Raw genomic sequence first — 57,671 nt, forward strand, 5'->3', positions numbered from 1 at the left:
GGATTGGACCACACCACACTATAGGTATCTCGCTCGCCTACTAAGCCGGCACACACTGCTTTATACCGAGATGGTCACCACCGGTGCACTGATTCACGGCGATACTGAACGGTTTCTGCGACACGACCCTGCGGAATACCCTTTGGCACTCCAGCTTGGAGGCAGCGATGCGGGGGAGCTTGCGCACTGCGCGCGGCTTGCTGAGCAGTATGGCTTCAGTGAAGTAAACCTGAACGTTGGCTGCCCAAGCGACCGGGTTCAGAACAACATGATCGGCGCGTGTTTAATGGGGCATCCGGATAAGGTGGCAGATGCGGTTCGGGCAATGATCGAAGCAACTCAGCTTCCGGTTACAGTAAAGCACCGCATTGGTATTAACGGTCGTGAATCCTGGGAGGATCTTTGTGAATTTGTAGACAAGGTCTCCGCTGCCGGCTGTCGCACATTTATAGTTCACGCCCGCATCGCGATTCTTGAGGGGCTCAGCCCGAAGGAAAACCGGGATGTCCCGCCATTGAAATACGACTGGGCCTACCGCCTGAAACAGAAGTATCCACACCTGGAGATCATCATCAACGGCGGTATCAAAACCTTTGAAGAGTGCCATGAACACCTGAAGCACACAGACGGTGTAATGCTGGGCCGGGAGGCTTACCACAACCCTTGGCTTCTGGCTGGCGTAGATGCCGAGTTTTTTGGTGTCACACTTTCAGCCACCTCTCGCCACGATGCACTCAGAGCCATGTATCCGTTTATTGAGAGTGAACTGAAGCGCGGCGTGTTCCTTGGCCACATGTCCCGGCATTTTCTGGGCCTGTTTCATGGCATGCCCGGTGGCCGTCAGTTCCGCCGTTACATCAGCGAGAACGCCCATAAGCCAGGCGCAGGTCTGGAGGTGATTCAAACAGCATTGGAGAAAGTTCCTGAGTCACAGCAGTCCCAGCAAATGGAAGCCGTAACACGCGCCTGACCCTCGTCCATAAGCCTCTATTACCGAAACCTTACCTTTTGCTGTCTTGTTCCTGTCTTTACAGCCCGTTATTGTAGAACCACTACCCGCATCCGGGATTTGGATGTGCTGATAACAAAATCAACCGGGACGACGTTACGAATGACCAACAAGCTAGACCAACTGAAAACCATGACCACGGTAGTGGCAGATACCGGCGATATCGATGCCATCGCCCAATGGCGCCCCGAGGATGCCACCACAAACCCCTCGTTGTTGCTGAAGGCGGCTGCTTCCGATGCCTACCGGCCTATGCTTGAGCGAGCAGTAGCCATGGCCCGTAAACAGGGCGGCTCGGTTGCCGAGCAGTTAACCCTGGCTACGGATATGCTCGCTGTACTCGCAGGTCAGGAAATCCTCAGTTTGATACCGGGCGTGGTGTCTACAGAAGTGGATGCACGTTTGTCATTTGATACCGAGGCTACGCTCAAGCGGGCCCGTCGCCTGATCGAGCTTTACGATCAGCAAGGCGTAGATACAAGCCGGGTTCTGATCAAGATAGCAGCTACCTGGGAAGGCATCCGCGCCGCGGAGATACTTGAGCAGGAAGGTATTCGCTGCAACCTTACATTGCTGTTCTCATTTGTTCAGGCGGCGGCCTGTGCACAGGCCGGAGCCTTCCTGATTTCGCCGTTTGTTGGCCGCATCCTCGACTGGCACCTAGCCAACAGTGGTCGTGATCACTTCCCCGCTGCCGAAGACCCCGGCGTACTCTCTGTCGCGAGAATCTACAACTACTACAAGGCAAATGGTTACAGCACCGTAGTTATGGGCGCCAGCTTCCGGAATATCGGTGAGATCGAAATGCTCGCTGGCTGCGACCGGCTCACCATCAGCCCCACGTTACTCCAGGAGCTGAAAGACGACAATGGCAGCCTGGAGCGCAAGCTTTCAGCCGCCGGCGCCTCTTCAACCGATGGTTTCGGGGTTCTGGATGAAAAGCGCTTCCGTTGGGAGTCTAACGAAGATGCCATGGCCACTGAAAAACTGGCAGATGGCATTCGTCGCTTTACCATTGACCAGATTGAATTGGAAAACCGGGTTCGCCAGCTGGCCTCGAAGGCGGCCTGAACCCAATGCCGTTTCAATGCAATCCAACATACCCAAACAACCGGGTCAGACTATGATTGAAAGCCTTAAAAAGCTGTTTAGTGCACCGGAAACGGAGCATCGTAAACCCGATGAGCATCAGCTCGCGATTGCTGCAACTGCGTTAATGGTTCAGCTATCACAGGTCGATAACGAACAGGATGAGCGAGAACTCCAGGCGATTATAGATTGCGCCATAAAAGCTCATAATCTAACCCGGAAAGAAGCGGAAGATATTCTGAAAGCCGCCCTGAATCAGGCAGAGGATGCCACGTCTCTTTATGAGTTTACCGGGCAGATTAACGAGGCGCTGGATCAGGATGCCAAGCAGTCATTGCTGGAGAACATCTGGCATGTTGCCCTTGCTGATGATCGCATCGACAAATACGAAGAACACCTTATTCGCCGTATTGCTGATTTGCTGCATCTTAACCACCGGGAATTCATGCAGGCGCGGCATAGGGCTGAGAGCGTACGCTCTTAGCTTGTAGACCACTCAGGAGACAGCATGCTAGCCATACTTCACCCCAACACGCCTCTGGATAGCGACGCCTATCGGCAGACAATGCACTACCTGGAACATCTGCCCGGCGTGACCGTGCGGGTACACGAGATTCAGGGCGTTAGCCAACGACTGACCGAAATATACTTATTGGGCGACACCAAGCCGCTCGATAAAGAAGATATCGAAGCCCTGCCGGCTGTTGAACGCGTCATCCGCATTTCCGACGACTACCGGATTCTTGGGCGCCACCGGGACGACAACCGGCAAACAGGCTTTAGCTATAACGGTGTCGATTTCAACCAGTCCAACCTCAATATTTTTGCAGGGCTCTGTGCTGTCGATATACCAGAGCATGTTGAAATGATGCTGAAGGCCCTGGAGGAAAATGGCCAGGTGTGCACCCGTATGGGCGCCTACAAGCCCCGCACCAACCCCTATTCGTTCCAGGGGCATGGCAAGGGCTGCCTGCCTTGGGTATTTGAAAAAGCCGGTAAACACGGCATTAAAGTGGTGGCCATGGAAATCACCCATGAAAGCCACATAGAAGAGATTGATACCTGCCTCGAAAAACTTGGGCGGCCTACGGGCGTCATGCTTCAGGTCGGCACCCGGAACACACAGAACTTTGAATTGCTAAAAGCCATTGGCCGGCAGCGCACCTATCCGGTTCTGCTCAAGCGTGGGTTCGGCATCACCCTGAACGAATCCCTGAACGCGGCGGAATATCTGGCCAGCGAAGGCAACGCTAACGTTATATTCTGTCTGCGCGGCATGAAAACCGAAGCTGGCCAGCCGCACCGCAACATGGTGGATTTTGCCCATGTACCTGCGGTTAAACGGCTGACGCGTATGCCGGTTTGCGTCGACCCGTCCCATTCTGTGGGCACCCGGGAAAAATCCCCGGACGGCATCCTCGACGTAATGCACGCGACGGCACAAGGCGTGATTGCAGGGGCCAATATGGTGCTGGTGGACTTCCACCCGAAACCAGAGAAAGCCCTGGTAGACGGGCCTCAGGCCTTGCTTATGAACGAACTGCCAGCCTACCTTGAAGATATACATCTGTGCCACGACACCTGGAAAAAGCGCCAGGCCATTTACCAACGTTTAAAAGGTGAAGTACCGGAATGATCGTCTACGGACACAGGGGGGCTAAAGGTGAAGCCCCCGAGAACACGCTGCCCGGTTTCAGGCACGCCTACAGGCAGGGTGTAAGGCATTTTGAGCTGGATTTGGTGCTATCAAAAGATGGTAAACCTGTGCTGGCGCACGACTTAACCGTCGATCGTACAACCGATCAGAAAGGCGAGGTAGCTCGTTATACCGCTGCTGAACTTGCCTCAATGGACGCACGCAAAAACACAAGCCCATGGCCATCCCCAGCGGGAATTCCATCGTTGGAAGATTTGCTCGATCAGTTCCAGGACCTCGAGCATTTACAGCTTGAAGTGAAGTCAGACAGTCGCGCCAGGTTGAATATCCTTTGCAATCGACTAACAGAAATCATTCAACATCGGGATCTTTACCAAACGGCTGCGATTACCTCGGCAGACACCTGGTTTTTGAAGGAAATTCGCAGAAGGAACAAACGCATTCGCACCGGGCTGGTGGCAGAGCGACGATTCCCCAGGCCCATTGGACTGGCTGCGAGGTTGGGCTGCAAGTACTTATGCATCAACTGGAAGCTGTGCTCACCGCAGCTTGTGGAAAATGCGCGCCGTAAAGGAATGCACGTATCCTGCTGGACCGTGAACAGCATCCAGGACATGCTCCGGCTCGAAGCTATGGGCATAGACAGCGTTATTACAGACTACCCTACAAGCACGCGCATGTTCTTTGATAACCGCGCACGCGCTTCTCTGTCCCTGCCTGAACGCAGTGAAAGCAAGCCGGCAGATAATATGATTTTACCCGCCGGCTGACTTTGAACCTGAACCGGTCAGAAGATCCGGTTCAGGCCATTCAGCGCCGCTACCCGATAGGCTTCCGCCATGGTTGGGTAGTTAAACGTTGTGTTGATAAAGTAATTGAGCGAGTTGGCTTCGCCTTCCTGATTCATGATGGCCTGACCGATGTGGACGATTTCAGCTGCCTGGTCACCAAAGCAGTGAATCCCCAGAATCTGCCGGGTTTCACGGTGGAAGAGGATTTTCAGCATGCCCACCGCCTCACCGGTAATCTGAGCCCGAGCAAGATCCTTGAAGAATGCCTGGCCAACTTCATAAGGCACCTTGGCTTCCGTCAACTCGCGCTCGGTCTTACCCACAGAGCTGATCTCAGGAATCGTATAAATGCCCGTTGGCACATCGGTCACATACCGGAAGTAATCGTCATTAACGATGTCTGACGATGCAGAACGCCCTTGGTCATAAGCTGCGCTTGCAAGGCTCGGCCATCCGATCACATCGCCTGCAGCATAGATGTTATCTACCTCGGTACGGTAGTGTTCATCTACTGGTAGCTGGCCGCGACTATTCGGCGTCAACCCCACATTCTCAAGCCCCAGACTATCAGTGTTGCCACTTCGGCCGTTACACCAGAGGAATGCATCTGCCCGGATTTTCTTACCTGATTTCAGCGAGAGAACCACTCCGTGGTCGTCACCATCAACCGAGTCGTATTCCTCATTATGACGAACCAGAACACCGTTGTTACGCAGGTGATAGCTCAGTGCATCGGAGATTTCATCATCGAGGAACGACAGCAAACGGCTACCCGGGTTGATCAGATCCACCTTCACACCCAGGCCCGCAAAGATAGATGCGTATTCGGAGCCAATAACACCCGCACCATAGATAATCAGCGTGCGCGGTGTATGGGAAAGATTGAGTATGGTGTCTGAGTTGTAGATCCGGTGATGGCGGAAGTCCAGATCAGGCGGTAAATACGGGCGTGAGCCAGTAGCAATAACAACCTGCTTGAAATGCAGGGTTTCAACTGACTTGTTACCACGAACTTCCAGCCGGTTATTGTCCAGAAACGAAGCGCGCCCATTGATCAGATCGACCCGATTCCGGGAATAAAACTGGGTTCTGAGCTTCACCTGTTTGCCAATGACCTTCTGTGCACTTTGCAGTACCCGCGGGAACGAAAACCAGCGAGGCTCTCCAATGTCGCGGAACATCTGATTAGTGTTGAAGGTAATGATCTGCTTTACCGAGTGACGCAAAGCCTTGGAAGGAATCGTACCCCAGTGGGTGCAGTTGCCTCCCACGGTAGGCTTGTCTTCAACGATAGCAACACGCTTGCCATGCTTCGTCGCGTTCATTGCCGCACCTTCACCTGAAGGTCCGGCACCGATAACGACGACGTCGTAATGATGTTCTGCCATGCGCGCAGTGACTCCTTATCTACGTCGTGAAAAGTAGTTGTAGTTATTCGAATATGTCGGCGGTTACTGCTTCCGACCAGCCTTGGAGGCATCGTAAGCCAGGTCTTCGGCCGCTAAGGCTTCAGACGCCACACGCTGGTTTTCCTCCTCACACTTCTGGGTGTTGCCACCGCAAATGTCACAGGATGAACTGATACCAAGCGCGCCAATGCCGCCACACGTACCGCTGATTGGCTTGCGTCCGAAAATGACACCAACGGACATACCGGCAACCAGCAAAACCACAATCAATAAAACCAAAAGAAAGGTACCCATGTTGCCCTCCCCTTACTGAGTAACGTAGGAAGAAAATGCCGGGGTCTGATGCGACTCGAACCCGTTTTCCGTCCGGATAATAAAATAGGCAGGAATATTCTCCCGTGTTGCGAGCGCACTTGCCCGCTCATATCCCATCACTGTAAAACCAGTGGCCAGTGCATCCGCTGTCATGCTGTCTTCAGCAATCACCGTGACAGAAGCCAGGTTATGCGAAATCGGCTGTCCAGTTTCAGGGTCTATTGTATGGGATAACCGACGCCCTTCCGATTCGTAATAGTTACGATAGTCACCGGACGTAGCCATCGCCTTCGAAGGCAAAGTAACAATACGGTTTACGGTGTGCCCTTCACCCTCTGCAGGTTGCTCTATGGCAAGCCGCCACACACTGCCGTCAGGCTTTTTGCCCTGAGTGCGCACTTCCCCGCCTATCTCTACGAGATACGCCTTTATACCCTCACTATCGAGGTACCGAGCCACTACGTCTACCCCGTAGCCTTTGGCGATGGCTGACAGGTCGATATATTGCGGTGACGACGCCTTTAAAGCAGGCGGATCCGCCTGCAACGAGAGGTTCTCAAAACCCGTTGATGCCAGCGCGTGGGCTAACTCCTCGTCAGAGGGAACCTCTACAGGCCGGGCATCGGGTCCGAAGCCCCAGAGATTCACCACTGGCCCGATAGTGATATCGAAGGCCCCTTCAGTCAGGCGTGAAATCTCTGCCGACCGGGACAGCACTTCAAACAGTGGACGGGATACCGGGGTCCAATCCGATTGATCCTCAAGGCCGTTAAGCTTTGACAGCTCGGAATCGTCCCTCCAGGTCGACATGGAGGCATCCACTCCGTCGAGGGCGTCATCGATGCCTTCTGCCAATGCTTCAAGCCGCTGGTGATCTTCCGGCAAAACAACACTGATGTGGTAGCTGGTACCGAACACGGGCCCTGAGATTTCCCAGATTTCTTCATCCGGCTGAAACGAGCAACCCGCCAGGGCCACCAATACCAGCATCGTAAAGATGCTGGCAACGGCCGCCCGGGCGGGTTGAAAGATACTGGATGTCATGTGAAAGGTTTAACCTCCAAAGTCATCCAGCATAATGTTCTCTTCTTCAACACCCATATCTTTCAGCAGCTTGATTACAGATGCGTTCATCATTGGGGGTCCACACATATAGAACTCGCAATCTTCCGGAGCCGGATGGTCCTTCAGATAGTTCTCGTAGAGTACGTTATGGATAAAGCCCGTTGGGCCTTCCCAGTTGTCCTCCGGCTGTGCGTCAGAAAGAGCAACGTGCCACTCGAAGTTGTCATTCTCCTTGGCAAGCATGTCGAAGTCTTCTACGTAGAACATCTCGCGAACACTGCGGGCACCATACCAGAAGCTGATCTTGCGCTTGGAGTTCAAACGCTTTAACTGGTCGAAAATATGGGAACGCATGGGGGCCATACCAGCACCACCACCCACAAACACCATTTCGGCTTCCGTCTTCTTGGCGAAGAACTCACCAAACGGCCCCATTACAGTGACCTTATCGCCCGGCTTCAGATTGAACACATAGCTGGACATGATGCCAGGCACGTGATCAGTCCCGGGAGGCGGAGTGGCAATACGGATATTGAACTTGAGAACACCCTTCTCTTCCGGGTAGTTCGCCATGGAGTAGGCACGAACAGTCTCTTCCTTGTTGATGGCCTTGTAGCGCCAGATATCATGCTTGTCCCAGTCACCATGGAACTCCTTCTCGATATCAAACTCCTTGAAGTCGATTTCGTAAGGGGCGCATTCCAGCTGTACGTAACCACCGGCACGGAAGTCAACTTCCTCGCCTTCCGGCAACTTGAGTACCAGTTCCTTAATGAAGGTGGCAACGTTGTGGTTGGATACAACCTCACACTCCCACTTCTTGACGCCAAAGAACTCTTCCGGCACTTCAATCTTCATATCCTGCTTGACCGGAACCTGGCACGACAAACGCCAGCCTTCTTTCTCTTCCCGGTTGGTGAAGTGGGTCTTTTCCGTGGCCAGCATGGCGCCGCCACCTTCAAGAACCTTACACTTACACTGTGCACAGGTACCGCCGCCGCCACAGGCAGACGACAGGAAAATCCCACTGCCCGCCAGGGTGCCCAGCAACTTGTCACCGGCTTCCGTTTTCACGGTGTGTTCCGGGTCGTCATTGATTTCGATGGTCACTTCACCGGTGCTTACCAGTTTGGATCTTGCCGCGAGGATGATCGCGACAAGCGCCAGAACGATAACGGTGAACATGACCACGCCGAGTATTATTTCTGTATACATGGTCTCGCCTTTTCGTTAAACCGAATCACCGGGTGAATTACAGGGAAATCCCTGAGAAGGACATAAAGCCAAGGGACATCAAACCAACCGTAATGAAGGTGATGCCCAGGCCACGTAGCCCATCTGGAACGTCGCTGTATTTCAGCTTTTCACGGATACCTGCCAGAGCAACGATGGCCAAAGCCCAGCCCACACCAGCACCAAAGCCATAGACCACACTCTCACCGAAGGTGTAATCACGCTCAACCATGAACAGTGCCGCACCCATGATGGCGCAGTTAACTGTAATCAATGGAAGAAACACGCCCAGTGCGGAGTAAAGTGCCGGAATGTATTTATCCAGTATCATTTCCATGATCTGAACAATGGCCGCGATAACACCGATGTAGGTGATCAACCCGAGAAAGCTCAGATCCACATCAGGCAAACCAGCCCAGGACAACGCCCCCTCACGAAGGATGTTGTTGTAGATCAGGTTATTGACCGGCACTGTCAGCGTGAGAACCACCACAACGGCAATGCCAAGGCCTGTAGCTGCTTCAATCTTCTTGGAAATGGCAAGGAATGTGCACATACCCAGGAAGAACGCGAGCGCCATGTTCTCAATGAAAATTGCTTTGAGAAGCAGACTGATATAGTGCTCCATCAGAAGGCCTCCTTATGGGTGTGGCGGGACATCTTGAAGTCCTCTTCTTCTACTTGTTCAGGCATCCAGGCGCGCAGTCCCCAGATAGCCAGACCAATAATGAAGAAAGCGCTTGGTGGCAACAAAAGCAAGCCGTTGGTGATGTACCAGCCGCCTTCGTTAACCGGCGTCAGCAGGGTTACACCAAAGAGCGAACCTGCACCCAGCAATTCACGGAAAAACGCCACAAACAACAGCATGATCGAGTAGCCCATGCCGTTGCCGACACCGTCGAGAAAACTCAACCAGGGGCCATTTTTCATGGCGAAGCCTTCGGCACGACCCATAACGATACAGTTGGTAATGATCAGACCAACGAATACCGACAGCTGCTTACTGATTTCGTAGGCATAGGCCTTCAGTATCTGATCAACCACGATAACCAGAGACGCAATAATGGTCATCTGTACGATGATCCGGATGCTGCCCGGTATCTGTGTACGTACCAGCGACACAGCCAGGTTGGAAAATGCAGTAACAGCAATAACCGACAGGCACATAACGATGGTTACGTTCATGCTGGTGGTTACGGCAAGTGCGGAACAGATACCAAGGATCTGCAGCCCGATGGGATTGTTACTGAATATGGGTTCGAAAAGAACCTGTTTGGCGGTCATTTCAGACATGATCAGGCCTCCCCTTCACGAAGTTTCTTGAGGAACGGTGCGTAACCCCGGTCACCCATCCAGTAGTTGACCAAGTGCTCAACGCCGCGACTGGTCAGTGTTGCACCGGAAAGGGCATCAACCTTGTGCTCTTTATCGGCTGCGTTGGCGCTTACGCCACCCTTCATCAGGCGGATCTGAGGCTCGGTTTTATCCTCACCGTAAAGCTCTTTGCCAACCCACTGGGATTTCCAGCGGGGGTTATCCACTTCACCGCCCAAACCAGGTGTTTCTGCATGGGCGTAGAAGCCAAGGCCTTCGATAGTGTTCAGATCGCCTTCAAGAGACACGAAGCCATACAGTGTAGACCAGAGGCCATAGCCGTGAATCGGCAATACCACTCGCTTCATTTCCCCGTTTTCGCTCAAGGTGTATACCTTGGCAATGTTAGGACGACGCTTGATGCCAGCCTTGTCTTCAGACGACGGAATCTTGGTTGACATCTTTGGGTCTGAAGCGGCTTTGTACATGTCGTATTTCATTGGATCATTTACATCCACGAAAGACGGCTCTACATAGTCACCGGTATCCAGATCAACCAGGCGCACATCAAACTGGGAAAAAACGCTTTCGATTTCATCAGCGCTTGCGCCATTCGACAGCATACCTGCGGCCGCCAGAATGTTGGTTTTGATGTCCAGATTCTGGTTCTTGATCTGGGCCGGGCGGAGCACCACCGCAGCAGTGGATACCACTACGGAAAACACGATACTCAGTACCAGAGCGACAAACAGCGTTCTGGAGACAGTTTCTTTAGGCTTAGCCACGAGCGAGCCTCCGTTTAACGTTTGCCTGAACCACGTAGTGATCCATCAGCGGCGCGAAAAGGTTGGCGAACAGTATCGCCAGCATGATGCCTTCCGGAAATGCCGGGTTAACAACCCGAATCAGAATGGTCATCACACCTACCAGAATACCGAAGCACCAGCGGCCGGTGTTGGTCATGGCGGCTGAAACCGGGTCGGTCGCCATAAACATCATGCCGAAGGCAAAGCCACCCATTACAAGGTGCCAATGGGCCGGAACCGAGAACATGGGGTTGGTTTCGGAGCCGATAACATTCATGAGGACGGCTGTGCCGATCATGCCAATCAACACACCACCAACAATTCGGTAGCTTGCAATGCGCATGGCAACCAGCGCCAAACCACCAATCATCACGGCGACGGTCGAGGTTTCACCCATTGACCCCTGAATATTGCCAATGAAGGCATTCATCCAGCCAATGTTTGCTTCCAGAGCTTCCAGACCACCACTTGCAGCCCAGCTCAACGCAGTCGCTCCGCTGAAACCGTCAACGGCAGTCCACACGGTATCGCCAGAAATTTGCGCAGGATAGGCAAAATACAGGAAGGCACGACCTGTCAGTGCGGGGTTCAGGAAGTTTTTACCTGTACCGCCAAACACTTCCTTACCAATCACTACACCGAAGGTAATACCCAAAGCCACCTGCCAAAGAGGAATGGATGGTGGGCAAATCAGTGCAAACAGGATAGAGGTTACGAAGAAGCCTTCGTTTACTTCGTGGCGACGCACGGTAGCAAACAGCACTTCCCAGAAACCACCAACAATAAAGGTCACCGCGTAAACCGGAATGAAGTAGGCCATTCCATAGACGAAGTTATCCCAAATGCCGGCACCCGCTCCGGTTACCGCAAGAGCCTGGATAAAGGCAGTGCGCATTCCGCCGTCAGCGATCAACGCCTCAGGATTGGCCGCCAGGAAATTGTTGGCCTGAAAGCCAATATTCCACATGCCGAAGAACATCGCGGGGAAGGCACACAACCAAACGGTGATCATCATGCGCTTCAGGTCTACACCATCGCGCACGTGGGAGGTTGTGCCCGTTACCGAGCTGGGCGTATAGAAAATAGTATCGGCTGCTTCGTACAGGGCATACCAGCGCTCGTACTTGCCACCCTGTTCAAAGTGATGCTCGATTCCATCGAGAAACTGTCTGATAGACATTGTGTTAGCCCTCGATTTCGATTCGGGTCAGATTCTCGCGGAGAATCGGACCGTATTCATATTTACCCGGGCACACAAAGGTGCACAGCGCCAGATCTTCTTCTTCCAACTCCAGAGCGCCGAGCTTCTGAGCCATTTCGGTATCTCCTACAATCAGCGCACGCAGCAGCTGAGTTGGCAGGACATCCAGGGGCATCACCCTCTCGTAGGAACCCACTGGAACCATGGCACGCTCACTACCGTTGGTAGTGGTTGTGAAGTCAAACTTCTTGCCACCCATAAACTTGGACAGATAGATATTAAGAACCGAAAACTTGTTTGCACCAGGAGTTAGCCAGCCCAGGAAAAGCCGCTTGCGGCCTTCTTCGAGCAGCGACACCTGGTTCGCGAAACGACCAAGATAAGCGACAGGGCCATCTCCACGACGCCCGCCGAACACAGAGCCGGAAATCGCGCGCACCTCACAATCGGTGGGTATTTCACCATCGAGAAGCTCCGCAAGGCTCGCGCCAATGCGGGTACGAACCAAACGCGGTTTCAGGGCCTTGGGGCCGCCGAGTGCAACAACGCGGCTAACATTCAACTCACCGGTAGTAAACAGAATGCCGATATCAATCACATCCTGGTAGTTAACTGCCCAGACTGTCTTGGTGGCAGAAACCGGATCAAGGTGATGAATATGGGTACCAACGTTGCCAGCAGGGTGCACGCCGTCAAATTGCTGGACATCAATCTGGTCTGATTTGGGAACCGACACATTGGAACCGGGCCGGCCAGTTACGAACACCTTGCCCGAAGTCAACCGACCCAGAATGGTCAGGCCGTTTTCGAAGGCCGCTGCATTTTCTGCAATCACCACTGTGGGATCTGCAGCCAATGGGTTGGTATCCATAACGGAAACAAAAATAGAATGGGGAGCAGTGTCGATCGCCGGCACTTTGCTGTATGGGCGTGTCTTCAGGGCTGCCCACAAACCGGACTCAACCAGGTTATCGACTACTTGCTGGCGCTCAAGGCCTGCAAGATCCGCAGCTTTGTAGCTGGCAAAAGTCTCAGCTTCATCGCCATCAACCTCGATAACAATTGACTGGAATACCCGTCGCTCACCGCGATTGAGTTCCTTCACCACGCCAGCTGCAGGTGATGTATAACGAACGCCTTCGGTCTTCTTGTCCGTGAACAGCAGCGTACCGCGCTTGACACGATCTCCTTCTTTAACAGCCATCGTCGGCTTCATGCCGATGTAGTCGAAACCAATTAACGCCACATGGCGAACTGGCTTACCGTCTGTGATGGTCTGTTCGGGAGCGCCGCTGATGGGAAGATCCAGGCCTTTTTTGATCTTAATCATTAGCCTCATCCAATCATCAGAAACTATTTTGTGGATTCGTATTGCCTGACACCAGCGGCCCAGAAAAAGTTGAGAAACAGGGAGCCAGACATACCCAAATTCGCGCCAATTATAGAGTTTAAGGCAAGCTATTTCCACCTGAAACGAGAACGGGTTTGTACAGGATTGTAAACCTGCAACTACCGACAACCGCTTACAAAAAAACCCGGCGACTTTCGGCGCCGGGCTTATGGAACTATCAACGCCAACTCAGGCGCATTCGTCAGTCGCGTGAGCGCTTCGGAAAGATGGGGTAGTCAATACCCGCCATCTGGTTAACCACACGAATCACCTGAGCACTGTAGCCAAATTCGTTGTCGTACCAAACGTACAGAATCAAGCGCTTACCCCCAGCAATCGTGGCTTGAGCATCAACAATGCCAGCATGTCGGGAGCCAACAAAGTCGGTTGAGACTACTTCCGGAGAGTTCACGAAATCGATCTGTTTCTGCAGCTCCGAGTGCAAAGCCATCTCGCGCAGATAATCGTTCACAGTTTCCACATCGACCTCTTTCTTGAGATTGAGGTTCAAAATTGCCATGGAAACGTTCGGCGTAGGAACACGAATAGCATTACCTGTGAGCTTGCCTTTCAGCTCGGGAAGGGCTTTGGAAACTGCTTTTGCGGCGCCTGTCTCGGTAATTACCATGTTCAACGCGGCGCTGCGACCACGACGACTGCCTTTGTGGTAGTTATCGATCAGGTTTTGATCGTTGGTGTAAGAGTGGACAGTCTCAACGTGACCATCTTCAATGCCGTATTCGTCGTAAATTGCTTTCAGCACTGGCGTGATTGCATTGGTGGTGCAGGAGGCTGCCGACAGAATCTTGTCTTCGTCAGTGATCCAGTCGTTGTTGATGCCGTAAACGATGTTCTTGATATCACCTTTGCCCGGTGCGGTCAGAATAACGCGGCTAACGCCCTTGGACTTGAGGTGCAAGCCAAGTCCGTCTTCGTCGCGCCAAATACCTGTGTTGTCCACCACGATGGCGTTATCGATGCCATACTGAGTGTAATCCACCTGATCGGGGCCATTTGAGTAGATCACCTTGATGAAGTTGCCGTTAGCAATCAGCGCAGACTGCTCTTCATCAACACGAATGGTGCCATTGAAAGGACCATGCACAGAGTCACGACGCAGCAGGCTGGCACGCTTCTCAAGATCGTTCTCAGCGCCACCCTGGCGAACCACTATGGCACGCAAGCGAAGGTTGTTACCACCGCCCGCTTTCTCAATCAGAATGCGAGCGAGCAAGCGACCGATACGGCCAAAGCCATAAAGCACGACATCTTTGGTGCCGTTACTCGCGTCTTCTTCAGACTGCACAGAATACTGGCCAGCCACTGATCCGATTTCATTTTTCACAAACTCGGTCAGATCACCGCCCTGCTCTTTGAACTTTACTGCCAGCTTGCCGATGTCAACGTGCGCACGCCCAAGCTCCATCTGATCCATAATCTGCAGGATTGGCAAAGTATCGTTTACAGACAGTTCGTTATTCTCTACCTGGCGCACATATCTGTGGGCGCGGATAATGTCGATTACCGACTGATTGATAATGGCACGGCCATATACCGAGGTAACAACGTTATTCTTACGGTAAAGGCGGCCGATCAGCGGAATCATGGCCTCCGCTTTGGATTCTCTGTCCATCCAGTTGGATAGGCACTGATTTGTCTGTTCGTGACTCACGGTAGGGACCCCTGTTTCGCACGTGGTAATAATTCAGGTCGGGCATTATCCAACTTAAACCAGCTAACGGCAAATACGAACTGGCACGGACCTCTTAGACTTACCGCCATGACACTGACATCCAGCGGCGTTAGAATAGCCGCCTCACCGGCTCCCCAACCCCCTTCAGCAGGAGAACACGACTGCCCATGAATCAAGGTGCCCCCACTTCCGCTTCGCCGCAAACATTGATTGCGCCGCCATTTCCTGAAAAGTCGGCCGATCACCGCACCTGGGGACAGTTGCATGGCAGCAGCAGTGCTCTGGCTATCTGTGAAAGCGCCAGAGCACACAAAGGGCTTACTTTGGTGGTCACCCGCAGCACAGCCGAAGCCAATCGGCTGGAGCAATCCATGCGCTTTTTTCTGGGCTTGCCGCCGGAAGAAGACGGAGCCACGGTGACAGAGGACGGCCTGGAGTTACTGTCTCTGCCAGACTGGGAAACCCTGCCCTACGATCTGTTTTCACCGCATCAGGACATAACCTCACGGCGCATTCGCACCCTGCACCGCCTGCCGAGCACCCAGCATGGGCTTATTGTGGTGCCTGCCCGCACCCTGATGCACCGTCTGCCGCCAGTCAGCTATCTGCAGGGCAACACACTGCTACTTGAAACGGGGCAATCACTGGATCTGGACAACTGGCGTCTTCAGTTGGCCACTGCCGGCTACCGGCATACTGAAAACGTGTACGAACATGGTGAATACGCGGTTCGCGGCTCGATTCTAGATATATTCCCCATGGGCTCCAATCTGCCTTACCGGATCGACCTGTTTGATAACGAAGTTGAAACCCTCCGCACCTTTGATCCGGAAACCCAGCGCTCCATCGACCGGATTGAAAGCATCGAACTTCTGCCCGCCTATGAATTCCCGTGGCACAAGGAAGCCCGCTCAGCCTTTCGCGGACGCTGGTTTGAACAATTCCCGAATGCGGACAAAGACTCCCCTATTTATCAAGACGTGAGCCACGGCATTACACCGCCGGGGATCGAATACTATTTGCCGCTGTTTTTCGACCAAACCGCCACCCTGTTTGATTACCTGCCAGCCACCACACAGGTGTTCACTGCCGAAGGCCTGAACGAGGCGGTGAACCACTTTGACACAGAAACCCGCAATCGCTACGAAGATCGCCGTCATGACAGGCATCGCCCAATCCTGCCGCCGGCCAATCTGTTCTTGCTGACCGATGAACTGTTTGGCCACCTCAAGGCCTTCCCGAGGGTAACCATGACCCCGGAAACAGCAGAGGGCGGCGGCGCGGTAAATTGCCCCAGCGAAGCACTACCGGATATTGCCATGAGTGCGCGGGCCGCCGACCCTGCTGGCCGCTTAAAGCGCTTCATTACAGACTTTGCCGGGCGAGTGCTGATTTGCGCGGAATCCTCTGGTCGACGCGAAGCCTTGATCGACAACTTGAGCGAGCACCAGCTTCGGCTGCAAGCCTTTGAAAACTGGCAGGACTTTCTGGCCGACACGAAATGCACTCTGGGCATCACCGTCGCCCCGATGGAGCAAGGATTGGTGCTGCCTGAGCACCATCTTGCACTGATCACCGAAACGGCCCTGTTCGGCGAGCGGGTATTACAGCGACGCCGCCGGGATAAACCGACAGAAACAAATGATGACGGCTACCGTGACTTATCTGAGCTCCGCAAAGGCTCTCCGGTTGTGCACATTGACCACGGCGTTGGCCGCTATCTGGGGCTGGAAACCATTACAGTTGAGGGCGAAGCCAGCGAATTCCTGATGCTGGAATACGCCAGCGGCTCGAAGCTCTACGTACCGGTATCCAGTCTCCACTTGATTTCCCGCTACGCTGGCGCAGATGCGGAGCATGCCCCCCTGCACAAACTGGGCACCGAGCGCTGGAGCACCGCCAAACAAAAAGCCCTCGAAAAGATCCGTGATACCGCAGCTGAACTTCTGGATGTTTACGCTCGCCGCGAAGCCCGCAAAGGCTTCGCCTTTGAAGATCCGAAAGAAGCTTACCGTGCATTTGCCGCAGGCTTCCCTTTTGAGGAAACACCCGATCAGCAGATGGCTATTGAAGCTGTTTTCGAGGACATGACCAACGAAAAGCCCATGGACAGGCTGGTCTGTGGAGATGTCGGTTTCGGCAAAACAGAAGTCGCCATGCGCGCCGCCTTTATGGCAACCTGGTCAGGCAAGCAAGTTGCGGTACTGGTACCCACAACCCTGCTGGCCCAGCAGCACTACGACTCGTTTCGAGATCGCTTCTCGGACACCCCGGTCACCGTTGAATTGCTAAGCCGTTTTCGTAGCACAGCCCAAACCAACAAAGCCATGGAGGCCATTGAGAACGGAAGGGCCGATATTGTCATAGGCACCCACAAACTGCTTCAGGGTGACATCAAGTTCAAGAATCTTGGATTGGTGATCATTGATGAGGAACACCGGTTCGGCGTTGGGCAGAAAGAAAAGCTTAAAGCCCTTCGCGCCGAAGTGGACATGCTGAACCTTACGGCAACACCCATCCCCAGAACCCTGAACATGGCCATGGGGCACCTGAGAGACCTGTCTATTATTGCGACGCCGCCGGCTCGACGGCTCTCGGTAAAAACCTTTGTGCGCCAGCGGGACGACGCGATGGTAAAGGAAGCCATCCTGCGCGAAGTTCTCCGGGGCGGCCAGGTGTATGTCCTGCACAACGATGTGGCCAGCATCGAACGAACCGCCGAGGACTTGCGACGCCTGGTACCGGAAGCCCGCGTGGGTGTTGCCCATGGCCAGATGCGGGAACGTCAACTCGAAAACATCATGTCGGACTTCTATCACAAGCGCTTCAACGTGCTGGTGTGCACCACTATTATTGAGACCGGCATCGACATCCCCAGCGCCAACACCATTATTATCGAACGCGCAGACAAATTCGGCCTGGCACAGCTGCATCAGCTCCGTGGCCGGGTTGGCCGCTCCCACCACCAGGCCTACGCCTACCTGCTGACTCCACCACCAAAGGCCATAAGTGCGGACGCCAGAAAGCGCCTGGAAGCCATTTCCGAAGCCCAGGATCTTGGCGCCGGCTTTATGCTGGCAACTCACGACCTTGAGATTCGTGGTGCTGGCGAGTTGTTGGGCGACGAACAGAGCGGCCAGATAGAGAGCATCGGCTTCACTTTGTATATGCAACTGCTGGACGAAGCCGTAAAAGCGATTCGGGAAGGCCGAACACCCAATGCCGAATTGCCCTTGAGCCACGGCACGGAGATGAACCTGCGCATACCCGCACTGATTCCGGAAGATTATTTGCCCGATGTCCACAATCGGCTCATGCTCTACAAGCGCATTGCCAGCGTGAACGACCGCGATGGATTAAAAGAACTTCAGGTTGAGATGATTGATCGCTTCGGATTATTACCGGAACCGGCAAAGAACCTGATGAAGCAAACCGAGCTAAGGCTTCAGGCAGAAGCTCTGGGAATAGTGAAAGTAGACGCTGGTAAAGAGTGGGCTCGCCTTGAATTTGGCAATTCCACTCCGGTAGACCCACTCGTGCTGATTAAGAAAATGCAATCTGCACCGGATGCCTATCGCCTTGAAGGTGCCAACAGCTTCCGTTTTCGGCTGAAGGACACCTCAACCAGTGGTAAACTCGACGGCATTTCCGCAATGCTGGGTGAACTTCTGCCCGCAAAAAGCGCGGCTACCGCCTGATTATTGCCTGAAAAAACGGGCCTGAACAAAACTGGAGCATTCTCTTGCAGACTGATGGTAATCGCTTGTGCCGGCTATGGGCACACACTCTACTGACGGCCGTTCTGGCAGCAACTTCTCTGGCAAGCCATGCCCAGCAAACGCCCAACGATTATTACCGGGCAGAGTTCGTGATCCTGGAACGCATCATCGACCCGGGCGCAGTAAATGAGCGCATGGCCACTCGCAAAGTCGAAGCGCCGGTGGACACTGGTAAAACCCTCTACAGCGTGGCTGCAGGCGGCGCCAGCAGCTCATCCCTAAAACTCGCAAACCGCTCCCAACTTCACCTGGGCAATGCGGCAAATCGGCTTGAAAACAGTGGTCGCTATCGGGTGCTCATGGCGGCGGGCTGGTACGAAGCTTTCCCGCCAGACTATAAAGGCCAGCCTCTACGAGTTGAGATAGGAGAATGGCTGGAACAAGCCGGCCAGAGAGCAATCGAAGGGCACATTACCATCGACAGGCAGCGCTACCTCCACGTTGCAGTTCATTTGAACCATTGGCAGCAAGGGAAGATTGCCGTCCCTGCAACCGAAGCGGTCAGGGCGGACGAAACCAAAAGCGAAAACAATCTGCCCGAGGGTGCGGAAACGGGCGCCATACCGGTTGCGGCAGGCACAGGCTTGGAACTTCAGCCAGACATACCGTTGGAACTGCTTACCTGGATTCGTGAAACCCGCAGGATGCGAAGTGAAGAAATCCATTTCCTGGATTCCCCCACCATCGGCGTTCTTGTGTTCTTCAAGAAGATTGAGGCAACACCCTAAGCTTGCCAAGGCCGGCCATCGACACTTCAAGAATGCGTCTTACACCAGACATTCCTTGATCGATGGCCGCCTCGATCTCAGCCATGGTAATAATGTGGTCTGACTTCCCGGCCGCCCAGTTGACCACCAGGCCCAAACACACATAGCGCATACCCAGTTCAGCCGCCAAGGCGGCTTCAGGCATACCGGTCATCCCAACCAGATCACACCCATCCCGCTCCATGCGCCGTATTTCAGCGGCCGTTTCCAGCCTGGGGCCCTGAGTTGCACCGTAAACACCGAACCCCGCAAATGGCACTCCCTGTGCTGATGCGGCTTGCATCATTATGTCGCGAGCTTCCCGGTCGTATGGCCAGGTAAAATCGATGTGAGTGACATGTTCCAGATCGCCCTCAAAAAAGGTCCCTGCCCTGCCCCAGGTGTAATCAATAATCTGGTCCGGAATTACCACGCAGGCCGGCCCCATATCCGCATGAATTCCGCCGACCGCATTTACACCGATAACGGTGCGCACACCCACGTCGTATAGTGCTTTTATATTGGCCCGGTAGTTCACTTCATGGGGCGGAATCCTGTGAGGATTGCCGTGTCTGGACAAAAACACCACAGGCTGGCCATCAAGGAGCCCATCAGTCAGCACAGATGACGGAGCTCCCCAAGGCGTCTCAAGAGATCGTGTCCCCGTGATCGTCAGGCCTGCAAGGGTTGTCAGGCCTGTGCCACCAATAATACCTACTGCTCCACTACCGTCAGACATCAGTCTCCATCTCCTGCATCCAGGGATTGCTCACCCTCATCACCGGCCTGGGTATCGTGACGGCGACTGCGATCGCGCTTGCTACGTGTGCGTGTGTTTTGCGAAGAGCTAGTGGCATTGCTCGTATCCTCAGGATCTTCGTCACCCGCCTCATCACTTTCACGTTTTCTGTCCTGGTCTTTGCCAGCCTGCGCAGGCAAACGGTCATCGCCAAAATGTATGGTTTGTGTCGGGAAGGCTACCTGGCCACCATGACCCTCGATAACATCACTGATTTTCAGGAGCACATCCTGTTTAACTTCGTGAAACCGAACCCACTGGGTGGTTTTCGTGAAGGCGTAAACCATAATATCCAGGGATGAATGACTAAACGCCAAAAAGTTGACAATCAACGTTTGCTTGCTGTCAATGTCTTCATGCTTTTCAAGCATTGAGCGGATATCTGAAACGATAGTAGCCATTTGGCTGACATCGGCATAACGGATACCGATAGTTTCGGAGATGCGCCGGTTGGTCATTCGCGAGGGATTTTCTACTGCGATGGTTGTGAACGTGGCATTGGGAACATACAGAGGCCGCTTATCGAACGTTCGGATGGTGGTTACCCTCCAACCTATGTGCTCGACCGTACCCTCGATTGTACGATCGGGAGAGCGTATCCAGTCTCCAACCTTGAAAGGCCTGTCGAGGTGGACGATAAAGCCCCCGAAGAAGTTTGCCAACAGATCCTTCGCCGCAAAACCCACAGCAATACCGCCTACACCACCAAAGGCAAGCACACCTGAAAGGCTATAGCCCAAAGACTGCAAGCTGATCAGCACGGCTGTAATAATAACGACCGCCCGGGAAAGCTTGCTGATGGCGTTAACCGTGGTGTAATCCATCGGCTTTTTCATTTTTACCGGAGAGACAACTATGTTCTCCAACTCTTTGATCAATCTGAGCAAAACCCAGACGAAGATAAAAATGAAGCCGACCTGCAGCAGGATCCCGTTGGCCTTGAATATCTCTGCTGATGAATAGTGATGCGCTACTTCAGCAGCCCAGTAGATCCCCTGTAACCATACAAATGCGACTACCGGTGCACGAGCGGCATGCAACAGGGCGTCATCCCAGATATTGTTGGTTTTGGCGAACCTGTTTTCCAGAGCTCCAATGATATGGCTGGCAACATAGGCAATCGTGGCCGTACCAAACACCAGCGCAAACACCACAATGCTCACGCGCCATGCCTCAGACAGGACACCAAAGTTCTCGATCCAGCCATTAAGCGTGGACATCATTTCTCCGATCATCGGAATCCTCTAATCAGTTTTGTTAATCCGGGTTCAACGGATAGTAACGGGCATACCCGCGTGGGCACAGCCAAACAACTCAACCACATCCGAATTGCGCATACGGATACAGCCATGAGACAACGCCAACCCCATGGGCTCTGTATCAGGGGTACCATGTATGTATATAAAGCGGCGAAAGGTATCAACACCAGCACCACGATTCTTGCCTGGCTCCAAGCCACATAGCCAGAGAATACGGGTCAGGATCCAATCTCTGGCAGGGTTAGCAGCCGCCAACTCCGCGCTGTAGATTTCCCCGGTAGGTCGGCGGGCACGGAAAACAGTATCAGGAGGTAATCCGGCACCAATCATGGCACGGATGTAGTGCTCCCCCCTCGGGGTGCAACCGCTACCATCTTGCTCGCCCGCACCATTCAGGGCGGTAGACACCGGGTAACGGGCAATGGCGGAGCCGTGCTCATCACGCAGCGTAAGGATCTGGTCGTCCAGGCAGATGTCAATCGAACAGGCATTGCGGTTGTGGTGGTTCACAACGGTGTTGGCTCCCTCTCGAATTCAGAGGGAAGCCTAACCGAGAGGGTGCAGCTCAGGCAACCGGGATCTTGCTTTCAGCCCGGGGAGCCAGCAGGGCATCCTGGGCTTGCATGCCGGCGGCGAGGAAGGGTACCAGGCGCGCAGCAATCTCCTGAACCGTAGTGTCCACACCCAGCTTGTTACGCAAAATGTCCTGTAACGCATCGCTACTGGACATGGTAAAGGCCGTTGCACCCAGCATAAACTGAATGCGCCAGTATCGATCTACGGCAGAAAGTTGGGGTGTTGCTTCTTTCAGAAGCCGCATGAAACGGCTGAAAGGCTCACTGTATTCCTGCTCCAGGAATTTACGCAAATGCCCTTGCGACTGAGTGTACGCAAGCCCGAGCAGGCGCATAAAGATAGAAATGCCCTTTTCATTGCGCTGAGGCATGCGCACGGCGCTCTCTGTGAGAACCCACAGGGTTTGATTCAAGGTAGGTGGCTTGCCGTCGCACCGCACCTCAAGCTCATCAAATGCTTTTTCAAGCGTTGCGGAGAATGGGGTGAGAAAGCGGCCAAAAACAGCGTGTATCAGTGCATTTTTGGAGCCAAAATGGTAATTAACAGCTGCAAGGTTTACTTTTGCCTTACTGGTTATCATGCGCAGAGACGTCTCTGAAAAACCACGCTCAGCGAACAGCTCTTCTGCAGCATCCAGAATTCGGTCAACAGTATCTGACTGGGCCATTTTGTTTTCAGTGCCTCTAGCAAACGTCTGTTTGAAACATACGTTTGAAGCACATTTATGTCAAGTTCTGTCCTCGGGCTGTGCCACGGCTGCCTGCCAGCCTTCATCTATTGCCGCCTGGTTGCCCTCCAAAAATGCGGCCTGAACCCGACTATACGCCTTCTCCGCTTCAAGCAGATAAATCAGGTAGAGCCTCACATGCTCACGCCGGGACAGCGCCCGAGGTAGCGCTTTCTGTTCTGACAGACGCAAGAGGTTGCTGAACCGTGTATTTTTCAGAGCAGGGTTATAGTCTGCCATGCGGGCACACTGCCAGATCAACCCCTCTTTGCCTTCAAGGTGCTCTGCGTGCTTTCGCGCATCACGCATCAGGCGCTGACGCTTGAGCAGCAAATCCAGGTAGGAAGGTGCAGATGTATAAACGCGACGAACCGCAGGAATACCCAGCAGTACAATAATAATAAAGGCGCCAAACCCGCCGCCCGCAACCCACGCAGGCACGAAGCCTGTCAGTCCACTGAGAAACACAATTGCCGCCACCAGCGCACTGAACACCCACAAATCCCGGCTCCGACGCGCCGTCGCAACGCTGAAATTATCCGGCCAATCATTCATCGCCAGTAATTCAAAATCCATCAGCAGTACACGATCACACCGGCGCAGCATTAGCCTTAGCTTTCGCTGGCGTGATTCCGCCAGCACAGGCTCAGTTGCCTCAGAGGCTTCAGTACTATTGCCCTGTTCTTCGTCTGGTTGCTCCCTACTTTCACGGAGGTTTTCATTACTACCGTCTCCGACGGTGCCATGGCTAAGGTTTTGAGCCGCGGTAGTAACATTTTGCGGGTTATTCTGACTTGCAGCCAACGCCACTTTCTCCGGTACAGGGTCAGCCGCACGCCCGGGCCTCAATACAGCTCCCTGAGCTGTTCCGGTTTGTGCCTCTGTCACGGTCTGATTCTGAGCCATCACAATTTATCCAATGCGTTAAAGAGCCTCACTCGAGCGGCAGGTCTTATTTGGGCCGGTCTTATTAGAGGGTATCGACAGTGCTCGGTATATCTTGAGTTACGTGTTGTGCACGCACCTACTCAGGCAGCAGCATTTCGTCAAAAGCCCTCGAGCTTGGCAACAGCAACCTCGGTCGTTATCCTTCCCCTCCTATGTCGCACTCCGCTCGCCAATGAGGTCTGCTATGTTCACAGGTATTGTTCAAGGTATTGCTGTTGTGGAAGAGGTTACCGCAGCAACCGGGCTAAGCACCTTCGCTATCCGCTTGCCAGATAACGGCACAGAGGGCGTCACCATCGGAGCCTCCGTGGCAATCAACGGGACGTGCCTCACAGTTACCAAGCAATCTGGCAACACGCTGTTTTTTGATGCCATGCAGGCAACTCTCAGGCTGACAACGCTCGGCAACCTGGTGTCTGGGCAATTGGTCAACTTTGAACGAGCCGCGCGTATCGGGGATGAGATCGGTGGGCACCTGCTCTCGGGGCACATACATACAACGGCAAACGTCGTCGAGATTCTACGGCCCGAAAACAATGTGACCCTATGGTTTGAAGTTCCGGATCAATGGGCAGGTTACATTTTCCCGAAAGGCTATATCGCCATCAACGGTGCAAGCCTGACCATCGGTGAGGTCGACGGGAACCGGTTCAATGTGCACCTGATACCTGAAACCCTGCGGGCCACCACCTTTGGTGAAATAAAAGAAGGTATGACGGTCAATATTGAGATCGACAGTCAAACACAAACCATCGTGGATACGCTTGCGCGCCTGGGGTATGACCGACCGGCCTCACCAAAGTAAAAAGCCCGGTGCTCAACCGCGCCAGGCTTCGAAGACAACAAATTTGGGGTTAGCGTCGAGCTGACGCACTTGGGGAAAGTATCGGCGCAGGCTTTTGTGATATCCCAAGTGTCGATTTCCCACCATGACCAAACGGCCAGTATCAGACAAGTTCTGCGCAGCCTGCTCAAACAATCTCAAGGCGATATGGTCTCCCACCACACCGCCTTCATGAAAGGGCGGATTTAGCAGAATGCGATCAAATGAACCCCGACCGCCGGCAACGCCATCTGCGTGCAGGAATGTCGTCTTGGCATCGGGAAAGGCAGTGCTTACGTTGCGGCGAGCACTCATGACAGCTTGGCTGGATACGTCACTGAACGTCATTTCAATATCTGCCCGACCAGCCAATACACTCAGCCCAAGAACGCCATTCCCGCACGCAAGATCCAGTACACGGGCACCCGACGGGCAAGATTCAAGAGCGGGCTTCAGATGGAGCAGCATCAGCCGAGTGCCTATATCCAGCTTCTCCCTAGCGAATACCGCTGGCATGGCATCGACGCGAACACTCTGCGCTTCCAGTTCATAGCCTTTCCAGGTTCCAAGCCAATTATCCAGCCTGGCCTCGCCTTCGCTGCAGGTAATCAGCCGAGCTTTTTTTACCGCCCTGCCTACCTTCTCGACATTCACCGTTCTGGCAAAAACATCCACGCTGCGATCAGGAAGATGCTTGATCATTCCGGCCGCCAGTATGACCCCGTTGTGCTCAAGCGAACCATTGGCCCAACGCAGCAGCCAATCCAGATAATCTGCCTCACGGGGAATCTTCAGCAGAATCAGATCATAGGTATCAACGGGTGGCTGTATCCAGCTGAACACCTGCTCTGGAACAGTGCAATCGGGGTTCTGGGCTGCGTTCAACGCCAATGCAGAGCGAAGCTGGGCGCTATCAGCTACGACATCCGGAGAAAACAGAGACAAGCCTAACGTCAAGGCACCGTATTGATCATCAACAACCAACACTCGCGAGTCAGGCGCAATGGCTAAACGCTCAAACGCTTCCTCTAGCAGCAATTCGTCAGCAGAGCTCCAGGCTCGCAGGCTCGGATCATCCGTGCCAGGGCGGCTGAGGGTCAGGCTACCACCAGGAAAGTCCAGCACAGCGGTTGTCATATCAGGCATCCAGAGGGGATTCGTGTAAAACATGCCATTTTAGGCTGATTACTCTAGAAAATAACCCTATTGTTCGTTTTGTTCACTTTTAAGAAGACCCTCAGCACGAGGGTTTGTCTTAAACACATTCTCGGTTAGCTCCATTTTTTGGGAAGCGAACCTTTTGCCCCTCACCCCAGGGGCTTTTTTCGTTATTGCCCCCTGAAAGCACGATAAACAGTGAAGCGTCCATCTTCACGAAGTCGTTCCACTCGACCTATGTGCCGCTTGATCAACGCTTCGTAGGGCAGAAAACTGTTAGCCACCAACCGCAATTCACCCCCCGGCTGCAAATGCCGCTTCACGTCCTGAAGAAACTGCTCTGTCATGGAGGTGTCGGTTTTTACACCGGTATGGAAGGGAGGATTACTGATAACCCCGGGCCAGAGGCCGTCAATCCCAGCCAGGCCATCAGAGGCGAAAATGGTGCCATCGCAGCGGTTACGCTGGTAGGTTTCCCGTGCACAAATAATCGCCTGCGATTGGACATCTACGCCATCGACACTGGCAACAGGGACCTGCTTCGCTGTTTGCCAGGCTTGCACCCAGGCGCCAATAACCCCCGCACCGCAGGCAAAATCGAGCAGCCGATCTGCCTGGACCGGCTGTTCTGCCAGAGTCTCCAGCAGCATGCGTGTTCCCCTATCGAGGCTGTCCTGACTGAATATCCCGGGCAACCCGGCAACCTCAATGGAGATTCCTGAACATTCAACGGTGCTCCAGCTCAACCAGTCCTGAGCGCGAAATCCGGGAACCGGCTCAACCGATTCTGCACACCAGACCTGACAATGGCGTGCGCTGTCTGCCTTTGATGCTTGGGGCGCAACCACCTTGAGCTGTTTGATGGCACCCGCTATGCCTTCCTTTTTCTCCCCGACCAGTATCAATCGTGCATTGTCTGCGGCCAGGGAGCGGGCCAGCGCCAGGCGCATTTCCAACTCGGCACGAGCTTTTGGCAAAAACACCACGACGCTGTCATAGCTGTTATCAGCCAGCTCAGGGTCGTCATAACCAAAGGCAGCCTGCCAGCCATCATGGCGCTCCAGCGCGCGAAAAACGCCCGCGTGCTCGCTCATGGCAAGGCCATTAAAAGGGAGCGCTGGCAACAAGTGTGCTGATGAGACGCCCAGCAGGGCCAGCCGGCCGGATAACAGGTGCTGGTTTCTCAGCAGCGCCTGATGGGAATTAGGTAAGCCGGAGCCGGTTATACTTTGCATGGAGTGGATGATGCCGTTTTGCGGTGAATACTAGACTTGTTTCTGTCGGCCAGAGCGCACAGGGCGCAATACCAGCTCGTCCAGACTGTTCTGCTTGATCTGCTCCCAGTCTTTAGCTCCGGAAACAGATAAGCCCATATCCCGGAGTATGCCGTCTGCCAAATCGTAAACGAAGCCGTGAACGTTCAGCCGCTGGCCACGTTTCCAGGCTTCCTGAACAATGCTGTTCTGGCACACATGCCCAACCTGCTCAATAACATTCAGTTCGCACAGCCGGTCAGCCTGATCATTCTCGTTACTACAGGCACTGAGTACAGACTGATGACGATCTCGAATATCCTGCACATGCCTCAGCCAGTTCCCAATGAGACCAAAGCCCTCATTGCGCAAAGCAGTCTTGATGCCGCCGCAGCCGTAATGGCCAACCACAAGCACATGCTTGACCTTCAACACCTCTACGGCGAACTGCAAAACCGACAGACAGTTGAAATCTGTGTGAACGACGACGTTGGCAACGTTCCGATGCACAAAAAGCTCGCCCGGAGGCATGTCCACTATCTGGTTGGCGGGCACTCGACTATCAGCACAGCCAATCCAGAGATACTCAGGGGCCTGCTGATTCGACAAGCGATGAAAAAACTGCGGATCATCGGCTCTGATAGCGTCAGCCCAAGCCCGGTTTTTTTCAAGAAGATGGTCAAGTTGACCCATTAACAGACTCCGTTTCGTGATTCCCGATCGTGATTGAACGGGAATCACGGCTTCAACGCAACACTCAGTTTGTCTGAGCCATGTTTAACAGCCTTTCGATCTAGCTCTCGCCTTGTGATTGGTGCAGCGTACTCTGCGCCAGATCCAGCAATTCCCGCAGTGCCACAGAGAACATGGCGTACTCGGGCTCTCTTACGCCCTTGAGTTCCTGCAGCATGGATTTCCAGCGCTCGATCAGCGATTCATGCCGCTCCAGCCACGCATCTACAGAAGCTGGCACATCCTCCGGCGTTCCAGCCAGACGAAGGACTCCAGTGGTCAATGCCCGCTGCTGCCAATCCATATCTTCACGGAAGCTTTCCCTCGCAAGGGCCTGCCAATGGGACCCGGGCTTGAGGTTCGCTATAGCACTGGCAAACCAGTTCAGGTCGAGTCTGTCGCCCAGTTCATAGTACAGATTGGCAACGGTTTTTAGTGGCATACCGGTGGTTTCCTGAGCCTCGATGATGCCAAGGGATGAGTACAGATAGCTGGTACCAGACAGAACGGATGCCAACTCCGCAGGCACCCCCTCGCCAACAAGCGCCTCATTGCGCTTCGTCCAGTCGCTGCTCGCGTATTCCCCAAGATACTCCGGCAATCCGGACGTGATCGCCCAGACACTGTCGGCAAAGCGTTCCATGTGGCTTTGAATGCTCAATTCCGCGCGACGATTGCGCAACAGCCAGCGCACAGAACGACGCATAAGGCGCATCAGATCCTGCATCAGTTTCATCTGCAACTTCGCCGGAATATGGAAATCGAGCGCTTCAATCTTGTCCCACCAGTTATCAATCCGGAAAACATCCCGGGTGATCAGCCATGCCAGCGCAATGGACGCGGCATCTGCTCCGGTAGACTGGTTCAACCGTTCTACAAACGTAATGCCCATGTGGTTGACCATATCGTTTGCAATCTGTGTCGCAATAATCTCCCGACGCAGTTGGTGCTCTCCCAACTCCTTGAAGAAGTTCTGGTTCATATCCCGAGGAAACACCTTGTACATTTCACGGGCAAGCAACGGGTTATCTGGCAAGCTGCTGTCGATCAACGTCTGCTTCAGATCACCTTTCACATAGGAAATAAGAACCGACAGTTCAGGCCGGGTCAGCCCTTTATTGTTCAGCTTGCGCTCAGTCAGGGTGTCGTCATCCGGCAGGAACTCCAGGCTCCGGTTCAGCTTGCCCTCGCTTTCAAAGGTATTCATCAGCCTGCGGTATTCCTCAAGGCGCGTGGCTGCATCTTCGTTGGCAATACTGATAGCCTGGGTTTGCCGATAGTTGTTCTTGAGAACCAGCGCTGTTACATCATCTGTCATTTCTTCCAGCATGACGTTGCGCTGTTTGAAGGTGAGATCTCCCATTGCAACCGCACGGTTGAGCAGGATCTTCATGTTAACTTCGTGGTCCGAGCAATCTACGCCACCAGAGTTATCAATAAAGTCTGTATTCAACCGGCCGCCACTCAACGCATATTCAATGCGCCCAAGCTGGGTCATACCCAGGTTGCCGCCCTCACCTATAATCTTGCAGCGCACATCGTCTCCGTTGATGCGCACGCCATCGTTGCCCTTGTCTCCCACATCGCTGTTGGACTCGACACTGCCCTTAACATAGGTGCCAATCCCACCAACCCAGAGTAAATCGACCCGAGCCTTGAGGATGTGCGAAATCAGCATGTTCGGAGGCACACGGTCAGAACTGATGTCCAGCAGCTTCTTGATTTCCGGGCTGATCGCGATGGATTTGGCATTGCGATTAAATACCCCACCGCCTTTGGAAATCAGCTTGGTGTCGTAATCCGTCCAGGCCGAACGCGGCTTCTCGAACAGCCGCTTACGCTCTTTGTAGCTCTTGGCCGCATCGGGGGTCGGGTCCACGAAAATGTGGATGTGGTTAAACGCTGCCACCAGGCGGGTTTTCTCTGAGTTCAACATGCCGTTACCAAATACGTCTCCGGCCATGTCGCCAATGCCAATGGCGGTAAACTCATCCTCCGCCGGGTTAATGCCCAGCTCACGGAAGTGACGCTCGACAGACACCCAGGCGCCCCGTGCCGTGATGCCCATTTTCTTGTGGTCGTAACCATTGCTGCCGCCGGAGGCAAATGCATCGGCCATCCAGAAGTTGTATTCCGCCGCCAGGCCGTTCGCAATATCAGAGAATGTGGCGGTGCCTTTGTCAGCGGCAACAACCAGATAGTGATCGTCCGAATCGTGTCTGACCACTCGCTCCGGCGGCTGGATCTTGGCATCGACCAGGTTGTCGGTAATATCGAGCAAGCCCCGGATAAACGTTTTGTAGGCTGCAACGCCTTCGGCTTGAAACGCTTCACGATCCGACGAATCCGGCAGGCGCTTGGCAACAAAGCCACCTTTGGCACCCACCGGCACAATCACTGCGTTCTTTACCTGCTGCGCCTTCACCAGACCAAGAACTTCAGTACGGTAATCTTCAAAACGATCCGACCAACGCAACCCGCCCCGGGCAACCTTGCCCCCACGCAGGTGGACCCCTTCAACACGGGGCGAGTAAACGAATATCTCGTACACTGGCACCGGCAGCGGCATGTCTGAAATACCGGAGGGATCAAATTTCACACTGATATAGGGCTTTGGCTGGCCGGTTTCGTCCACCTGGTAGTAGTTGGTGCGCAAAGTAGCCTGCATCAATTCGAGATAAAGACGGAGCACACGGTCTTCACTGAGGTTAGCCACCTCATCGAGCCCAGCGTTGAATTCGATTTCCAGTTTCTGTTGAGCCGCCTGGCACTTCACTTCACTCTGGAAGCGATCCGGGTTGAAGCGCACCTCAAAGTACTCCAGCAGAATCCGTGTGAGCTCAACGTGATTCACCAAAGTATTGGAAATAAAGGTCTGACTATTGGAAAAGCGGATCTGCCGCATGTATCGCGCATAGGTGCGCAACAGGGCAATTTCCCGCCAGCTCATGTACGAGGTGACGAGCATTCGGTTGAAGGCATCGCTCTCAGCTTCGCCGTACCACACCCGATGGAACAACTCCTCGAAGATGGGCCGTATCCGGTGGATATCCACCGCTTTGCCACCGTGGGCATAGAGGGTGAAATCGTGAATCCATACGGTTTTATTGTTCCGATCGGTCACTTCGAACGGATGCTCACCCAGAACACGGAAACCCAGGTTGTCAAAAATGGGCATTACGTCGGACAAAGGCAGGGGCTGATCAGGATAAAACAGCTTGAAGTGCAAGGTGCTTTCGTCTTCTTCCAGTGCCCGGTAAAAACTCATTGTAAGGCCATTACCGGTAGAAGCTGCCGCTATATGTTCAAGGTCAATGGCGGCACGACGCGGCGAGAACATCTCGGTGTAGCTTGCCGGAAAGCCATTCGCCCACAGGCGGTGCAGTTCATTCCCTTGCTCTTCCCCAAAGGTTTCACTGAGAGCACCGGAAAGTCCATCTCGCCAGGACTGAGCCAATTCGATGACCTTCTCCCGGATTTCCGCCAGCGGCAATTTGCGATTCTCAACCTGGGGAACACGGATGGTGAACTGCACACGCGCCAGCACAGATTCGGAAAAATGCGTCACAAACTCGATATCTTCAGCTCCAAGCTGGTCAAGCAGTACCTGCTCCACCTTCAAGCGAAGCTCGGTGTTGTAAATATCCCGAGGAAAAAATGCAAGGCAGGTAACGAACTGTCCGTATACGTCTTCACGCATAAACAGCTCAATGCGATGGCGTTCCTGTATATATAGGATATTCTTCGCCACTATCAGCAATTCATCTTCAGCAATCTGGAACAGTTCGTCCCGGGGATAGAGAGTAAGAATCTGCTCTAGCTCTTTACCTGCGTAATCGGCCTTCAAGAATCCGGAGCGTGTCATCACACTCTGAAATTTGCGTTTGAGCAGCGGAATCTCATCCGGCCGCTCGTTATAAGCACGAGACGTATACAGGCCGAGGAAGCGGCGTTCGCCAACTACCTCCCCCTTTTTATTGAATTTCTTTACGGCGATATAATCCGGGTAGGCCGGGCGGTGAACCCGTGAGCGCTGAGCAGATTTTGCGAAAATGAAAATATCGTCAGCCCGCGTCATTTCGTGGCGCGTGCGCTGGGGCAATTCGTTAAGACGAACCTGCTCCGGTCGCTCGTTATTTACACGGAGGATCCCCAGCTCGGAGTTTTCAACCCTGCGAACCACCATGCCGGACTTTTCCTTGGCAAAGTCATATTCGTCGTAGCCAAGAAACGTAAAGTGATCACTTACCAGCCATTTCAGGAACGCTTGCGCTTCTTCCTTCTGCTCATTACTAATGACTGCTGTAGTGCTATCCAGCTCTTTTATTATCTGCTTGACCTTATCGGTAACCACCGGAAAGTCCGAGACGGCGATACTCACTTCGTGAAGAACCGCCCGAAGAACCTGCTCCAGATCTTTAAGATCCTCGGGATTGTTGTGCCGGGCAATCTCCAGAACGATAAATGCCTCATAGGCAGAGCCCAAACCGGATTTCTTGGTCGCCAGCAAGTTTTCGAGGTTTCCTGACTTGTCCCGCTCCAGATTAAGAATGGAGTGCTGAATAGAGTGAGTCGCAATTTCCCGCTGGTTAATCGCGATACGCAGGGAGTCAATCAGAAACGGGATATTGGGGTGCAATATAAACACAACGGTATGGGTTGACTGCCAGCCGTCGCTTTCCAGATCCGGGTTGAATACAGCCACGGGCGCTTCTTCTGCCCCACGCTTCTGCATGAACTGCCAGGCCGCCATGGCTGCGCCGTAGGTATCTGAGAGACGCCGTTCAAGAAGTTCGTCCAGGGGAATATGGGCGTAATGTTGCTTTACAAATTCGCTGATTTTCTTGGCTTCGGCTTTGGCAAGCTTCTTGGAAAACTCTTCAGCCAAAAGTTCGAAAAACTGATCTTTGCTTGCCACTGTCAGCGCATTCATGGGCGACCTCAGATAGTGTGAAATAAACGTAATAGGGATATCGTGAGATAAGCATAGTCAAACCCTTGATTTTTGCCGCACAGACACCAAAACTGCGGCAACTACTTACGCACGAGAGCAATCACTTCCTATGTCGTTACAGCATACGTTCGGTGAACTACGGGCACAGTTAGCCAAAAGGATCATAGGTCAGGAAAAGCTGGTCGACCGTCTTCTTATTGCATTGCTTGCAGATGGGCACCTTCTGGTAGAGGGTGCTCCGGGGCTGGCGAAAACCACCGCAATAAAAGCCCTGGCAGACCACCTCACGGGGGATTTTCATCGCATTCAGTTTACCCCGGATTTGTTGCCATCTGACGTGACCGGCAGCGAGATCTATCGGGCAGAAACCGGGCTATTTGAATTCCAGCGCGGGCCAATTTTCCACAACCTGGTACTGGCCGACGAAATCAACCGGGCCCCGGCAAAAGTGCAGTCCGCCCTGCTTGAGGCCATGGGCGAGCGCCAGGTTAGTGTGGGTATGCGCACCTTCCCCCTTGATCGACTGTTCATGGTGATGGCAACCCAGAACCCCATCGAGCAGGAAGGCACTTACCCGCTGCCCGAAGCCCAGCTTGATCGCTTCCTGATGCACGTGGTGATCGGATACCCATCTGCTCAAGCCGAGCAAGCCATTCTTCATCTGGCCAGAAACGATTACCGACAAGGCCAGGCCGCCGCCGAAGTTCGACTAACCGCAGACCAGGTTTTCGAAGCCCGGGCTGAGGTTGCCGACATCTATATGGCCGAATCCGTTGAGCAGTACCTTCTTGCCCTGGTGCTGGCCACCAGAGATCCAGGTGTTCTGGACCCTGAACTTGCCCGCTGGACAGCGTTTGGTGCCAGCCCCCGAGGCACCATTGCCCTCGACCGCTGTTCCCGAGCCATTGCGTGGCTCAACGGCAGGGACTATGTAACTCCGGACGATATTCGAGCGGTTGCCTTTGATGTGCTCAGGCACCGAATCCTGCTGACCTTTGAAGCCGAGGCAGAAGGCGTAACTGCTGACACAGTGATACAGCGCCTGATTGACCGCGTACCCGTGAGTGCCTGAGACCGCCCATGGATGTACGCGCCAGTAATGCAACAACCCGCATCTGCCTGCAGGCGCTTATTCGCCTGCAGGCAGATGCCAGAGCATTGAAATTGCCCTCGGCACGCCCTGCACGGGCACGTCAGGCCGGCTTGCAACGCTCGGCGCAGCGTGGGCGTGGAATGGCCTTTTCCGAGGTGCGGCTTTACCAGCCGGGCGATGATATCCGCAGCATTGACTGGCGTGTAACCGCCCGTCGCCAGGCACCCCACACAAAACTGTATGAGGAAGAGCGGGAACGACCAGTGCTGCTGATATGCGATCTGGGCCCTACTCTGTTCTTCGCCAGCACCGGAGCCTTCAAACAGGTGCGCTGCGCCCAGCTTGCCGCCATCCTTGCCTGGCTGGGGCTCTTGGCCGGCGACCAGGTAGGCGGCATTGTGTTTAACGGCAGCACCTTGAACGTTCAGCGCCCCGCCCGGCGCAAAAAGTCCGTATTAAGATTGCTGGATACCCTCGCCAGCCAGCAGCACACATCCATAGATAACGCCTCATCAGACACCACCCTCGATACGGCGCTCGCGGAAGCCCGGCGTGTTGCCCATACGGGCAGTCGAATCTTCGTGATCAGTGATTTCCTTGGCATCTCGGACAACACCCCGTCACTGCTCGGTGCTCTGGCTCGCCACAACAGTGTCAGCGCCTTGCGGGTTGTGGACCCCCTGGAACTCGAACTGCCCCGAAGCGGTCGCTTTGCCGTTGCCGGCACTGAAGGCCCGGTCTGGTTTGATGCATCTAACAGCAGCTTTCAGCAGGCTTGGCACGAGAAGATCATCCACCACGAGGCCAGGCTTGAAGAGTGTTTCCGTTTACCGGGCGTATGGGCTTCTAATGTTTCAACTCATGAATCACCTGCTGTGAGTCTTAAATCCATACTCGGGCCGGGAGGGAGAATCGGATGACGCCCGACGATCCCCTGAGCCAACTGCGCGATATTCACCTGCCAATAGCCGGCGGCTTCTGGCCACCGGCGCCGGGTTGGTGGATTCTTGGCGTTCTCCTGCTAATTGCTGTGGCAGCTTTGATCTGGGCGGTCATTCGCCGCCACCGCCGAAACCGCTGGCTGAGGCTTGCAAAAGCGGAGCTGGCTATTCTGGAGCGCTCGGCTGTTAAAGAGCCACAGTGGTTCACGGAACTCAATGCGCTGCTCAAGCGTGTGGCGCGGGCGCGTTATCCAAACGAAAATCCTGAAGCCCAGACTGGCGAGCAATGGGCGGAATGCCTGATTCGCCATCTTCCTGAAGGCCGAATAGCTCATCGCCCTGTGGTCGACGCTTTGATAAACAGTGCCTGGCAACCAGAGCCGACCGCCGAACCCGCACAGGCTATGGAATTCGCCCGCATCTGGCTGGACGCGCAAAAATGCTGAGCCTCACCTACCCCTGGGCACTGCTACTCATTCTGGTGCCCCTACTGCTGCAATGGAAGAAACCCGCCACCCACACAGTAGACGCCCCGGTTTTCCCTGTCGGGCATTGGCTCTCGGAGTTGCCGGGAGTTACTCGACAGGGCAATGGCGTGCCCCGCTGGCAAACCCTGGTGCTGTTTCTGGCCTGGGCACTACTGGTGCTGGCACTGGCACGGCCACAACATGTCGGCGAGCAAGTGCAAATGCCCGTGTCCGGGCGTGACCTTATGCTGGTGGTCGACATTTCCCCCAGCATGGAAGAGCAGGACATGATCATTCAGGGCCGCAGCATCAACCGCTTGCAGGCCGTTAAAAGAGTGCTGAACGATTTTATTGCCCGCCGTGAAGGTGACAGGCTGGGCCTGATACTGTTTGGCACGGAGCCCTATGTTCAGGCGCCTTTGACCTTTGATCTGGAAACACTGGAAACACTGCTGCAGGAATCCGGCATCGGCATGGCCGGGCGCGCAACCGCCATTGGCGATGCAGTCGGTCTGGCTACGAAGCGTCTCAGAGAGCGCCCTCAACAACAACGAGTGGTGGTACTGCTAACCGATGGAGCCAATACAGCCGGCCAAATCACACCAGACAAAGCCACGGAAATCGCCGCGGCAGCGGGTGTTCGCCTCTATACAATCGGCATTGGTGCCGAGTCGATGATCCGGCGCGGCTTGCTTGGCTCCCGCCGGGTAAACCCTTCAAGAGATCTGGACGAAGATCTGTTAACGCGCATGGCCCAGCAGACTGGCGGCGAGTATTTTCGTGCCCGCAGCCTGCCCGAGCTGGAATTGATTTACGAAACCATCAACCAGCTTGAACCCATTGAACTGGATGGTAAAACCTACCGCCCGGTTACCGATCTCTTTTTCTGGCCTGCGGGCATGGCGGTCGTTCTCTGGTTTGGCCTATTTATGTTCAGACGAATTACGAGTTGGCGTGGTCGTGCTCCGCAGGTTTCGGAAGGAGGTGTGCCCCATGGCTGACTTCCACTTCATCCGCCCTCTCTGGCTTTTGCTGCTACTCCTTGCACCCTTGTTGTACATTGCTTTAACGCGCCGCGGCTCAGGTGACAGTGGTTGGTCGGGCCTGATTCCCGAGCAGCTTTTGGCGCCGGTTATCCAGCGTTATGGCGGAGCTGAAGGCAAAGGAAAATCGAAGCTCCTACCTGCAATCAGCGCACTGGTTATCCTCGCCATTGCCCTGGCGGGACCAGCCTGGCGTGAGGCGCCGACACCCCTGAAAAAGCCGGGAGACAGCCTCGTGATCGTGCTCGACTTGTCGCTGTCCATGCTGGCCACCGATCTGGAACCAGATCGTCTTACCCGGGCAAAACGCAAAATCCGTGACATTCTCGCCGTTCGGGAAGGCAGTCTCACCGGGCTGATTGTGTACTCCGGGGACGCACACGTAGTCACCCCTCTGACCGACGACATCAACACAGTCACTGGCATGCTCAATGTACTCGACCCGGTCATCATGCCGGTTCAGGGAAACCGTTCGGATCTTGCGATTGCCAGAGCCCGCGCGCTTTTGGAGCAAGGTGCTCCGGGCATGGGTCGCATTCTGTTGATCACAGATGAGGTTCCAGACCGCTACCGCGAGCCTATCCGCACAGCACTGAAGGGCACTGACTATACCCTTAGCACGCTGGCGGTCGGCACCCGCGATGGCGGCCCCATTCCACTTGCGCGGCGGGGCTTTATTCGCGATAACGGCAACATTGTCATAACACGCACCGACCCGGACATGCTCGCGGAACTCGCCCGAAAAAATGGGGGGAGCAGCCATGAACTGACGCTGGATGACAGCGACATAGCGGCCCTGAATCTCAGCCCCGTTGAATCCGACGAGTGGCAGGATTCCAACACCGGGCTCACGGTAAACCGCTGGCAGGACGACGGTTACTGGCTGTTGTGGCTGGCTTTGCCATTGCTATTGCTGGGCTGGCGTCGTGGTGCCTTTACCGCCATGGCACTGATTCTTCTACCCGCTCTGCCGCAACCAGCCCAAGCCATGGATTGGGGCAGCTTATGGCAGCGTGAAGATCAACGGGCAGCAGAGTTGATACGGGAAGATCCAAATGCCGCGGCCAAGGTTCTCAAGTCACCGGAATGGCGGGGGGCAGCTCTTTACAGGGCGGAGCGCTATGAGGACGCGGCCAAAGTTTTCTCCGGGGTAGACAGCGCCCTCGGGGATTACAATCGTGGCAACGCTCTCGCCCGGGCCGGTAAGCTTAAAGAGGCTATTGAGGCCTACGACCGCGCACTGGCGCGCAAACCAGACATGGAAGATGCGCAGGTAAACCGCCAGATTGTTGAGGATCTGCTCGAAAAGCAGGAGAAAGAATCTGGTCAGGACCAGGGCAAGGACGATCAGAACTCGTCGGATTCCAGCCAGAACGACGGTCAGCAACAGGGAAACCCCTCCGGCTCATCCGGTGATAGCGAAAATCGGGATCAGCCGCAAAACTCTGGCCAGGAACCTGAACAGTCTGAAAGCGGAAATGAAGAACAAGAGAAAAAGCGTAATCAGGACGAATCTGGCGAGCAGCAACCGGGCGATGCACCAGAAAGCCAGGGGTCAAGTGCGCAGGCCACAGAGACAGAACCCGGCGACCAGCAGGTTGAGGCTCCCGCCCCTACGTCTGAAACACCGCTGACCCAAAGCCAGGAGCAATCCCTGCGGCGGGTGCCAGACAACCCGGGCGGGCTTTTACAACGAAAATTCCTGCAACAGTATCAGGAGCGTCAGACACCATCTGATGAGGGCGACACACCATGGTAAAACGGCTGATTATTCAGGCAATCTGGCTGGCAGTGTTTATGGTATTCGGGGCAGGGGCACAGGCCGGTGAACTCAGTGTCGAGCCAGACCGATCCCGCCTTTACGAAGGCGAAGTGCTGACGCTTACCGTCAAGGGCAGCACAGAGATTGATATCAGCCTTAGTAACCTGTTCGATTTTGATCTATCAAACTTACCCTCGCCGGATATCGAAAAGGTGGAAGGTGACTTTGAGATACTGGCCCGCAACCAGCGCTACAGCATTCGCACCGTAAACAGCGACATGGTGGGAGAAATAACCTGGACCTACCAGCTTGCACCCAAATCAACCGGAAAACTCACCATCCCTGCGCTGAGTTTCAAGGATTCCAAATCGAAGCCGGTTACGGTCGAGGTTGTTGACGCCACGCCTCCAGATCAGGCCGGCACGAATCGGGGCAGTTTCATTGAGCTGACGGCTGATAAAGCCGAAGTCTATGTTCAGGAACAATTGATCCTGACGGTGAGGCTGTTCTTCCGGGGCAACCTTATTCGTGGCGAACTATCCGATCCACAGCACCCCAACGCGATCATCGAAAGTCTGGGAAAACAACGGGAGTATTCCAGCGACCGCGACGGCGTACGCTACCGTGTTGTTGAGCGGCGCTACGCCCTGTTTCCACAAAAGCCTGGCGTAATGAACCTGCCACCCATTCGCTTTGAAGGCCAGGCAAGAGATGCCGACGGCTCTCTGCGGTTCCTCCGGGATAGCGCCTCCTTGTTTGAAGTACCCGTAAAAGATGTTCCCGCAGAGTTCAGCGGCTCAACCTGGCTGCCGGCCGCCAACCTCACCCTGAGAGAAGCGGGCATGCCATCCACTTTGAACTTGAAGACCGGTGACAATCTCACCCGCACCCTAAGCCTGCAAGCCACAGGTCTGCCTTCAGAAGCACTACCGCCCTTACCCGACTCCATGCCTGATGGGCTTCGCAGTTATCCGGAAGAGCCTCAACGAAACACCAGCGCGGGGCCTGATGGAATTGTTTCAACTCTCACTCAAACAAGCGCACTGGTTCCCGTCGAATCGGGAAAGCTGACCCTACCGGCGGTGCGCATTCCCTGGTGGGACACAGAATCCGACAGCGAGAAAGTTGCTGTTATCCCAGCACAAACCCTCAACGTAGACGCCTCTGAAACAACACCAGCGGTTGTTGACGCCCCCACCGCAGACCAACGCTCAACACCCCCCACCGGCGTTGAGAATCAATCTATCAACACCGGTGTAGCAGCGGAGAACACATTCTGGCAGTGGGTCAGTCTTGCACTTGCGGGGATATGGGTTCTGACGATGCTGGCCTGGTGGCGAACCCGAAGATTGGCTGCCAGTGCGCCTGCCAACAACGACTTTGAGGAAAGCGAAAGTGAACGTGATGTATTTGAGCAGGCGCTCAGTGCAGCAAAGGATGGCCGGGCATCCACTCCCGGGCTATTTGTACATTGGTCAAACTTACGTTGGCCAGGACACGATTTCCGCTCTGCCGGTGATGTTTTCCGGGTAGTCTCAGCACCGGAACTAGACAAGGAGTTGAGCGAACTGCAGGGCCACCTCTTCAGTCGGGGTGGTTCCGGCGATGGAAACAATAGCGGGCAATGGGATGGGGAGCAGCTAGTTGCAGCCCTCAAGCAAGCAAGGCAACAGAAAATCAGATCAAACCCGGAATCCAGCTTGCCGCCACTCTACCCCAACAGCCTTTCAGTGTAAGGGCCTGCGTGGCGACAGCTCGAAACGGTCAGAACACTCTATGGGCCGGTTCCGGCTAGCTTCCGGTCAATTGCTTATTGATCACTATAGCTACTGGTGCGCCCTGCTCTTTGGTTACCGTGATGGGTGCATCGGTACCTCCCTGCCAGTCACCCGCTTGCGCGCTGATGCTGCCAGAACGTGTCAGCCGCGCCGTTACAGCCACCTCTTCAACACCAGAGATCACCGCCTCGGGGGTCATCGCATATCTGTCATCCAACCGAATATCAATAGGCAGATCGCTTGCGGTTAACCTGACAACAGCCAGGGGCGGCCCGCTCTGGACATTGGCTGCACGGGCAAAGATAAACAATGTAGTGTCGTCTGGAATATCCTGCTTGAACGCCTCATCAAGGCTCACACTCACAGTTACGCCCACGCCCTGAACGCTATCATCCGCTGCAGCAAGAGCCGGTTCCTGTGCTGGTGGCTGCTCCCCAAGGCGAGTATAAGCTTCTTTGATGCCGCCCTGAATGGCGCCCAACTGTGGGTGATCTGGTGCGACGGTCTGGATACGCTCCCAGTACTGGATAGCCTCGCGATAGGCGCCCTGACTGAAGGAATGAATGCCCAACAAACCAAGAGAATTTACTTCGTCAGGGTTCAATGATCTGGCTTCTTCAATCGTGGCAGTTACCTTATCGGTCATGGCACCTTGGTTAAGGAAAAATAGCGCCTGCGCAGATAGCCCCAGAGCAACCGCCTGGGACCCATCATCAGATTTCACACTATCGGCCAACTGCCGGAATGCCCAGGCTGCATCTTCATAGCGCTCCAGGCGCATATAGGTTTGGCCCAACATAGCCCATCCGTCAGGGTTATCGGGACTGGCTTCCAGCCGCTCGCGCAACTGTTCTGTGAGCGTGTCCATCTGCGCTGCACGGGCTTCATCAGAACCACCCAACTCCTGCATGGCGATATAAGCTTCCACACTATCCAGGGCGCCCCACTCTTCATAAAGTACAACCGTGGCTGCGGGAATCAGGAGTATTGAGACCAAACCCACCGCCATCGCCGCCTTTCGACCGGGAGTGCTTTTTGCCTGAACCTCATTCTCGGGCACATCATCCAACATGGCGCCGGCAAGTTCGTCGCGCAATTGCTGGTAAGTTTCATCGTCAATAATTCCGGCTTGATGCTCTTTTTCCAACTCAGCCATACGGCTGCGATAGGCCATCAGGTTCTGGTTTCTGAGGTCTGTCTGTTGCCGGTCGGCCCGGCGGTGGAACATCACTGGGTAGATTACAAATGCCAGGGCAAGAATGATCAGTACCGTTGCGGCAATCCAGAAAGTTTGGGTCATGGAAATATCATCACAGGTTCAAAATGAATAAGGCGGTGCGTACAGCTAAGAATCCGGGCTTTTGCCATAAGTATTGGTCAGGCTTTGCCGTTACGATCTTTTTCCGCAAGCATTTTTTCAATACGGGCCTGCTCGTCAGCACTGAGGGCCGGCGCCGCCGTACCCGCGCGACGAGAGCGAACAACCACCCCGACCACTACGAGTAACCCACCCAGAACGGCAATCGCAGGCGTTGCCCAGAGAACGAAAGTACGGCTATCCAGATCGGGTTTGTACTTTACAAACTCACCAAAGCGGCCCACCAGAGACTCCACAATTTTATCGTTGCTGGCCCCCTCTTGCATCATTTGATAAACCGCATTTCTCATGTCCTTGGAAATCGGTGAGTTTGAATCCGCAATGTTCTGGTTCTGGCATTTGGGACAGCGCAATTCTGCGATCAGATTCTGGTAGCGTTGCTCTTCGCTGCGGGTGTCAAAACCATACACTGCAGAAACATCGGCAGAGCTGATACCGGAGGCAAAAACAGCCAACAGGAAACACATAATACGGAGCATCAACCGTTCTCCCGCGCTTTACTAATCACTGGCAACAGGATCTGTTCCCACACCTCGCGGTTGACCACACCTACATGGCGGTAGCGCACAACACCGGATGCATCAATTACAAAGGTTTCAGGCGCGCCATAAACACCCAGATCAAAACCCAGGGTGCCTTTTGGGTCGTAGATCACCGTGCGGTAGGGGTCGCCCAACCTGTCCAGCCAAACCAAGGCTTCGTCTCTGCTGTCCTTATAGTTCAGCCCGATAATTGGAACCTTCCTTTCCTGTGCCAACCACATGAGGTCAGCATGCTCATCCCGACAGGCGGGGCACCAGGTACCCCACACGTTCAGCAGGGTCACCTCACCCTGGAACAGACCCTCATCAAGGGTCGCCTCAGGTTGCTTCAGGCTTTTGAGGCCGAATACCGGAACCGGCTTTCCAACCAGGGCGGAATCCAACTTGGTGGGGTCTTTACCGATACCCGCAAACAGAAATGCACCCACCACGATGGCCACCAGCAGGGGCAGGAACAGTAAAAACCGCTTCATGAAACCGCTCCAGCTGTTTCCTGGGAGCCTGGTTGTGATGGCGCCGGGGATGTCGAACGTTCCGTCGAGCGTTCACGTATCCGGTAACGGCGATCCGATATGGCCAGGAATCCACCGGCGGCCATAAATAGAGCCCCAAGCCAGAGCCAGCGGATCAGCGGCTTGTATTGCAGGCGTATAGCCCAGGCGTTGTCAGAAATACGTTCACCGACAGCCACAAATATATCCCGGAACAAACCGCCATCAATATCCGCTTCTGTCATAACACTCATGCCAACCGCGTACTGGCGCTTTTCGGGGTGCAGCTCAGCAATCAGCTTGCCATCCCGCATGATCTCGAACGTGCCGTACTGGGCAGTAAAGTTACGACCGCGGCGCTCACCAATATCCACAAACAGGAACTGGTAATCCCCAACCTCGGCCACATCACCCGGCACCATGCGCACATCCCGCTCAATACCATAGTTCGACACCACCGTTGCGCCGGCCATGGTGAGCGCCAATCCGAGATGACCAAGCACCATGCCGTAGTAACTACGGGACTGGCGCTTAAGGCCGTGAACTCGCCCCTTTTTCGAAGAGGACTTGTCCCACAAATCCCAGAAGGTTGCAGTGGTTACCCATAGGGCTGTAAATACGCCAATAAAGGCCCAAGGCTTGAATCCGCCATACACAACCATGACCGCGGTACTGAGCAGCATACTGATCGCCAGCGGCCACAAGAGTTTGCGCGCAAGCCAACCGGCATCGGTTTTCTTCCAGCGCGAGAAGGTGCCAACGCCAAGCAAAAGCCCTGTCGCCACAGCCAGAGGGCTGAACGTGAGATTGAAGAACGGCTCACCGATGGATATCTTGCCCAGCTCGAAGAAATCCAGAACCAGTGGGTAAAGCGTGCCCACTGCGACCAGCAGCGTTGCAGAAACCAGCAGTACGTTATTCAGCAGCAGGAAAATTTCCCGCGATAGAGAGCCGTAGCGGGAGCGCACATGAACCACAGGCGCCCGGAACGCATAGAGCATCAGACTGGCCAGGATGGTTAATGCCAACAACGCCAGCAAAAAGGTGCCCCGCTCCGGATCAGACGCAAAGGCATGCACCGAGGTAAGCACGCCAGATCGAACCAGGAAGGTTCCCAGCAAACTCAGGGAAAAGGTGACAATGGCCAGCAGTACCGTCCAGCTTTTGAACACACCACGTTTTTCGGTCACCGCCAGCGAGTGCATCAGGGCGGTACCCGACAGCCACGGCAACAGGGATGCGTTTTCTACGGGGTCCCAGAACCACCAACCGCCCCAGCCAAGCTCGTAGTACGCCCACCAGCTTCCAAGCGCGATACCAACAGACAGGAAGGCCCAGGCAACGGTTGTCCAGGGCCGGGACCATCTGGCCCATGCGGCATCCAGACGACCGTTAATCAATGCTGCAATGGCGAATGCAAAAGCTACCGCGAATCCAACGTAGCCCATATACAGCATTGGCGGGTGCACAATCAGCCCGAAATCCTGCAACAGCGGGTTCAAATCCGCACCATCAGCCGGCACGTTGGGCAGCAGGCGATCAAAAGGGTTTGAAGTCACCACAATAAAGAGCATGAATCCGACACTGACCATGCCGAGAACAGATAACACCTGGGAGATCATCACCGCAGGCAACCGGCGACTGAAAATGGCAACAGCCATGGTCCACCCGGTCAGCATCAATATCCACAGCAGCAGTGAGCCTTCATGGCCACCCCACACAGCGCTGAACTTGTAATACCAGGGCAGCATGCTGTTGCTGTTGTTCGCCACGTAGGCGACTGAAAAATCGTCAGTTAAAAAGGCATGGGTCAACACCGCAAACGCCAGCCCGACAAACACAAACATGCCGGTAGTCAACGGCCTCGCAAACGCCTGAAGGCTGTCTCGGCCGGTGAGTGAGCCAACCAGGGGTACAACCGACAGAAGCACTGCCAGAACCAGCGCGAGTATCAGTGCAAGTTGTCCGAGTTCGGGATACATCAAAGCTCTCCAGGAATCAGGCTATTGGTTGTAAGTGTTTAATAGGTTGCGGATTTGGTGCTTTCAGTCGCCGACTTGGCTCCCGCCTCCGATGCCTTTTCCAGGGCACTGGCCACTTCTGGCGGCATGTAATTTTCATCGTGCTTGGCCAGAACCTGATCCGCTACAAAACGCCCCTCATTGTTGAGTCGACCCATGGCGACAATGCCCTGTCCCTCAGCAAACAGGTCAGGCAGGATTCCAACGTACTCCACAGGCACAGAAGCGCTGTAATCAGTTACCAGGAACTCCACCTTCAGGCTTTCCGGGTCCCGCACAACCGAGCCTTCTTCAACCATACCGCCAGCGCGGATTCGCACATCAACCGGGGCTTCCCCGGCAGAAATCTGGCTCGGGTCGTAGAACAAGTTGATGTTCTGGCGCAGCGCATAGGTTGTCAGCGCCACCGCTACGGATAGCCCTGCCAGCAGAAACAGTACAATGGTTAGCCGCTTTTTACGGATCGGGTGCATTTACATACCTGTCAGTCAGTCTTGGGAAACGTTTACGCGCGCGAAGGACGCAGAAGAAGCTGGAGCCGAGGCCACTTTACCCTTGGCGGCCTGAAACTCATAACCACGACGGCAGGACTCAACCATCGCTTTCCTGCTCCGCAGCGATCCAGCCATTAGCACTGCCATCAACACGAAAAATACAGCGTAACAGGCCCATACATAAGGGCCGTGGCCCTCCATCGAGATAAAGGCAGAAAAAGAATCAAATGCCATGGCTCAGACCCGTCCTTTCAATACGAATTCTTTCACCCACCGGGTGCGTTGCTCCCGGGACAAAATTTCTGTCTGCATACGAACACAGGCGAGCCAGCCGAAAATCAGGTACAGGCCCAGCACTGAAAGCAGAAGTGGCACCCACATTTCTGCCGGCATGGACGGCTTTTCTGTGAGCTTGAACGTCGCCGGCTGGTGCAGTGTATTCCACCAGTCTACGGAGTATTTGATAATGGGGATATTCACTACCCCTACCAGCACCAACACCGCAACCGCGCGGGCTGCCGATTTTTCGTCATTGATCGCGCGATCCAGTGCGATAACGCCGCCATACAGGAATAGCAGGATCAACATGGAGGTAAGCCGGGCATCCCAAATCCACCAGGTACCCCAAGTCGGCTTGCCCCATACTGCTCCGGTAAAGAGCGCCAGAAATGTCAGAACCAGCCCCACCGGCGCAACCGCCTTGACGAACACATCGGCAAGCTTCATACGCCAAACCAGCGTTACAAGGGCCGCAGACGCCATCATTATGTATACCGACTGCGCCATAAAGGCTGTAGGCACATGAATAAAGATGATCCGGTAACTATTGCCCTGAAGATAATCCTTGGGTGCAAACGCCAAGCCCCAGACTACGCCTGCCATAAGCAGCAAGACACCGCCAGCCAACAACCAGGGCATGAACCGGGTGGATATCCCGAAAAACCATTTTGGGGAACCCAGTTTGTGAAAAAATTGCCACATCAGATGGTCACCGTCCTACCGTTTACCTTGTTTTACCCGTTCGACAAGCTGATTCTCAGCGCCGCAGCTGCTGCAAACGGCGCCAGTGTCAGCGCCAGCATCAGGAAAGCACCCATCAAAGCCAGATAAGCTCCCACAGCCGCGCCCTCTGCGGCAGCCGCAACCGTACCTGTGCCGAATATCAGCACCGGAATGTACAGGGGAATGATCAACAGGGACAAGAGTACACCTGCCGATCGCAACCCAAGCGTTAACGCAGCACCAATAGCGCCAATCAAACTCAGTACCGGCGTACCGATCAACAGCGTTAGACACAAAACAGCAATAGAGTTCCCGTCGAGATGCACCATTACACCAAGAACAGGGGCTAAAATAACCAGAGGCAAGCCTGTCAGCATCCAGTGCGCCATAGTCTTTGCCAGAATCAGTAGAAACAGCGGCTGCGGCTGAAGTACAAGCTGCTCAAGGGTGCCGTCGTCAAAATCATGGCGAAACAGATGATCCAGCGAAAGCAACACAGAAAGCAGGGCTGCCACCCATAGTATACCGGCACCCGCTTGGCTGAGGAATGAAACCTCCGGGCTGACACCCAGGGGAAACAACGTAACGACCATAATAAAAAACAGCAGCGGGTTAAGCAGATCCTGACGCTGCCGAAATGCCACCTTCATATCCCGTGCAAACACACCTTTCATGGCAGCCAGAGCGCCCACACTGCTACTGGCCAACTGGACTGCCGGACGGGTTTCAGCGTTCATCGGTCACGCCTCCCTTGCCGAGCACCAACCTGTGCATATTCGGCAGCGCCAAATCATGGTGAGTCGTCACCAGCACAGCGCCACCTTCAGCCGCTCGCTGTTGTAAAAGGGCCTCAATAGCTGCCACACCATCCGCATCAATGGCAGTAAACACTTCATCGAGTAGCCAAAGGGGTTCATCAGCAATTAACAACCGTGCCAATGCAACTCTACGTTGTTGACCGGCAGACAAGTTGCGACAGGGTACGTTTTCATAGCCAGCGAGGCCGGTACCTTGCAGAGCCTGATTTAATGATGCGTCAGACACTGGCCTGCGACCCGCCATTACGGCCCGCAAATTTTCCAGAGGGGTAAGCAAGGGCTTGATACCCGGACGGTGCCCGAGATACAGCATATTGCGGAGAAACTCTTCACGATGGTTTGCCACCGGCGCCCCGCACCACTTCAAATCACCGGCCCAGGCATCATTCAGGCCAGCCAGAATTCTCAGCAGCGTTGTTTTACCAGAACCGTTTGGCCCCTCGACACGTGTTACAGTACCGGGCAGTATGGAAAAGGATAACTCACGGAAAAGTATCCTCTTGTCCCGTTCACACTGCAGATTGATCGCCTGCAGTAATGGTTCGGGAATCAAGGGTAACGGCTCGGACATCAGGGCCCCGTAATCAGGACGATGCACAATTGCATCGGGTGTATTCACGACAATAGTTGCCGGCGCGGCGTATTATAACGAAAGCGTCTACAGATTACTCTTGTCCGGTATCAAGTCAGCAGCGATGAAACTACCCAGCGGCCAACAGTCCCCCACCCCTCCGGTACAGGTAATTCCCGGGCCGACGCAGACCAATGAAGCTTCGCAGCCACGCCGAGAAGCAGTGGCGCTGTCTGCCCGACAGCAACTGGACCAGGTTCAGCTCGCAAACCGGGAGACCATACTGGCCCGGGTAGCAGAAGTCATCAACCGTCAGGGCAGTGCTGAACTATTGCTCGATGTGCGAGGAAAACCGCTACAGGTCAGTGCAGCAATTGGCGCCACGGAACTGACGCCGGGGGATTGGGTAAAAGTAATGCGGGCTGGCAACGAATTGCAATTGATGGGCAAACTGGCAGCGACACCAGAAGCCGTGATTGCCCGGGCTCTGGCGCAACGTATGCCCTGGCAGCAAAGCCTCGACAGCGGCCTGGCAAAACTGATGACAGCGCTGAACCGGGGCCTGGCTCCTGAACTGACACCTGGACAACTGCCCACCAGCCGCAGCCTGCAACCTTTGCCGGACGCGGCGCGCCAGGCTCTTGAGACTCTGATTGCAAGGCTGCCTGCCAGCAACACCCTTGCGCCCGGTGCAGGCACTCAGAGCAACAGCGTACAGCAAATCCGGCAATGGGTAGCGGAGAGCGGGCTGTTTGCAGAATCCCGTCTGACCCAGACACCCTCGCCTGCACTTCCCGATCTCAAACTTGCCATAGGGCGAATGATCACCAGCTTGCTGGCAGAGCAAGGCGGTAACACCGCAACCTCCTTCAATCGCCTTATGCCCTTGGCTAGCCCCAGTTTGGTTCAGGCGCCGCTGCAATTCCCACAGGCAATGGTACCTGCCACGAGTTCCGAGCCCACATCCGTGGGTCAGACTTTGCGGATGCTGGCGGGCATGCTGAACCGGATTACAGTTAACCAACTACACAGCCAAATCCTGACGGCAAGGGGTGGCGGTGAAACGCCTGCGCCCGCTTCTACCCTGCTTATGGACCTACCTTGGGTTACGCCCCAAAACGAGCCCAAACTGGCACAGCTGCGCTTGGAACAATATAAAGAAGAGTCTTCTGCCAAGGGTCGTAACGAAAATCGGGCAACCATCAGTGAATGGCGCTTGAATCTTGCCATTGACCTCGAACTGGCCGGAGCGCTGAATTTTGAAGTGTCCCTGCGCCAGCAGGAAGTGAGTGCTCGGGTGTGGGCAGAAAAACAGGAAACATTAAAGCAGGTAAACGAAGAACTGCCGCTTCTGAGGCGCAGCCTTGTGGAACTGGGGCTTGAAGTGACCGATCTGGAATGCCGACGGGGCAGCCCTTCGTACCCGACAACCAAGCTGGAACACAGACTGGTGGACACCCGAGCATGAAAGAGAACGACCACTCGGCCAGCGCAGCCGTCGCACTGAAATACGACGGCGAAAAAGCCCCAACCATCACGGCTACGGGCACCTATGAACTGGCCGATGAAATCATCAGGATCGCCAGAGAGAACAACGTGCCATTGTATGAAAATGCCGAGTTGGCTGGCATTCTCGCGCGCTTGTCCCTCAATGACGAAATACCCGAGAACCTCTACCGGGTTATTGCAGAAATTCTTGCCTTTGCCTTTCACATACGCGGCCGCACGCCCGAAGACACCGGCAATAGCTCCGATAATCCCTGAGCGCCACTGGCCTGCTTAAGCCGCCTGACGTTTTTTCAGTGCCGATACCAGCTCGGCCTCGGGACGGGATATGCCGCATGTATTCATCAGATCGTCAACATCTGCGCCAAGGTCAACAAGCCGTGAAGCTTCATCATAAGATATACGCAGAGGGTCGTTCTGGCGCATCTCATCCATGGTTATTCTCAGCTCATGCAACTGCCGCTCACAAGCCACAAGGCGTTGGCCGACCCCCATGCTGCCACTGGCAGTAGCATGCAGCTCCCGACCGAGGATATCGCACCGTTCTTTGAGTGTGGATTTCAGTTCTCTGTTCTGGCGACCAAGCATAACGCCCTGCGCAAAAACCAGTGAAAGCGCCACGGCGGTTAGCGCCCAGGGAACAAAAGAAGGAATTTCAGCAAACATGATGGACGTCTCCGGTTATTAGCCACTTGAGGCATCCATCATCAGGTCTGGCCGGTATGGCGCCGGTTTACAGCCCTGCGATCTCTGCCCATTCGTGGTCTGACAGCATTTTGTCGAACTCGACCAATATGATCAGTTCACCATCCTTATTACACACACCCTGGATAAATCTGGCACTTTCATCATTACCCACGTTCGGTGCAGTCTCTATTTCACTGGCTTTCAGGTACACAACCTCGGCCACTGAATCCACCAGAATACCCATCACCTGGTCGGCAGATTCCATCACTACAATTCGGGTGGCGTCTGTCATTTCTGCATCGGCCAATCCGAAACGGCGACGGGTGTCGATGACTGTCACCACGTTGCCCCTCAGGTTGATGATACCGAGCACATAGTCCGGAGCGCCCGGCACCGGTGCAATCTCCGTGTATCTCAGTACTTCCTGAATCTGCATAACGTCGAGACCATAGGTCTCGTTATCCAGCCGGAAGGTCACATACTGCAGTACCTGATCATCTTGGGCCTGTTTTTGCGGTCCGCTCGGGGATGCCATAACCAGTTTCTCCTGTTCGGCTTACCCGGGCGGGCAGCCTGATCGTCAAAAAAACATCATCAGTGCCCAATACTATAGTTAAGGGCACAAACCGTGCCAGCACGGCATGGTTTCATTCGGTAACCGTATTTTCCGGTCAGCTCAGGTCAAGATGCTGCTCTCGTTCTGCGCGCACCAGCAAGTCCGCCATGGTACTGACATCCACCAGCGCACACATCTGTTCAATAACAGTGCCAGCCAGCCACGGCCTCTTGCTACGGGCCGTGCGCCAGCGCACGTCATCCGGGCTCAGAGTGAATGACTGGGCCACATTATCGCACGCAAGGCCCCATTCACTGTTGTCCAGGCGAATAACAAAGCGATAATTATCCCGGGCATTAGCCGGCACTCGCCCGGCCATGATCCACTCCGCCGTATCCACAACCCTCAAGTTCTGATGGGCTCCCATGCGAATCCCCATGTACCAGCGGGGGCTACCGGGTATCGGCCGAATGCTCTCTTCAATCTGATAGATAGCACCCAACAGCACTAAAGGTACCGCAAGCTGCAGGCCAGCCACCGTGAAAATCAGGCACTCAAAGGGGCGCTCAGACCACTCCGGGCGCGCAACCGGGGCTTCTTTTCCAGGCGCAAGCTCTGGCGTGGAGGCCACCGCTGGCGCAGCTTCCCGGACCTGCGCCGGTTGTGGTGCTACCAAGGGTGCCGGAGCCAGAACGGGCGCTGGCTTAGGCACTGCCACCCTTTTTTTGACTGGAGCCGGTTTAGGTTCTGCCTTTATGACAGGTTCGGGCTCAGCCAACTCTTCATGCAGCGCCGTGTTCGTTGCCGTGTGGAGCAATTCATCCAGATAACTGGCAAGCGCGCTGGTCGGATCGGCCAGCTTTGTCAATTTCTCGTCAGCCATGCTGACGCTCCTTCCGGACGCCCGTCTTGGCCAGCAAATCATCCAACAAGTGCCGGTATGCCCGAACGCCATGAGTCTGGGCTTCCAGTTTTGACGGAACAATGCCGGCCTGGCTGGCATCGCGGAATTTTGTATCTACAGGCACCGCAAACCGCCAAAGATTGTCCTGGTAGGTTTTACGCAGCAGATTAAGGCTTTGCATCGACGCCTGAGTGCGCCGATCAAACAGGGTGGGTACGATGGTGTAAGGCAGCTGATTCTTTTGTGAGCGCATGATCATCTGCAAAGTATGCAACATGCGCTCAAGGCCTTTGATGGCAAGGAACTCGGTTTGCACAGGAATAATCAGGTGCTGTGCTGCTGCCAATGCATTGACCATCAGCACGCCCAGAGAGGGCGTGTTATCTAGAAGTACGTAATCATAATCGTCCCACAACTGGGTAAGCGCCCGGGAAACAATGAGGCCCATACCTTCAGCGCCCACCATTCGGCGCTCTAGTGTCGCCAACGCTGTACTGGCAGGCAAAAGATCCAATCCGGGGCAACTGGTTTCTGTAATAAGCTGGGCCGGAAGCCCCTCGGGCACCTTGCCTTGGTGCTGAAACAGATCAAAAAGGCTGTGCGCGATGGTATCCGGATCGTACCCGAACCAGCTGGTCAGAGAACCGTGAGGGTCAAGATCAACCACCAGAACACGCTTGCCACGCTCCGCCAGCAGGCCGCCTAACGCGACCACCGTGGTGGTTTTACCCACACCACCCTTCTGATTGGCTATAGCCCAGATTCGCACGTTTTTACTCCGAAACTACTGTGTTGCGACCCGCTGAAAACAGGAACGTATCCCGTTTATCGGCCGTTTCTTATGTAACTTAAGCAGGTGTAGTACCAGCAGGTGTAGTACCAGCAGATTAAGTACCGGCAGTCGGTTGCCGCCTGACGAAATACGAGTTGGGTTATACAGAAACCGTGCCAGCAAGGACTCTCACAGAATCCCCTAACGCATGGCTCCCCGGATACTGGCATCACGGGAAATAAGGAGCACTACCCGCCGATTGCGGCGGCGACCTTCTTCAGTGTCGTTGCGGGCCAGAGGCTGATATTCCCCATAACCAATCGCAGCCAGCCGTTCCGGCTCAATGCCTTCCATGCTCAGCATACGGACCACCGCCGCTGCCCGTGCTGTGGAAAGCTCCCAGTTGGAAGGGAAGCGCGACGTGCGAATGGGCTGGTTATCGGTAAAACCTTCAACCTTTACCGCGTTATCCCGGTTCCTGAGAACCCGCGCCACCTTATCCATCACTTCAAACGAATCATAGTGGGGCTCCGCGTCGCCACTGCCAAAAAGCAGGCTATCCGGCAGATTGAGTGAAAGCCAGCGGTCATTGACGTCAAGGGTAACCACCCCCCGATCGATCAGTTCGTCAAACTCCATCGCCAACTGATCTGCCATGCTGCGCAAGGCTTCTGTGCGGGCCTGTGTATCCTGTTCTGAATTTCTGGGTGCCTCTGTTACCGCCGGGGGTATCACATCCTCTGAAGGTTGGACTTCCGGGCGCGGAGGCTGGTCACCAATTTCAATCGGCTGAAAGGAGCGCTGCGGTGCGTTGAAGACGCCTGTAAGTGTCTCAGACAGTACCTTGTACTTACCCTCATTTACCGATGAGACCGAGTACATCACTACAAAAAAGGCAAACAACAGCGTTATGAAATCCGCATAGGAAATCAGCCAACGCTCTTTGTTGTGCAAATCATCCTGAGGTTGCCTGCGACGCCGCATATTAAGAACCGGTTTTGCTTACTGCAGAAAGCCCCGCAGCCGCAATTCAATGGATTTGGGGTTCTCACCCTCTGCAATGGCAATGAGGCCATCGATCATCATATCTTCGTACCGCGAACGCTCCTTGACCAGCCCCCGCAGCTTATTGGCAACCGGGAAAAACAGCAGATTGGCCAGTGCCACGCCATAGATGGTTGCTACAAAGGCAGTGGCAATTCCGCTACCCAGGGACGCCGGGTCTTCGAGGTTGGTCATTACCTGTATCAGCCCCATGACAGCGCCAATAATACCAATGGTCGGTGAATAGCCGCCCATGGCCTCAAACACTCGGGCGGATTCAAGATTTCGCTGCTCGCGGCAATCCAGATCTATTTCCATGATGCTGCGGATTGTTTCGGTTTCAGCACCATCTACCAACAACTGAAGACCTTTACGGGCAAAGGTTTCCGGCTCATTTTCCGCCAAACCTTCAAGCCCCAAAAGGCCTTGTTTCCTGGCCTTCACGCTCCAATCGATTACCTTGCCAATTCCGTCTTCAATACTGATAAAAGGGGGAACAAACACCCAGCGTGCTTGGGCGGCAGCCCGTTTCAGAACCGGCCAGGAGGTCTGGAGAATGGTCGCAGCCAAGGTGCCACCAATCACGATAATGGCCGCCGGGCCATTAAACAGTGAGCTCAGTGCTCCGCCTTCAAGCAGGTTGCCGCCAAGAATAGCAGCAAAAGCCAGAACGACTCCGAGCAGGCTGAGTATATCCATCAGCAAACGCCCTCAAGCAATCTGGGCCCTATTTCCTCTAACGACAAAACCTCATCACTCAAGCCTGCTTTAGCTACCGCCATGGGCATACCGTAAATTACCGACGATCTTTCATCCTGGGACCAGATGGGTGAGCCGCTTTGCTTCATCATTCGGCACCCCTCTTTCCCGTCAGAACCCATTCCAGTAAGGATAACGCCTAGCGTTTTCCCGGGGAATGCGCGGGCAAGGGACCCGAAGGTAACGTCCACGCAAGGCCGGTAATTCAGGCGCTCGTCGCCCGGCAAAATGCGAACCCGGGGCTGACCACCCCGGTTTTCAATCATCATCTGTTTGCCGCCGGGGGCAAGCAGTGCCAATCCGGGGTGAAGGATATCACCGTCTTCTGCCTGCCGGACTTCAATTTTGCACAGTCTGTTGAGGCGCTCAGCAAAGGCCGGCGTAAAGCTTGCAGGCATGTGTTGCACCAGAACAATTGGCGAGGGAAAACTGGCTGGCAAGGCCGAAAGCACACGCTGAAGCGCCACTGGCCCGCCGGTTGAGGTCCCAATACCCACAACGGCGAATTGTCGTGCCGGGCTCTTTCGCGCAGTGCGCTTGGGCGCGTCATCTTGCAGTGGCTGAACAGCCTGGCGTCTGGGCACAACAGGGCGTCCTGACGTTGCAGGTCTGGTTGGAGCCATAGGCGCAGATTGCTGGGCTGTCCTGGGAGAAGGCGAAGCTGGCTGTGCCCTGCTGGCTGGTCGACTGCGCGCAACATCAAGTACGCGATCGATCAGAATTTTTTGCAGCTGGCTGCCATCCCGCGCGATTTCCTCGAAGTTTTTGGGCAAAAAATCAACCGCACCGGCTTCCAGGGCGTCCAGTGTAATTCTGGCGCCTTCGTAGGTGAGTGAAGAAAACATGAGCACCGGTATCGGGTGCTTTTGCATGATTTCCCGCACCGCCGAAATGCCGTCCATAATCGGCATTTCGTAATCCATGGTAATAACATCCGGGCGCAGCGATCCCGCCAACTCAACACCTTCCCGGCCGTTGGCTGCCACGCCCACCACACGGATCTGGCCCGACGAGGTGAGTATCTCTGTTAGTCGCTTGCGAAAAAACCCTGAATCATCAACGACCAGGACAGAAACTGTCATCCGTTTCTCCTACCAAAATGCTTTGATCCATAAAGCTTTGCGCTGCCTGTAAACAACTCAGCTGTAGTGCTGCAGCAAGCTAGGAACATCGATAATCAGCGCAATACGGCCGTCACCGGTAATTGTGGCTCCTGCCATACCCGGTGTGCCCTGTAACCCTCGCCCGAGGGGCTTGATAACCACCTCTTCCTGACCGACGAGCTGGTCAACAACAAAACCAACCTTGTTGGTGCCCATGGCAACGATCACAACGTGCCCGCTTTCAGGACCCGTTACGCCAGTAGACCCTCTCACCAACCAGCGTTTTATATGGAAAAGCGGAAACACCTTGTCCCGTACAACAATACACTCACGACCATCTACAACGTTGGTGCGAGTCAGATTCAAATGGAATATCTCCACCACATTCACCAGCGGAAGAGCAAAAGATTGATCCCCAAGCTTGATCATCAGGGTTGGCATAATCGCCAGAGTCAAAGGCACCTTAATGATGATGCGAGAACCCTTGCCCAAAGCTGAGACAATGCTGAGCTGACCATTGAGCTGGTTGATTTTGGTTTTCACCACATCCATGCCCACACCGCGCCCGGACACGTCAGAAATCTGCTCCTTGGTGGAAAACCCGGCGGCAAAAATCAGGTTAAAACACTCTGTATCCGTGAGGCGATCGGCAGCGTCCTGATCGTAAATCCCTTTTTCGACGGCTTTGCGGCGCAGTACTTCCGGGTCCATACCTGCACCATCGTCATCGATAGACAGAAGGATATGATCGCCCTCCTGTTCAGCCGAGAGGGTGACTGTGCCTTGCCGCGGCTTACCCGCTTTTTCCCGTACATCTGGCGTTTCAATACCATGGTCAACAGAATTTCGCACCAAGTGAACGAGTGGGTCCGACAGGGCTTCAACAAGGTTTTTGTCGAGATCGGTCTCTTCGCCAATCATCACCAGATTCACTTCTTTTTTCATGCCCCGGGCCAGATCACGAACAACCCGCGGGAAGCGACCGAATACTTTTTTGATTGGCTGCATGCGAGTTTGCATGACCGCAGCCTGGAGATCCGTGGTCACCACATCAAGGCTGGATACCGCCTTGTGCATATGTTCGTCTTCACTATCGGAGCCCAGCCTCTGGAGCCGGTTTCGCACCAGTACCAACTCGCCCACCATGTTCATGATGTCGTCGAGGCGTTTGGTGTCGACACGTACAGTGGTTTCCGCCACTGGAGCTGAATCTCTGGGAGGGGCCGCTTTACTGGCAGGAGCCTGAGCCGCAGGTGTTGCCTCAGGCGCCTTTTCAGGCACCACTTTCGCTGGCTCGGCTTTCGGCTGCGATGGCTTTGCCGGCGCATCGTCGGAGCCGCCAGTGGTAGGGCTTCCACCCTTGCCATGCAGCTCGTCGAGCAGTTTTTCAAATTCGTCGTCAGTAATCAGTTCGCCATCATTGCCCACAGCCGGGCTGGCAGCACCTGACGCTGCCTGAGTATCGTCAGCTGCGGCTGCTTTTGCGGCGAATTTACCCTTACCATGCAGCTCATCCAGCAGGGCTTCAAACTCATCATCTGTAATTTCGTCTCCGGAGCCGCTGCTACCGGCGGGCTGATCAGGCGCGGAGCTATTGGCCGCACCAGACACAGGTGCATCGCCATGCAGCGCATCCAGCAATTGTTCGAACTCTTCATCGGTAATATCGCCACCGTCCTGATCGCTCTCAGGGGCCGCAGGAACGTCTGCCGGCTCGTTGCTCACCGTTTCGCCAGCAACTTGAGGCAGTGCCAGGGCATCCAGAGCTGCAATCAGTTCGTCGGGCGCAGGGGTCAGCTCTTCCCTGTTACGCACCTGCTCGAACATGGCATTCACATGGTCCAATGCTTCCAGCACAACGTCCATCAGCTCGGAGTCCACCGCGCGCTTATGGTTGCGCAAAATATCGAACACGTTCTCAGCGGAGTGGCAACAGTTAACAAGGGCATCCAGCTGTAGAAAGCCTGCACCGCCTTTTACGGTGTGGAATCCACGAAAAATGGCGTTGAGCAGATTGCTGTCGTCTGGATGTTGTTCAAGATCAACAAGCTGTTCCGACAGCTTCTCAAGAATCTCCCCAGCCTCCACCAGGAAGTCTTGCAGGATCTCATCATCGGCATCAAACGCCATGGGTTAACCTCTTCTGTTCAGAAACCGAGACTGGATAACAGATCGTCTACGTCAGTTTGTCCCGAGACTACATCTTCGCGCTCTTCTGCCTTCATCTGAGGTCCCACACCTTGTTCGGCGGAGACTTCTTCACTTTCAATCTGGTGCACTGTGCCGGTAAGTTGATCAACATGGCTGGCCATAACCACCAAACTGAGCATCTGCTCCTCAACTTCCTTCACCAACGCCGTCACTCGCTGTATCACCTGGCCGGTCAGATCCTGGAAATCCTGCGCCAGCAAAATTTCAGAAAGACCGTTATAGAGGGTGTCCGCATCGTTAGTTACGCTCAGAAAAAAGGCGTCGATACGGCCATACAAATCACGGAATTCAGCTGGCTGCATTTCGCGGCGGCGCAATCGCTGCCATTCCTGGCTCAACGACGTAGCTTCTTCGCGCAGGGTTTGAGCAAGAGGCATGCTCTCTTCAACCAGATCCATCGTGCGATTGGCAGCCTGGCCAGTCATTTGAACAACGTAAGCCAGCCTGTCGGATGCATCAGTCATCAAGGACAGGACTTCTTTCTGCTCCGGGCTACGCGGATCTATCTGAAAGTTGCGAATTGCCTCATGAAGCGTTCGTGTCAAACGGCCGACTTCACGATAAAGACTCTGGTCCCTGACCTCGCTCAGCTCGTTGATCAGGTTCATAGCGCTGGCATAATCACCGCGCTCAACGCTTTGGGCGAGCTCTGCTGCCTGGTGCCGGAGCTTTTCGGTCACTTCTGGCTCAAGACCCCGATGGATCTTCTTGTTATCGCTCATACGACCCATCCAATTTCCGGTTACTGAATTCGTTCAAAAATCTTCTCGATTTTTTCTTTTAGAACGGCTGCAGTGAATGGTTTTACCACGTACCCATTTACGCCAGCCTGAGCCGCTGCAACAATCTGGTCGCGCTTAGCTTCGGCGGTAACCATCAAAACAGGAAGGGTTTTCAGGTTTTCATCGGCCCGCACGGCCTTGAGCAGATCAAAGCCAGACATTCCCGGCATGTTCCAATCCGTCACAAGAAAGTCGTACTTGCCACTTTTCAGCATGGGCA

54 protein-coding genes (2 of these 54 only partly in view) are annotated in these 57,671 nt (G+C 54.6%); 16 read left to right on the forward strand and 38 right to left on the reverse strand.

Annotated elements, in window-relative coordinates; all coding sequences use genetic code 11:
* The 5 genes from dusA to Q0824_RS04570 form a co-directional block, all read left to right on the forward strand.
* Nucleotides 1-970: the 3' portion of a tRNA dihydrouridine(20/20a) synthase DusA gene (gene dusA / locus Q0824_RS04550; protein WP_298447921.1), read on the forward strand. 101 nt of this gene lie to the left of the window's left edge; only the last 970 of its 1,071 coding nucleotides appear in the window; its start codon lies beyond the left edge, outside the window; its stop codon occupies nucleotides 968-970.
* A 141-nt stretch (nucleotides 971-1,111) separates the two neighbouring features.
* Entirely contained in the window at nucleotides 1,112-2,080 is a 969-nt protein-coding gene (gene tal, locus Q0824_RS04555) for a transaldolase (RefSeq protein ID WP_298447923.1), read from the forward strand.
* Between the two features lie 52 nt (nucleotides 2,081-2,132).
* Nucleotides 2,133-2,582 (forward strand): TerB family tellurite resistance protein, encoded by a 450-nt coding sequence (locus Q0824_RS04560; RefSeq protein WP_298447925.1) that lies wholly within the window; start codon nucleotides 2,133-2,135, stop codon nucleotides 2,580-2,582.
* Between the two features lie 24 nt (nucleotides 2,583-2,606).
* Nucleotides 2,607-3,734, forward strand: a complete 1,128-nt coding sequence (locus Q0824_RS04565) for a 3-deoxy-7-phosphoheptulonate synthase (RefSeq protein WP_298447926.1) — start codon at nucleotides 2,607-2,609, stop codon at nucleotides 3,732-3,734.
* Nucleotides 3,731-4,525, forward strand: a complete 795-nt coding sequence (locus tag Q0824_RS04570; RefSeq protein ID WP_298447928.1) for a glycerophosphodiester phosphodiesterase — start codon at nucleotides 3,731-3,733, stop codon at nucleotides 4,523-4,525. Before Q0824_RS04565 ends, Q0824_RS04570 begins: the two co-directional genes overlap by 4 nt.
* Nucleotides 4,526-4,542: 17 nt before the next feature.
* On the opposite strand, the gene sthA is transcribed toward Q0824_RS04570, so the two are convergent.
* From sthA to Q0824_RS04620, 10 genes are all read right to left on the reverse strand, one after another.
* Nucleotides 4,543-5,934 (reverse strand): Si-specific NAD(P)(+) transhydrogenase, encoded by a 1,392-nt coding sequence (gene sthA / locus Q0824_RS04575; RefSeq protein ID WP_298447930.1) that lies wholly within the window; start codon nucleotides 5,932-5,934, stop codon nucleotides 4,543-4,545.
* Nucleotides 5,935-5,997: 63 nt separating this feature from the next.
* Nucleotides 5,998-6,249, reverse strand: coding sequence for a (Na+)-NQR maturation NqrM (gene nqrM, locus Q0824_RS04580; RefSeq protein ID WP_298447932.1), 252 nt, complete (start codon nucleotides 6,247-6,249; stop codon nucleotides 5,998-6,000).
* 12 nt (nucleotides 6,250-6,261) lie between these two features.
* Nucleotides 6,262-7,314 (reverse strand): FAD:protein FMN transferase, encoded by a 1,053-nt coding sequence (locus Q0824_RS04585; RefSeq protein ID WP_298447934.1) that lies wholly within the window; start codon nucleotides 7,312-7,314, stop codon nucleotides 6,262-6,264.
* Nucleotides 7,315-7,323: 9 nt separating this feature from the next.
* Nucleotides 7,324-8,550 carry an NADH:ubiquinone reductase (Na(+)-transporting) subunit F gene (gene nqrF / locus Q0824_RS04590; RefSeq protein ID WP_298447936.1) on the reverse strand — a complete coding sequence of 409 codons (1,227 nt, stop codon included), beginning with the start codon at nucleotides 8,548-8,550 and terminating at the stop codon, nucleotides 7,324-7,326.
* A gap of 37 nt (nucleotides 8,551-8,587) precedes the next feature.
* Entirely contained in the window at nucleotides 8,588-9,196 is a 609-nt protein-coding gene (gene nqrE / locus Q0824_RS04595; RefSeq protein WP_200201103.1) for an NADH:ubiquinone reductase (Na(+)-transporting) subunit E, read from the reverse strand.
* On the reverse strand, nucleotides 9,196-9,861 hold the full coding sequence (locus Q0824_RS04600; RefSeq protein ID WP_298447939.1) for an NADH:ubiquinone reductase (Na(+)-transporting) subunit D: 666 nt from the start codon (nucleotides 9,859-9,861) through the stop codon (nucleotides 9,196-9,198). Before Q0824_RS04600 ends, nqrE begins: the two co-directional genes overlap by 1 nt.
* Before the next feature lie 2 nt (nucleotides 9,862-9,863).
* Entirely contained in the window at nucleotides 9,864-10,667 is an 804-nt protein-coding gene (locus Q0824_RS04605; RefSeq protein WP_298447941.1) for a Na(+)-translocating NADH-quinone reductase subunit C, read from the reverse strand.
* A complete protein-coding gene (locus tag Q0824_RS04610; protein WP_298447942.1) occupies nucleotides 10,660-11,868 on the reverse strand; it encodes an NADH:ubiquinone reductase (Na(+)-transporting) subunit B in 1,209 nt (402 codons plus the stop codon). Before Q0824_RS04610 ends, Q0824_RS04605 begins: the two co-directional genes overlap by 8 nt.
* A gap of 4 nt (nucleotides 11,869-11,872) precedes the next feature.
* Nucleotides 11,873-13,219 (reverse strand): Na(+)-translocating NADH-quinone reductase subunit A, encoded by a 1,347-nt coding sequence (locus Q0824_RS04615; RefSeq protein WP_298447943.1) that lies wholly within the window; start codon nucleotides 13,217-13,219, stop codon nucleotides 11,873-11,875.
* A 262-nt stretch (nucleotides 13,220-13,481) separates the two neighbouring features.
* Entirely contained in the window at nucleotides 13,482-14,912 is a 1,431-nt protein-coding gene (locus tag Q0824_RS04620; protein WP_298449523.1) for a glyceraldehyde-3-phosphate dehydrogenase, read from the reverse strand.
* Nucleotides 14,913-15,139: 227 nt separating this feature from the next.
* On the opposite strand from Q0824_RS04620, the gene mfd reads away from it, so the two are divergent.
* Together mfd and Q0824_RS04630 are read left to right on the forward strand one after the other, a co-directional pair.
* Entirely contained in the window at nucleotides 15,140-18,670 is a 3,531-nt protein-coding gene (gene mfd / locus Q0824_RS04625; RefSeq protein WP_298447945.1) for a transcription-repair coupling factor, read from the forward strand.
* A gap of 44 nt (nucleotides 18,671-18,714) precedes the next feature.
* The gene (locus Q0824_RS04630) at nucleotides 18,715-19,479 is read left to right on the forward strand and encodes a CsiV family protein (protein WP_298447947.1); all 765 of its coding nucleotides are present in this window, start codon (nucleotides 18,715-18,717) and stop codon (nucleotides 19,477-19,479) included.
* Here Q0824_RS04630 and Q0824_RS04635 read toward each other — a convergent pair.
* The 5 genes from Q0824_RS04635 to Q0824_RS04655 all read right to left on the reverse strand — a co-directional run bounded on the left by Q0824_RS04635 (nucleotide 19,454) and on the right by Q0824_RS04655 (nucleotide 23,764).
* A complete protein-coding gene (locus Q0824_RS04635) occupies nucleotides 19,454-20,236 on the reverse strand; it encodes an S-methyl-5'-thioinosine phosphorylase (protein ID WP_298447949.1) in 783 nt (260 codons plus the stop codon). The two genes, Q0824_RS04630 and Q0824_RS04635, sit on opposite strands and share 26 nt — an antisense overlap.
* Nucleotides 20,236-21,531: a mechanosensitive ion channel family protein gene (locus tag Q0824_RS04640; RefSeq protein ID WP_298447951.1), complete on the reverse strand. Its 1,296-nt coding sequence runs from the start codon at nucleotides 21,529-21,531 to the stop codon at nucleotides 20,236-20,238. Before Q0824_RS04640 ends, Q0824_RS04635 begins: the two co-directional genes overlap by 1 nt.
* Nucleotides 21,532-21,564: 33 nt before the next feature.
* The gene (locus Q0824_RS04645) at nucleotides 21,565-22,029 is read right to left on the reverse strand and encodes a L,D-transpeptidase (RefSeq protein WP_298449524.1); all 465 of its coding nucleotides are present in this window, start codon (nucleotides 22,027-22,029) and stop codon (nucleotides 21,565-21,567) included.
* A 91-nt stretch (nucleotides 22,030-22,120) separates the two neighbouring features.
* Entirely contained in the window at nucleotides 22,121-22,798 is a 678-nt protein-coding gene (locus tag Q0824_RS04650; protein WP_298447953.1) for a TetR/AcrR family transcriptional regulator, read from the reverse strand.
* A gap of 60 nt (nucleotides 22,799-22,858) precedes the next feature.
* Nucleotides 22,859-23,764 carry a hypothetical protein gene (locus Q0824_RS04655; protein ID WP_298447955.1) on the reverse strand — a complete coding sequence of 302 codons (906 nt, stop codon included), beginning with the start codon at nucleotides 23,762-23,764 and terminating at the stop codon, nucleotides 22,859-22,861.
* 226 nt (nucleotides 23,765-23,990) lie between these two features.
* Here Q0824_RS04655 and Q0824_RS04660 point away from each other — a divergent pair, with 226 nt between their 5' ends.
* A complete protein-coding gene (locus Q0824_RS04660; protein WP_298447957.1) occupies nucleotides 23,991-24,611 on the forward strand; it encodes a riboflavin synthase subunit alpha in 621 nt (206 codons plus the stop codon).
* 12 nt (nucleotides 24,612-24,623) lie between these two features.
* Here the strand turns inward: Q0824_RS04660 and Q0824_RS04665 are convergent, their stop codons facing one another.
* From Q0824_RS04665 to Q0824_RS04680, 4 genes are all read right to left on the reverse strand, one after another.
* Nucleotides 24,624-25,766 carry a methyltransferase gene (locus Q0824_RS04665; protein ID WP_298447958.1) on the reverse strand — a complete coding sequence of 381 codons (1,143 nt, stop codon included), beginning with the start codon at nucleotides 25,764-25,766 and terminating at the stop codon, nucleotides 24,624-24,626.
* A 191-nt stretch (nucleotides 25,767-25,957) separates the two neighbouring features.
* The gene (locus Q0824_RS04670) at nucleotides 25,958-27,022 is read right to left on the reverse strand and encodes a class I SAM-dependent methyltransferase (RefSeq protein ID WP_298447961.1); all 1,065 of its coding nucleotides are present in this window, start codon (nucleotides 27,020-27,022) and stop codon (nucleotides 25,958-25,960) included.
* Between the two features lie 30 nt (nucleotides 27,023-27,052).
* Nucleotides 27,053-27,733 (reverse strand): carbonate dehydratase, encoded by a 681-nt coding sequence (gene can, locus Q0824_RS04675; RefSeq protein ID WP_298447963.1) that lies wholly within the window; start codon nucleotides 27,731-27,733, stop codon nucleotides 27,053-27,055.
* Between the two features lie 100 nt (nucleotides 27,734-27,833).
* Nucleotides 27,834-32,705: an NAD-glutamate dehydrogenase gene (locus tag Q0824_RS04680; RefSeq protein ID WP_298447965.1), complete on the reverse strand. Its 4,872-nt coding sequence runs from the start codon at nucleotides 32,703-32,705 to the stop codon at nucleotides 27,834-27,836.
* 130 nt (nucleotides 32,706-32,835) lie between these two features.
* Here Q0824_RS04680 and Q0824_RS04685 point away from each other — a divergent pair, with 130 nt between their 5' ends.
* Genes Q0824_RS04685 through Q0824_RS04710 form a run of 6 tightly spaced genes read left to right on the forward strand, consistent with a single transcriptional unit; the run spans nucleotide 32,836 to nucleotide 39,768 of the window.
* A complete protein-coding gene (locus tag Q0824_RS04685; RefSeq protein WP_298447967.1) occupies nucleotides 32,836-33,798 on the forward strand; it encodes a MoxR family ATPase in 963 nt (320 codons plus the stop codon).
* A gap of 8 nt (nucleotides 33,799-33,806) precedes the next feature.
* Entirely contained in the window at nucleotides 33,807-34,739 is a 933-nt protein-coding gene (locus Q0824_RS04690) for a DUF58 domain-containing protein (protein WP_298447969.1), read from the forward strand.
* Entirely contained in the window at nucleotides 34,736-35,206 is a 471-nt protein-coding gene (locus tag Q0824_RS04695; protein ID WP_298447971.1) for a DUF4381 domain-containing protein, read from the forward strand. Before Q0824_RS04690 ends, Q0824_RS04695 begins: the two co-directional genes overlap by 4 nt.
* Entirely contained in the window at nucleotides 35,200-36,228 is a 1,029-nt protein-coding gene (locus Q0824_RS04700; RefSeq protein WP_298447973.1) for a VWA domain-containing protein, read from the forward strand. The genes Q0824_RS04695 and Q0824_RS04700 overlap by 7 nt, the downstream gene beginning before the upstream one ends.
* The gene (locus tag Q0824_RS04705) at nucleotides 36,221-38,029 is read left to right on the forward strand and encodes a VWA domain-containing protein (protein ID WP_298447975.1); all 1,809 of its coding nucleotides are present in this window, start codon (nucleotides 36,221-36,223) and stop codon (nucleotides 38,027-38,029) included. The genes Q0824_RS04700 and Q0824_RS04705 overlap by 8 nt, the downstream gene beginning before the upstream one ends.
* Nucleotides 38,023-39,768 carry a BatD family protein gene (locus Q0824_RS04710; protein ID WP_298447977.1) on the forward strand — a complete coding sequence of 582 codons (1,746 nt, stop codon included), beginning with the start codon at nucleotides 38,023-38,025 and terminating at the stop codon, nucleotides 39,766-39,768. The genes Q0824_RS04705 and Q0824_RS04710 overlap by 7 nt, the downstream gene beginning before the upstream one ends.
* A 55-nt stretch (nucleotides 39,769-39,823) precedes the next feature.
* On the opposite strand, the gene ccmI is transcribed toward Q0824_RS04710, so the two are convergent.
* The 9 genes from ccmI to ccmA all read right to left on the reverse strand — a co-directional run bounded on the left by ccmI (nucleotide 39,824) and on the right by ccmA (nucleotide 47,106).
* Nucleotides 39,824-41,110, reverse strand: coding sequence for a c-type cytochrome biogenesis protein CcmI (gene ccmI / locus Q0824_RS04715; RefSeq protein ID WP_298447978.1), 1,287 nt, complete (start codon nucleotides 41,108-41,110; stop codon nucleotides 39,824-39,826).
* Nucleotides 41,111-41,187: 77 nt separating this feature from the next.
* On the reverse strand, nucleotides 41,188-41,667 hold the full coding sequence (locus tag Q0824_RS04720) for a cytochrome c-type biogenesis protein (RefSeq protein WP_298447980.1): 480 nt from the start codon (nucleotides 41,665-41,667) through the stop codon (nucleotides 41,188-41,190).
* The gene (locus tag Q0824_RS04725) at nucleotides 41,667-42,203 is read right to left on the reverse strand and encodes a DsbE family thiol:disulfide interchange protein (protein ID WP_298447981.1); all 537 of its coding nucleotides are present in this window, start codon (nucleotides 42,201-42,203) and stop codon (nucleotides 41,667-41,669) included. Before Q0824_RS04725 ends, Q0824_RS04720 begins: the two co-directional genes overlap by 1 nt.
* Nucleotides 42,200-44,203, reverse strand: coding sequence for a heme lyase CcmF/NrfE family subunit (locus tag Q0824_RS04730; protein WP_298447983.1), 2,004 nt, complete (start codon nucleotides 44,201-44,203; stop codon nucleotides 42,200-42,202). Before Q0824_RS04730 ends, Q0824_RS04725 begins: the two co-directional genes overlap by 4 nt.
* A 38-nt stretch (nucleotides 44,204-44,241) precedes the next feature.
* Nucleotides 44,242-44,715 (reverse strand): cytochrome c maturation protein CcmE, encoded by a 474-nt coding sequence (gene ccmE, locus Q0824_RS04735; RefSeq protein WP_298447985.1) that lies wholly within the window; start codon nucleotides 44,713-44,715, stop codon nucleotides 44,242-44,244.
* Between the two features lie 15 nt (nucleotides 44,716-44,730).
* Nucleotides 44,731-44,970, reverse strand: a complete 240-nt coding sequence (gene ccmD, locus Q0824_RS04740; protein WP_298447988.1) for a heme exporter protein CcmD — start codon at nucleotides 44,968-44,970, stop codon at nucleotides 44,731-44,733.
* Between the two features lie 3 nt (nucleotides 44,971-44,973).
* Entirely contained in the window at nucleotides 44,974-45,717 is a 744-nt protein-coding gene (gene ccmC / locus Q0824_RS04745) for a heme ABC transporter permease CcmC (RefSeq protein ID WP_298447990.1), read from the reverse strand.
* Nucleotides 45,718-45,749: 32 nt separating this feature from the next.
* The gene (ccmB, locus tag Q0824_RS04750) at nucleotides 45,750-46,475 is read right to left on the reverse strand and encodes a heme exporter protein CcmB (RefSeq protein WP_298447992.1); all 726 of its coding nucleotides are present in this window, start codon (nucleotides 46,473-46,475) and stop codon (nucleotides 45,750-45,752) included.
* A complete protein-coding gene (gene ccmA / locus Q0824_RS04755; protein WP_298449525.1) occupies nucleotides 46,465-47,106 on the reverse strand; it encodes a cytochrome c biogenesis heme-transporting ATPase CcmA in 642 nt (213 codons plus the stop codon). The genes ccmB and ccmA overlap by 11 nt, the downstream gene beginning before the upstream one ends.
* A 145-nt stretch (nucleotides 47,107-47,251) precedes the next feature.
* Here ccmA and Q0824_RS04760 point away from each other — a divergent pair, with 145 nt between their 5' ends.
* Nucleotides 47,252-48,595, forward strand: a complete 1,344-nt coding sequence (locus tag Q0824_RS04760; protein ID WP_298447994.1) for a flagellar hook-length control protein FliK — start codon at nucleotides 47,252-47,254, stop codon at nucleotides 48,593-48,595.
* Nucleotides 48,592-48,891, forward strand: coding sequence for an EscU/YscU/HrcU family type III secretion system export apparatus switch protein (locus tag Q0824_RS04765; RefSeq protein ID WP_298447996.1), 300 nt, complete (start codon nucleotides 48,592-48,594; stop codon nucleotides 48,889-48,891). Before Q0824_RS04760 ends, Q0824_RS04765 begins: the two co-directional genes overlap by 4 nt.
* A gap of 15 nt (nucleotides 48,892-48,906) precedes the next feature.
* On the opposite strand, the gene Q0824_RS04770 is transcribed toward Q0824_RS04765, so the two are convergent.
* The 10 genes from Q0824_RS04770 to cheY all read right to left on the reverse strand — a co-directional run.
* Nucleotides 48,907-49,299, reverse strand: a complete 393-nt coding sequence (locus Q0824_RS04770) for a DUF2802 domain-containing protein (protein ID WP_298447998.1) — start codon at nucleotides 49,297-49,299, stop codon at nucleotides 48,907-48,909.
* Between the two features lie 67 nt (nucleotides 49,300-49,366).
* Nucleotides 49,367-49,855, reverse strand: coding sequence for a chemotaxis protein CheW (locus Q0824_RS04775; protein ID WP_298448000.1), 489 nt, complete (start codon nucleotides 49,853-49,855; stop codon nucleotides 49,367-49,369).
* A gap of 136 nt (nucleotides 49,856-49,991) precedes the next feature.
* Complete coding sequence (locus Q0824_RS04780) at nucleotides 49,992-50,759, reverse strand: chemotaxis protein CheW (protein WP_298448002.1); 768 nt, start codon at nucleotides 50,757-50,759, stop codon at nucleotides 49,992-49,994.
* Entirely contained in the window at nucleotides 50,752-51,549 is a 798-nt protein-coding gene (locus Q0824_RS04785) for a ParA family protein (protein WP_298448004.1), read from the reverse strand. Before Q0824_RS04785 ends, Q0824_RS04780 begins: the two co-directional genes overlap by 8 nt.
* 204 nt (nucleotides 51,550-51,753) lie before the next feature.
* Nucleotides 51,754-52,536 carry a flagellar motor protein MotD gene (motD, locus tag Q0824_RS04790; protein WP_298448006.1) on the reverse strand — a complete coding sequence of 261 codons (783 nt, stop codon included), beginning with the start codon at nucleotides 52,534-52,536 and terminating at the stop codon, nucleotides 51,754-51,756.
* A gap of 18 nt (nucleotides 52,537-52,554) precedes the next feature.
* Nucleotides 52,555-53,295: a flagellar motor protein gene (locus Q0824_RS04795; protein ID WP_200369206.1), complete on the reverse strand. Its 741-nt coding sequence runs from the start codon at nucleotides 53,293-53,295 to the stop codon at nucleotides 52,555-52,557.
* Nucleotides 53,295-54,437, reverse strand: a complete 1,143-nt coding sequence (locus Q0824_RS04800) for a chemotaxis response regulator protein-glutamate methylesterase (RefSeq protein ID WP_298448009.1) — start codon at nucleotides 54,435-54,437, stop codon at nucleotides 53,295-53,297. Before Q0824_RS04800 ends, Q0824_RS04795 begins: the two co-directional genes overlap by 1 nt.
* A 57-nt stretch (nucleotides 54,438-54,494) precedes the next feature.
* On the reverse strand, nucleotides 54,495-56,588 hold the full coding sequence (locus Q0824_RS04805; protein ID WP_298448011.1) for a chemotaxis protein CheA: 2,094 nt from the start codon (nucleotides 56,586-56,588) through the stop codon (nucleotides 54,495-54,497).
* Nucleotides 56,589-56,605: 17 nt separating this feature from the next.
* Nucleotides 56,606-57,391 carry a protein phosphatase CheZ gene (locus Q0824_RS04810; protein WP_298448012.1) on the reverse strand — a complete coding sequence of 262 codons (786 nt, stop codon included), beginning with the start codon at nucleotides 57,389-57,391 and terminating at the stop codon, nucleotides 56,606-56,608.
* Between the two features lie 20 nt (nucleotides 57,392-57,411).
* Nucleotides 57,412-57,671, reverse strand: partial view of a chemotaxis response regulator CheY gene (gene cheY / locus Q0824_RS04815; protein ID WP_008173086.1) — the 3' portion only. The gene runs 124 nt beyond the window's last position; the window shows 260 of its 384 coding nt (coding positions 125-384); its start codon lies off the right edge, out of view — the gene reads right to left on this strand; it ends in the stop codon at nucleotides 57,412-57,414.

Origin of the sequence: uncultured Marinobacter sp. (assembly GCF_947488835.1) — a bacterium.
Taxonomy (GTDB): domain Bacteria; phylum Pseudomonadota; class Gammaproteobacteria; order Pseudomonadales; family Oleiphilaceae; genus Marinobacter.

Excerpts from the sequence above, each read along its gene's own strand:
- tal (WP_298447923.1), top strand. The coding sequence starts at position 1,112 with ATGACCAACAAGCTAGACCAACTGAAAACCATGACCACGGTAGTGGCA.
- Q0824_RS04560 (WP_298447925.1), top strand. The coding sequence starts at position 2,133 with ATGATTGAAAGCCTTAAAAAGCTGTTTAGTGCACCGGAAACGGAGCAT.
- Q0824_RS04565 (WP_298447926.1), top strand. The coding sequence starts at position 2,607 with ATGCTAGCCATACTTCACCCCAACACGCCTCTGGATAGCGACGCCTAT.
- Q0824_RS04570 (WP_298447928.1), top strand. The coding sequence starts at position 3,731 with ATGATCGTCTACGGACACAGGGGGGCTAAAGGTGAAGCCCCCGAGAAC.
- sthA (WP_298447930.1), bottom strand. The coding sequence starts at position 5,934 with ATGGCAGAACATCATTACGACGTCGTCGTTATCGGTGCCGGACCTTCA.
- nqrM (WP_298447932.1), bottom strand. The coding sequence starts at position 6,249 with ATGGGTACCTTTCTTTTGGTTTTATTGATTGTGGTTTTGCTGGTTGCC.
- Q0824_RS04585 (WP_298447934.1), bottom strand. The coding sequence starts at position 7,314 with ATGACATCCAGTATCTTTCAACCCGCCCGGGCGGCCGTTGCCAGCATC.
- nqrF (WP_298447936.1), bottom strand. The coding sequence starts at position 8,550 with ATGTATACAGAAATAATACTCGGCGTGGTCATGTTCACCGTTATCGTT.
- nqrE (WP_200201103.1), bottom strand. The coding sequence starts at position 9,196 with ATGGAGCACTATATCAGTCTGCTTCTCAAAGCAATTTTCATTGAGAAC.
- Q0824_RS04600 (WP_298447939.1), bottom strand. The coding sequence starts at position 9,861 with ATGTCTGAAATGACCGCCAAACAGGTTCTTTTCGAACCCATATTCAGT.
- Q0824_RS04610 (WP_298447942.1), bottom strand. The coding sequence starts at position 11,868 with ATGTCTATCAGACAGTTTCTCGATGGAATCGAGCATCACTTTGAACAG.
- Q0824_RS04615 (WP_298447943.1), bottom strand. The coding sequence starts at position 13,219 with ATGATTAAGATCAAAAAAGGCCTGGATCTTCCCATCAGCGGCGCTCCC.
- Q0824_RS04620 (WP_298449523.1), bottom strand. The coding sequence starts at position 14,912 with ATGGACAGAGAATCCAAAGCGGAGGCCATGATTCCGCTGATCGGCCGC.
- mfd (WP_298447945.1), top strand. The coding sequence starts at position 15,140 with ATGAATCAAGGTGCCCCCACTTCCGCTTCGCCGCAAACATTGATTGCG.
- Q0824_RS04635 (WP_298447949.1), bottom strand. The coding sequence starts at position 20,236 with ATGTCTGACGGTAGTGGAGCAGTAGGTATTATTGGTGGCACAGGCCTG.
- Q0824_RS04640 (WP_298447951.1), bottom strand. The coding sequence starts at position 21,531 with ATGATCGGAGAAATGATGTCCACGCTTAATGGCTGGATCGAGAACTTT.
- Q0824_RS04650 (WP_298447953.1), bottom strand. The coding sequence starts at position 22,798 with ATGGCCCAGTCAGATACTGTTGACCGAATTCTGGATGCTGCAGAAGAG.
- Q0824_RS04655 (WP_298447955.1), bottom strand. The coding sequence starts at position 23,764 with ATGGCTCAGAATCAGACCGTGACAGAGGCACAAACCGGAACAGCTCAG.
- Q0824_RS04660 (WP_298447957.1), top strand. The coding sequence starts at position 23,991 with ATGTTCACAGGTATTGTTCAAGGTATTGCTGTTGTGGAAGAGGTTACC.
- Q0824_RS04665 (WP_298447958.1), bottom strand. The coding sequence starts at position 25,766 with ATGACAACCGCTGTGCTGGACTTTCCTGGTGGTAGCCTGACCCTCAGC.
- Q0824_RS04670 (WP_298447961.1), bottom strand. The coding sequence starts at position 27,022 with ATGCAAAGTATAACCGGCTCCGGCTTACCTAATTCCCATCAGGCGCTG.
- can (WP_298447963.1), bottom strand. The coding sequence starts at position 27,733 with ATGGGTCAACTTGACCATCTTCTTGAAAAAAACCGGGCTTGGGCTGAC.
- Q0824_RS04680 (WP_298447965.1), bottom strand. The coding sequence starts at position 32,705 with ATGAATGCGCTGACAGTGGCAAGCAAAGATCAGTTTTTCGAACTTTTG.
- Q0824_RS04685 (WP_298447967.1), top strand. The coding sequence starts at position 32,836 with ATGTCGTTACAGCATACGTTCGGTGAACTACGGGCACAGTTAGCCAAA.
- Q0824_RS04690 (WP_298447969.1), top strand. The coding sequence starts at position 33,807 with ATGGATGTACGCGCCAGTAATGCAACAACCCGCATCTGCCTGCAGGCG.
- Q0824_RS04695 (WP_298447971.1), top strand. The coding sequence starts at position 34,736 with ATGACGCCCGACGATCCCCTGAGCCAACTGCGCGATATTCACCTGCCA.
- Q0824_RS04700 (WP_298447973.1), top strand. The coding sequence starts at position 35,200 with ATGCTGAGCCTCACCTACCCCTGGGCACTGCTACTCATTCTGGTGCCC.
- Q0824_RS04705 (WP_298447975.1), top strand. The coding sequence starts at position 36,221 with ATGGCTGACTTCCACTTCATCCGCCCTCTCTGGCTTTTGCTGCTACTC.
- Q0824_RS04710 (WP_298447977.1), top strand. The coding sequence starts at position 38,023 with ATGGTAAAACGGCTGATTATTCAGGCAATCTGGCTGGCAGTGTTTATG.
- ccmI (WP_298447978.1), bottom strand. The coding sequence starts at position 41,110 with ATGACCCAAACTTTCTGGATTGCCGCAACGGTACTGATCATTCTTGCC.
- Q0824_RS04720 (WP_298447980.1), bottom strand. The coding sequence starts at position 41,667 with ATGCTCCGTATTATGTGTTTCCTGTTGGCTGTTTTTGCCTCCGGTATC.
- Q0824_RS04725 (WP_298447981.1), bottom strand. The coding sequence starts at position 42,203 with ATGAAGCGGTTTTTACTGTTCCTGCCCCTGCTGGTGGCCATCGTGGTG.
- Q0824_RS04730 (WP_298447983.1), bottom strand. The coding sequence starts at position 44,203 with ATGTATCCCGAACTCGGACAACTTGCACTGATACTCGCGCTGGTTCTG.
- ccmE (WP_298447985.1), bottom strand. The coding sequence starts at position 44,715 with ATGCACCCGATCCGTAAAAAGCGGCTAACCATTGTACTGTTTCTGCTG.
- ccmD (WP_298447988.1), bottom strand. The coding sequence starts at position 44,970 with ATGGCATTTGATTCTTTTTCTGCCTTTATCTCGATGGAGGGCCACGGC.
- ccmC (WP_298447990.1), bottom strand. The coding sequence starts at position 45,717 with ATGTGGCAATTTTTTCACAAACTGGGTTCCCCAAAATGGTTTTTCGGG.
- ccmB (WP_298447992.1), bottom strand. The coding sequence starts at position 46,475 with ATGAACGCTGAAACCCGTCCGGCAGTCCAGTTGGCCAGTAGCAGTGTG.
- Q0824_RS04760 (WP_298447994.1), top strand. The coding sequence starts at position 47,252 with ATGAAACTACCCAGCGGCCAACAGTCCCCCACCCCTCCGGTACAGGTA.
- Q0824_RS04765 (WP_298447996.1), top strand. The coding sequence starts at position 48,592 with ATGAAAGAGAACGACCACTCGGCCAGCGCAGCCGTCGCACTGAAATAC.
- Q0824_RS04770 (WP_298447998.1), bottom strand. The coding sequence starts at position 49,299 with ATGTTTGCTGAAATTCCTTCTTTTGTTCCCTGGGCGCTAACCGCCGTG.
- Q0824_RS04775 (WP_298448000.1), bottom strand. The coding sequence starts at position 49,855 with ATGGCATCCCCGAGCGGACCGCAAAAACAGGCCCAAGATGATCAGGTA.
- Q0824_RS04780 (WP_298448002.1), bottom strand. The coding sequence starts at position 50,759 with ATGGCTGACGAGAAATTGACAAAGCTGGCCGATCCGACCAGCGCGCTT.
- motD (WP_298448006.1), bottom strand. The coding sequence starts at position 52,536 with ATGCGGCGTCGCAGGCAACCTCAGGATGATTTGCACAACAAAGAGCGT.
- Q0824_RS04795 (WP_200369206.1), bottom strand. The coding sequence starts at position 53,295 with ATGGATATACTCAGCCTGCTCGGAGTCGTTCTGGCTTTTGCTGCTATT.
- Q0824_RS04800 (WP_298448009.1), bottom strand. The coding sequence starts at position 54,437 with ATGACAGTTTCTGTCCTGGTCGTTGATGATTCAGGGTTTTTTCGCAAG.
- Q0824_RS04805 (WP_298448011.1), bottom strand. The coding sequence starts at position 56,588 with ATGGCGTTTGATGCCGATGATGAGATCCTGCAAGACTTCCTGGTGGAG.
- Q0824_RS04810 (WP_298448012.1), bottom strand. The coding sequence starts at position 57,391 with ATGAGCGATAACAAGAAGATCCATCGGGGTCTTGAGCCAGAAGTGACC.